Genomic DNA, 55644 nt, shown 5'->3' on the forward strand with positions numbered 1-55644 from the left:
CGGGTTCACACGGTCAAAATGTGGGAGCTGGCTTGCCTGCGATGGCTCCCTAAAGAACACTCCAAAACCCACAGTAAAAAATAGATATCAATTGCGAACCAATCTCATCCTCTGCTAGCTTGCGCACTTCCTGAACCCTCCGTTCTTCTCAAGGTAGTGCTGTGCCCTCCTGGAATTCGCAGATCGCGCGTCTGTTCGCGGAGCAGAAGAAAGCCCTCGAAGCGTTCGTCACGCGCCGCACCGGCAGCGCACAGGTGGCTGCGGACCTGACCCAGGAATCGTTCCTGCGCCTGGCGCGTCTCGACTCTGGCGAGAAGATCGACAACCTCCCGGCCTTCCTCTTCACCATTGCCAGCAACCTGGTGCGTGATCACCAGCGTCAGGCGATTCGCCGCGAGCGTCTGGACGCCGGCGAACCCAGTGAAGAATTGCCTTGCACCACCCCAGGCATCGATGAGCAACTGGCCGTCTATCAGCAGGAGCAACTGATGCAGGACGCAATCCTGGCGTTGCCCGAAGCGACTCGGCAGATCTTCCTGCTTTATCATGTCGACGAACTTTCCTATCGCGAGATTGGCGAGCGCCTGTCGATCACTCCGCGCAGTGTGGAATACCAACTGCGTCGTGCCCTGATTGAATGCCGCGCCTACATCAAGACGCGACTCGCCAGCGACACACAAGGACGTCGGTCATGACCGCTGCACACACTGCCGACGCGCTGTTCGAACAAGCCTGCGGTTGGTATTTCCGCCTCCAGGCCGAGGATGTCACGCCGGCCGAAATGGAGGCCTTTGCGGCTTGGCTCGGGCAGGGTCAGGCTCAGGATGATGCCTGGCAGGAAGTGCGGGCGATGCTGGGTGGTCTGCGTGAACCGGCGCGGGTGATCCGTCGCACCGAACAGGCCGCCTGGCGCAAGCCGCTACGACGCTGGGCCTGTGCCGCCGCCGTGTTGCGTGCCGCCGCCGTGTTGCTGACGGTGGGGCTGACTGTGCAGAACACCCCCTGGCTGGACCGCCTGCGCGCGGATTACGCCACCACGACCGGTGAGTCGCGCACGGTCGACCTGGCTGACGGCTCCCGGTTGCAGCTCAACACCGACAGCGCGGTGCAAGTGCGTATGAACGGCGGTGAACGCCAGATTCGCCTGCTGCGCGGTGAAGGTTTTTTCAGTGTGACCAAAGATCCCGCGCGGCCTTTCGTGGTGCAGTCCGGTGAGGGCTGGGTGAAGGTGGTGGGCACCCAGTTCAGCGTGGCGCGGCGGGATGCGCAGACGCGGGTTCAAGTGGCGCAGGGCAAGGTACAGGTCAGTGCGGGCAACGGTGAGCCGGTTTACCTGGAACCGGGGCGGGCGGTTGAGTATCAGGGCCAGCGTCTCGCCGCCATCCACGGGTTCGACCCGGCCAGCGGCTTCGCCTGGCGCCAACGCCAACTGGTGTTCCGCCAACAACCGCTGTCGGAAGTGGTCAGCGAGCTGAACCGCTACTGGCCTGGCAAAACCCTGGTGCTGGGCGAAGCGCTGCGCAATCGCGTGGTGTCTGGCGTGTTTGAAATCGACAAGCCCGACGCCGTGATCAAGGCGTTGGAGTACACCCTCAATCTGCATGCCGAACACTACACCCCGTATTTGCTGGTGTTTCGTGAAGGCAAAGCGTCCTGACGGCAACTTTCTCAAAATATTTTCAGGGTTTCCCGGAACGCCATCGTCCTTGATCACTGAGGCGCAAATAGTAAGCACTCTCAAGTAGTGCGGCGCCGATCACTGACTTTTTGCACTGGGGAGCACCATCCATGGCACACCGATACGCCGCACGGCCTTTGCTGGCACTGGCCATTTCCATGGCCTGCGGTACTGCGCCGCTGTACTTGCAGGCCGCCGAGACCACTCAGGCTCAAACCTATCGTTTCGATATTCCAGGGCAGAGCCTGGATGGTGCGCTGGCGGCATTTTCGTCGGTGACGCGGGTTCAGGTGCTGGTGTCGGGTGAATTGACCCAAGGTGTGGTTTCGCCCGGAGTGCATGGCAATCTCGGACAGCGCGAAGCCTTGGGCAAACTGCTGGCGGGCACCGAACTGAGCGCGGCGTTCATCAACGCGGACACGGTTACTCTGGAGAAACGCGTGGACACGGGCGGTGCCCTTGAAGTGGGCGCCACCACCATCAGCGCCGAACGCCTGGGTACCACGACCGAAGGCACCGGCTCCTATACCACGGGGGCCGTGACCCTGGGCAAGGGTGAGCAGAAACTCAAGGATATTCCGCAGTCGGTCAGCGTCATGACGCGCAAGCAGATGGATGACCAGAACACCACCAAACTGTCCGAAGTGGTCAAGCGCACGCCGGGCCTGACGGCGACCAAATCCCCCGGTCCCGGCCTGTTCATCTTCTCCCGTGGCTTCGAGGTCGGCACGCTGCAATACGACGGCGTGGGCATCCCGCGTAATACCTACACACTGGGCAGCTATCTCACCGAGAACATGGCGATCTACGACCGTGTCGAGACGCTGCGTGGCCCGGCCGCCTTGCTGCAAGGCGCCAACAGCCCCGGCGGCACCATGAACCTGGTGCGCAAGCGCGGCCAGCAAGCGCCCACCGTGACCGTCACAGCCAAGGCCGGCTCCTGGGACCATTACGGCACCCAAGTGGACGCCGGTGGCCCGCTCAATGCCGAAGGCACCTTGCGTGGCCGGTTCGTGGCGGATTACGACACCACCCAATCGTTCGTCGACTACGCGGGCGGCTGGAACCAGACGGTCTATGGCGCCGTCGACTATGACTTCACCCCGGACACGACGGTCGGCGTAGGCATCAGCAACCAGAAGGGCCATTCGCGCCCCAACTTCATGTCGTTGCCCCGTTATGCCGACGGCAGCGACATTGGCCTGTCGCGCTCGACCTTTGTCGGCGCCAGCTGGAACCGCGCCGTCAATAACCAGACCCAGGTGTTCGCTGACCTGGAGCATCGCTTCAATGACGATTGGAAAGTGAAGGCCGCGCTGGTCGCCATGGATGAGCACAACGACGCGACTTACCAGGCAACGTGGGACACCGTCCCCAACCCCGGCGACACGGGGGACGTGCGCTACATCGACTGGGTAACCGACTTCAATACCAAAAGTCGCGGTGCGGATGTGTACGTCAACGGCAAGTTCGACGGGCTGGGCTTCCAGCAGGAAGTGGTCCTGGGCGCGAACTATTCCAAACTGACCACCGACGATCAGTGGGCGCGGGCGGCAACGGCGGGGGCGGATATTTTCAACATCGACCACAATCGCCCGCAGCGCGATAAATACCAGTTGTTCCAGGCGGGAAACGCGTCGAAGAGCTGGTACGACATTCGCCAGAAAGGCCTCTACGGCACCTGGCGCGTCAAGGTGCTGGACCCGCTGACCCTGATCCTCGGGGCGCGCAGCAGTTGGTATGAGTACTCCTACATTGGCCAGAGCGGTCGCCAGGGTGTGTACAACGCGCCGGAAGAAAGCACCACGCAAACCTCCGGCAAAGTCACGCCGTATGCGGGCCTGGTATACGCCCTGAACGATGAGTGGTCGGCCTACGCCAGCTACGCTGACGCGTTCGAACCGCAAACCAACCTGACCACCTCCGGTTCGCTGCTCAAGCCTATCGAGGGCAAGAACTACGAGCTGGGTATCAAGGGGGAATTGGCCGATGGTCGGCTCAACACCTCGTTCGCCATCTTCCGCTACGATCAGGAAAACCGTGCTGTCCAGGATCTGCAAGGGCCGATGAACTGCAATGGCTGGTACTGCTCGGTGGCCTCGGGCAAGGTGCGTAGCCAGGGCTTCGAAGCCACCTTGGGCGGTGAAGTGTTGCCGGGGTTGCAGCTGGTTTCCAGCTACACCTACAACACCACCAAATTCCTCAAGGACGACACCTACGAAGGCAAAGTCTTCAGCACCTGGACGCCCAAGCATTTGCTCAAGGTCTGGGGTGACTACCAACTGCCGGGGGATTGGCGCAAATTCAGTGTCGGGGCAGGGGTGACAGCGCAAAGCAGTACCGTGGCGTATGACCGTACGTTCGATGTGCCGGGCAATGCCCTGTGGGATTCGCGGGTGGCTTACAAGATCAACCAGGAATTCACCGTTGCGGCGAACCTGAACAACCTGTTCGACAAGAAGTACTACATCCCGGCGTACAACGCGAACTGGGGCAGTAACTACTATGGTGATCCGCGTAACGTGATGTTCACGATGACCTACACCCCGCAGTTCTAAAATCTTACCCAATCCCCTGTGGGAGCGGGCTTGCCCGCGATTGCTGTCGTGAATTCACCACCGCTATCGCAGGCAAGCCAGCTCCCACATTTGAGCTTCAGTGTTTTGGAGCGTTTTTTCAGGCAAAAAAATGCCCCGCACCTGGCGGGGCATTTTCATGGGTGAAGCTTACAGACCGTCGAGCATCGCCTTGTTACGCACGGCACCCTTGTCGGCGCTGGTGGCCAGCAGGGCGTAGGCCTTCAGCGCGGTGGTGACTTTGCGCGGGCGCTTCTCCACCGGTTTCCAGCCTTTCTTGTCCTGCTCGGCACGGCGTGCGGCGAGTTCTTCGTCGCTGACCAACAGGTTGATCGCGCGGTTCGGAATGTCGATCAATACCTTGTCGCCATCCTGCACCAGGCCGATCGCGCCACCGGCAGCCGCTTCCGGTGAAGCATGGCCGATGGACAGGCCCGAAGTACCGCCCGAGAAACGGCCATCGGTCAAAAGGGCACAGGCTTTGCCCAGGCCCTTGGATTTCAGGTAGGAGGTCGGGTACAGCATCTCCTGCATGCCCGGGCCGCCTTTCGGGCCTTCGTAGCGGATGATCACGATGTCGCCGGCCTTCACTTCGTCGGCGAGGATGCCGCGTACGGCGCTGTCCTGGCTTTCGAAGATCTTGGCGTTGCCTTCGAACACATGGATGGACTCATCCACGCCGGCGGTTTTCACCACGCAGCCGTCGAGGGCGATGTTGCCGTACAGCACGGCCAGGCCGCCTTCCTTCGAGTAGGCGTGCTCGACACTGCGGATGCAGCCGTTTTCACGGTCGTCGTCCAGGGTGTCCCAACGGGTCGACTGGCTGAACGCGGTTTGCGTCGGGATGCCCGCCGGGCCGGCCTTGAAGAAGGTGTGCACGGCTTCGTCGTCGGTCTGGGTGATGTCCCACTTGGCGATGCCTTCGGCAATGGTCTTGCTGTGCACGGTCGGCAGGTCGGTGTGCAGCAGACCGCCACGGGCCAGGGAGCCGAGGATCGAGAAGATCCCGCCGGCGCGGTGCACGTCTTCCATGTGGTACTTCTGGATGTTCGGCGCGACCTTGCACAGTTGCGGCACGTGACGGGACAGGCGGTCGATATCGCGCAGGTCGAAATCGATCTCGGCTTCCTGGGCGGCGGCCAGCAAATGCAGGATGGTGTTGGTGGAACCGCCCATGGCGATGTCCAGGGTCATGGCGTTTTCGAACGCCTTGAAGTTGGCGATGTTGCGCGGCAACACCGACTCATCGTTCTCGCCGTAGTAGCGTTTGCACAGTTCGACGATGGTGCGGCCAGCCTGCAGGAACAATTGCTCGCGGTCGCTGTGGGTAGCCAGTGTGGAACCGTTGCCCGGCAGGGCGAGGCCCAGGGCTTCGGTCAGGCAGTTCATCGAGTTGGCGGTGAACATGCCGGAGCACGAACCGCAGGTTGGGCAGGCGCTGCGCTCGTATTCCGCAACCTTCTCGTCAGAAGCGCTGGAATCGGCGGCGATGACCATGGCGTCGACCAGGTCGAGGCCGTGGGAGGCGAGTTTGGTCTTGCCGGCTTCCATCGGGCCGCCGGACACGAAGATCACCGGGATGTTCAGGCGCAGGGCGGCCATCAGCATGCCGGGGGTGATCTTGTCGCAGTTGGAGATGCACACGATGGCGTCGGCGCAGTGGGCGTTGACCATGTACTCCACGGAGTCGGCGATGATTTCGCGGCTCGGCAGGGAATACAGCATGCCGTCATGGCCCATGGCGATGCCGTCATCCACGGCGATGGTGTTGAATTCTTTCGCTACGCCGCCGGCGCGTTCGATCTCGCGGGCGACCAGCTGGCCCAGGTCCTTGAGGTGGACGTGGCCGGGTACGAACTGGGTGAACGAGTTGGCAATCGCGATGATCGGCTTCTTGAAGTCGTCATCCTTCATCCCCGTGGCGCGCCACAGTGCGCGCGCGCCGGCCATGTTGCGGCCGTGGGTGGATGTTTTCGAGCGGTAATCTGGCATGGAGCACTCCGGGCGGCTAATCACTTACTAATCAGGTGCAAAGGGGAGTGAGCTTCTATTGACGTCTGGAACACTCAGAAATGGCCGTGTGTCCGGAAGTTGCCACTCGCGTCGCGGGATCGCCGCTTGCTTGGGCCTCGAGCTCATAAACCCGCCGGGGGATGACTGGCGATGAATAGCGTCGATTCTACACCGCTGGCGCCGGGAGGGAATGGCCGCAACCGTGAAGATAGCGCTTACAGGACGTGTGGCGGGCGGCGTGTCCAGGCATTCAGTGCGATGCCGGTGGCACTCATCATCAGGAAGCCAAGCGGCAGCACCGTAGCCACCTGCGCGCCTGACTGGCTGACCAGCCCGCTGATCAGTCCCCCCGAGACAAAAATGATCACGTTACCGGCCGCCGCGCTGGTACCGGCATTGCCTGGAAACAGTCCCATGGCGCGCGATGAGGATATGGGCCGGGTGATGGTGGTACCGGCGGTGCACAGAATCATCGGTACGATCACCGACACCACGCTCAGCCCCGAGAGACCATGGAGCAGCAGCATCAACACGGCGGCCAATGCGATCAGACCCAGCCCGGCCACGATTTGCGTATCGCCGTCCATCCATCGATTCATCCAGCCTGCGGTCATGCCACCCAGCACATAGGCTGCGCCGTACAGCAGCATTACCAGGGAAAACTGGTACGGCGTCAGGGCCAATTGCTCCATCAGAATGATCGGCGACACCACGATGAACGAGAAATGGCAGGCAAAGGCCAATGCCGAGATCAGCCAGTAGCTGACAAAGCGCCGGTCAGAGAACACCCGTGCGTAGGCCCGAAAAATTCCCGTACGTACCGCCGGGGCGGGCGTCGTGCCGTCGAGCAGTAACCATGCCTTGAGCACCAGTACCAGGGCGATGGCAATAAACACCTGAAAACTGCCGCGCCAGTCCAACCAGGTTTGCAGCCAACTGCCAAACAGTGGCGACACCGAAATGCAGACGCCACCGGCTGTCACGATCGCGATGCGCAGCCGTTCCTGTTCCTTGCCTACGAAGAGGTCCTGCACCAGTGCCTGGGACAGCACGAAACTGCCGCAGCCTATCGCCTGCACTACCCGGAAAAACAGAAACCAGGCGTAATCCTCGGCAAGCGCACATCCGGCAGCGCCGAGCGCGGCCACCGCCACACCGACTATCAGTAGCCTTTTCCTTCCCAGATTGTCGGACAGCGGCCCGATCAGCAGCAGGGAGCAGGACAATCCGATGGAAAACAGGCTGATGGACAGGGCGATGTCCGATACCGCCGTATCGAAATGTGCGGCCAGGGCGGGAAACGAGGGGAGTATCACGTCCAGCGGGAATACGCCGAGTACCGTCATGGTCATCAGCAAGAAGATGGCCGCTGTCTTGCGGGCGGGGGTGGCGAGGGTGGTCATCGGGGCAAAACTCAGTCCTTGAGCGAGGACGCAGAATTGATGTGAGGAGGGGGAAAGTCAATGCTCAGGAGTTTTGGAAATAGGCATGACGCAAAACCCTGTGGGAGCTGGCAAGCCAGCTCCCACAGGTTTATCCGCGCCAGGGTTTAGCTATTCGGCAACAACCGGCACGTAATGCTCTTGATATACCGCGTCTCGACAATCGCCGGGTGCACCGGATGGTCCGGGCCCTGGCCGCCGCGTTCGAGCATCTGGATATTGCGGTCCAGGTGGCGGGCGCTGGTCAGCAGGATGTTTTGCAGATCATCTTCCGGCAGGTGCATGGAGCACGAAGCGCTGACCAGGATGCCGTCCTTGCTGAGCAGGCGCATGGCTTGCTCGTTCAGGCGGCGGTAGGCGCCTTCGCCGTTTTTCATGTCTTTCTTGCGTTTGATGAAGGCGGGCGGGTCGGCGACGATGACGTCGAAGCGCTCTTCGGCGGCCTTGAGTTCCTTGAGGGCTTCGAACACGTCGCCTTCGATGCAGGTCATTTTCTCGGCGAAGCCGTTCAGCGCGGCATTACGCTCCACGCCATCGAGGGCGAACGCGGAAGCGTCGACGCAGAACACTTCACTGGCACCGAAGGCGGCGGCTTGCACGCCCCAGCCGCCGATGTAGCTGTACAGGTCCAGCACGCGCTTGCCTTTGGCATACGGTGCCAGGCGGGCGCGGTTCATGCGGTGGTCGTAGAACCAGCCGGTTTTCTGGCCGTCGATCACCGGGGCTTCGAACTTCACGCCGTTCTCTTCCAGCGCGACCCACTCCGGCACCAGGCCGAACACGGTTTCGACGTAACGGCCAAGGCCTTCGGCGTCACGGGCGGCGGAGTCGTTCTTGAACAGGATGCCGCTCGGTTTGAGTACCTGGGTCAGGGCGGCGATCACGTCGTCCTTGTGGGCTTCCATGGTGGCCGAGGCAATCTGCACCACGAGGATGTCGCCAAAACGGTCGACTACCAGACCCGGCAGCAGGTCGGAATCACCGTAGACCAGGCGGTAGAACGGCTTGTCGAACAGGCGCTCGCGCAGCGACAGGGCCACGTTCAAACGGTGCACCAGCAGGGACTTGTCCAGCGGCAACTTGATGTCGCGCGACAGCAGACGCGCGCAGATCAGGTTGTTCGGGCTCATGGCCACGATGCCCAGCGGCTTGCCGCCGGCGGTTTCCAGAACGGCCTGGTCGCCTGCCTGAAAACCGTGGAGCGGGGTGGCGGCCACGTCGATTTCGTTGCTGTAGACCCACAGGTGGCCGTTGCGCAAACGACGATCGGCGTTGGCTTTGAGACGCAGGCTTGGCAGGGACATGACGTCGCTCCGGAAAAAAGAGCGGGAGTATACCTGTTGCAGCGCGGTTCATGTGGGAGCGGGCTTGCCCGCGATGCAGACGGCGCGGTGTATCAGACGTACGGCGGTGCTGTCATCGCAGGCAAGCCAGCTCCCACATTTGACCGGGTTTCAATCGGGGTTTTGAGGTGTCGGTCAGCTTCCGATAGGGGTTAGAATCGCCGCCTAGTCCAGAGTATGTGCTTATGTCCCAAGAGCTTTCCGCCGAGCAGATCCAGCAGGCCCTGCAAGGCATCAGTGTGCCGCCCCAACCGCAAATCATGGTGGATTTGCAGATGGAGCAATACATGCCCGACCCGGACCTGGAGGTGATCGCGCGGCTGATCGCCCAGGACCCGGGCCTGTCCGGCGCCTTGCTGAAAATCGTCAACTCGCCGTATTACGGCCTGAGCAACAAGATCGCCTCGATCCAGCGCGCCGTGAACCTGCTGGGCAGCCGCTCGATCATCAACCTGATCAACGCCCAGTCGATCAAGGGCGAGATGAGCGACGACACCATCGTCACCCTCAACCGCTTCTGGGACACCGCCCAGGACGTGGCCATGACCTGCCTCACCCTGGCCAAGCGCACTGGCGCCCAGGCGGTGGACGAGGCTTATGCCCTGGGCCTGTTCCATGATTGTGGCGTGCCGCTGATGCTCAAGCGGTTTCCCGATTACATGACCGTGCTGGAAGAGGCGTATGCCAATGCCGGCGCCGATTGCAGGGTGGTCGATACCGAGAACAACGCCTTCAACACCAACCATGCGGTGGTCGGCTATTACACGGCCAAATCCTGGCGCCTGCCGGAGCATGTGACCGACGCCATTGCCAACCACCATAACGCCCTGGCGATTTTCAGCGATGAGTCGTCGCGCAATTCCCAGCTGAAAAACCTGCTGGCGATCCTGAAAATGGCCGAACACATCTGTTCCTCCTACCGCGTGCTGGGCAACCAGGCGGTGGACCACGAATGGAATGCCATTGGCCATCTGGTGCTGGACTACGTGGGCCTGTCGGACTACGACTTCGAAAGCATGAAGCTGTCGATCCGCGAACTCGGCGCCCACTGACCCGTTATTCAAGAGGTAGACATGCCAGAGTTGCCAGAAGTCGAAACCACTCGCCGTGGTATTGCACCGCACCTGGAAGGCCAGCGGGTCAGCCGCGTGGTGGTGCGTGAGCGGCGCCTGCGCTGGCCGATCCCGGAAGACCTCGATGTGCGCCTGTCCGGGCAACGCATCGTGCTGGTGGAGCGGCGGGCCAAGTACCTGCTGATCAATGCCGAGGTCGGCACTTTGATCAGCCATCTGGGCATGTCGGGCAACCTGCGTCTGGTGGAGGTCGGCATGCCGGCGGCCAAGCACGAGCATGTGGATATCGAGCTGGAGTCGGGCCTGGCCCTGCGCTACACCGACCCTCGGCGGTTCGGTGCCATGTTGTGGAGCCAGGACCCGCACAATCACGAATTGCTGATCCGCCTGGGGCCGGAGCCGTTGACCGACCTGTTCGACGGTGAGCGGCTGTTCCAACTGTCCCGTGGGCGTTCGATGGCGGTCAAGCCGTTCATCATGGACAACGCGGTGGTGGTGGGTGTGGGCAATATCTACGCGACGGAAGCGCTGTTTGCGGCGGGCATCGACCCGCGCCGCGAGGCGGGCGGCATTTCCCGGGCGCGTTATTTGAAGCTGGCGATCGAAATCAAGCGCGTGCTGGCCGCCGCCATCGAGCGGGGCGGCACCACGTTGCGCGACTTTATCGGTGGCGATGGGCAGCCGGGGTATTTCCAGCAGGAACTGTTCGTCTATGGCCGTGGCGGCGAGGCTTGCAAGGTGTGCGGGACCGATCTGCGCAATGTGGTGCTGGGGCAGCGGGCGAGTGTGTTTTGCCCCAAGTGCCAGCGCTGATCTTGTGTGAGTGCTGATGCCGTCTTCGCGAGCAAGTCGAAGCGTCGCACCGCAGCTCCCACATTCGACCGCATTCTTATGTTGGAACTCGGGTTAACTGTGGGGGCTGGCTTGTCGGGTCGCCGCATCGCTGCGATGAGGCCCTCAAGCCTTGCCGGTAATCTTCCGGTATTTCTCCATCAACTGCTCTTCCGTCTCCGGATGGGCTTCATCCAGTGGAATGCAGTCTACCGGGCACACTTGCTGGCATTGAGGTTCGTCGTAGTGGCCGACGCACTGGGTGCACAGGTTCGGGTCGATCACGTAGATCTCTTCGCCTTGGGAAATGGCAGCGTTCGGGCACTCGGGTTCGCAGACGTCGCAGTTGATGCAATCGTCGGTGATGATCAGGGACATGGAAACTCCTGCCAGGGCCGTCAGCCAAGGCATCTGAAAAACTAATGCGCGCAATTGTGCCGCATTGGCGCCCGCAGTGCGAGCAGGCGCCGATTGAGCGGTCTTACTTCTTGAAGCGCAGGGTCAGGGCGTCGGCCACGGCGGGGTGCACGAACTTGGTGATATCGCCGCCCAAAGCGGCAATTTCACGCACCAACGTCGAAGAAATGAACGAATAGCGCTCAGACGGCGTGAGAAACAGGCTTTCCACGTCCGGTGCCAGTTGGCGATTCATGTTGGCCAGCTGGAATTCGTATTCGAAGTCCGACACCGCGCGCAGGCCGCGCAGGAACACATTGGCGTTCTGCTCTTTGGCGAAATGCGCCAGCAACGTGGAAAAACCCACCACTTCCACGTTGGGCAGGTGTTTGGTGACCTCACGCGCCAGCTCCACGCGCTGTTCCAGGGGAAACAGCGGGTTTTTCTTGGGGCTGGCTGCGACCGCGATGATCACATGGTCGAACAGGCGAGAGGCGCGTTCGACCAGATCGCCATGGCCTTTGGTAATCGGGTCGAAGGTACCTGGGTACAACACTCGGTTCATCGCGTCGTCCTGGCGGAGTCCGTTGGGGAACCGGATGGTATCGCAGCCAATCCGGTCGGCCAAGTCAACTTATGCAGAAGAAAGCCGTATAGACACCCTGAATACCGAGTTTTTTCACGCTGTTTTCAGACGTTCGGCCAAGGCGGTCGCCAGTTGCGCGGTCAGTCCATACACCGACAATTGCGGGTTGGCCCCAATGCTGGTGGGGAATAACGAGCCATCGTGGATCGACAGGTTGCGCAGTTGGTGATGGCGACCGAGGCTGTCGGCCACCGCATTTTTCGGGTCTTCGCCCATGGCGCACCCGCCCATCACGTGGGCACTGCCCAGGCAGGTGCGGTGCAATTCCAGGTTGAGGCCTTCGATCAGCGTGCGGGCTTCGGCCAGGGTTTTCACGTAGCGCGCATCGTGGTGCAGGGGTTTGACCGACTTGGCGCCCGCCGCGAACTGGATCTCGGCCATGCTGTGAAACGCGCGGCGCAGGCCGTCCCAGGCGTAGTCCGAGACTTGATAGTCGAGCACCGGCGTGCCGTCTGCGCGCAATTCCACGCTGCCGCCCGGGCTGTCGGGGTGGAACCCGTCGCGCAGCAACGCCAGCATCGCGTGGGTGTTGGGCAACTGGCTCATGTCCAGGGCGTTCCGGGGGCCATAACCGCCAAGCAAAGTGCTGGCCAGCGCAGGATGTAAGGGCGGAGCCTCCAACTTGTACGACATTTTGCCGGTGGTACCGTCCTGCCACTGGAAATGGTCGGAGTAGATCGACTGCGGCGCGCCATAGAACGGGTTGATCACCTCGCCGAACAACCCGGCGGAGAAGTTCACCAGGTGCAGGAAGGTGCGTTTTCCCAGACGCTTGCCCGGGTCGGGCGCATCCGAGCGCATCAGCAATGCCGGGCTGTTGATGCCGCCGCCCGACAGCACGTAGTGCCTGGCTTTCACTGTGATCTTGCGTCCGGTCGGAGCCACGCATAGCGGGTCCATGGCCACGCATTCCAGGCTGGTGATCTGGTCGCCGCTGAATTTCAGACGTTCGGCGCGGGCCAGGTAGAGCAATTCCCCACCCTTTTCCAGGGTGGACGGGATGGTAGTCACCAGCATCGATTGCTTGGCGTTGACCGGGCACCCCATGCCGCAGTAACCCAGGTTGAAGCATCCGCGCACGTTGCGTGGGATCACGTGCCAGCTGTAGCCCAGCTGTTCGCAGCCTTTGCGGATCACATCGTTGTTGGCGTTGGGCGGCAGGGCCCAGGGCGCGATGCCCAGGCGCTGTTCCATTTTTTCGAACCAGGGCGCCATCTCGGCGCTGCTGTGGCCCTTGACCGCGTATTCGCTGGCCCAGTGGGCGAGGGTGGCGTCCGGGGTGCGGAAGCTGGAGGTCCAGTTGATCAAGGTGGTGCCACCCACGGCGCGGCCCTGCAGGATAGTAATCGCGCCATCCTTGCTCATGCGGCCGATGCCTTCCTGGTACAGGCTGGTGTAGGCCTCGTCTTCGAGCAGCTTGAAGTCGCTGCTGGTCTTGAGCGGACCTTCTTCGATCAGCAACACCTTGTAGCCGGCGGCACTGAGAATTTCGGCGGTGGTGCCGCCACCGGCGCCGCTGCCGATGATCGCCACGTCGGCTTCCAGGGTGAGGTCGCTGTCGAGGGCGGCGCCATTGTGGGTTTTCCAGCCACGGGCCAGGCCGTCGCGGAAAGGATCGGGTACGGGCATAGACATGCACTCTTATTTTTGTACGAAGTTACCGTCACTGTGGGAGCAGGCAAGCCAGCTCCCACATGTCTGATTGGGTTATCAACGCTAGATTTTGGGCGGCCCGGGGTAACCGCAATGGGCCCAGGACACCGGCTGGAAATACCAGGCCATGATGACCAGCTTGAGCAGCGAGCCCTGGCCCATGCGCAGCAGGTTCAGGTAGCTGTTTTCCCAACGGTTCAGGAAGTGGCGGATCTGTTCGGCAGTGGCGTTTTCCCAGCTGCCCCAGATGCCGGTCAGCGGGCCACGGGTGACGGCCATGCCCAATACGTCGAACAGTTGCTGGGTGAGCTTGAACATCTCGGGCGACAAGCGTTGCAGGCTGAAGTCGAGCTTTTTCAGGGTGTCTTCGATCCCCGCGACCACTTGCTCGGTGCTGGCCACGCCTTCCAGCAGCACCGGAATCACCGCGCGCAAGAACGGCAAGTCACTGCTGCGCAGCATGGCAAAACCGCTGGCCGGGGTGCTGCTGGAGCAACCGCTCAGGCTCGCGCCCAACCCGGCAGTGGCCAGGAACGCGCTGGCGCACAGGCCGATTTTGAGGACGCCGCGCCGCGACAGCGCAGGTGTTTCGGTCAGGCTTGGGTTCATTGTTATTGTTATCCCGAGGGTGGTGGTTTCAGCGCACGAACAGTTTCTGGATCAATTTCTGGATCGATTTACCATAAGGCGGGTAGATCAATTTCGCCGCATTCAGGCGTTGCTTCACCAGCACACCCTTGGCCTTGCTGAAGGTCAGGAAGCCTTCATGGCCGTGGTAATGGCCCATGCCCGAAGGGCCGATGCCACCAAACGGCATGTCGTCCTGGGCCACGTGCAGCAGGGTGTCATTCAGGCACACGCCACCGGAGTGGGTTTCGTGGAGCACACGATCCTGTTCGCGTTTGTTGTAGCCGAAGTAATACAGGGCCAGCGGGCGAGGGCGCTGGTTGATGTAGGCAAATGCCTGGTCGAGGTCGCGATACGGCACGATCGGCAGCAGAGGCCCGAAGATTTCGTCCTGCATCACGGTCATTTCATCGCTGACGTTCAGCACCAGGCTATGCACCATGCGCCGTGCCTGGCCTTGTTCATGGAGCGGGATCAGGGTCGCGCCCTTGTCAGTGGCGTCCTTGGCGTAGGCGGTGAGTCGGGCCAGTTGTCGCTCATTGATGATGGCGGTGTAGTCCGGGTTGTCGGCCAGGGTCGGATAAAACCCGCGAATGGCCTGGGCGTACGCTTCGACGAAGTCATCGACACGGGCTTCCGGCACCAGCACATAGTCCGGTGCCACGCAGGTTTGCCCGGCGTTCAATGCTTTGCCGAAGGCGATGCGCTCGGCAGCGTCCTTGAGCGGTACATCCGCCGACACGATGGCCGGCGACTTGCCGCCCAGCTCCAGCGTGACCGGCGTGAGGTGTTCGGCGGCCGCACGCATCACGTGCTTGCCGATGCTGGTGGCGCCGGTGAACAACAGGTGATCGAAGCGCAACCTGGAGAACGCCATGCCCACTTCGGCTTCGCCCAGCACTACACACACCAGGTCCTCGGGGAAAATCCTGGCCAGCAGCGCCTTGAGCAACTCGCCGGTGGCGGGGGTGGACTCGCTGAGTTTGAGCATCACCCGGTTGCCGGCGGCCAGGGCGCCCACCAGCGGGCCGATGGCCAGGTACAGCGGATAGTTCCAGGGCACGATCACCCCGACAACACCCAAGGGTTGATAGATGACTTTGGCTGACGCGGGCTGGAAGGCGATGCCTACGGCGCGTCGGGAAGGTTTCATCCAGCCCTTGAGGTGTTTGCTGGCGTAGTGGATGCCATGCAGGCTCGGCATCAGTTCGGCGAACAGGGTTTCGTCTGCGCTGCGATGGCTGAAGTCCTGGCTGATGGCGTTGATCAACGCCTCACGTTCGTCGCTGAGCACATCGCGCAATGCCTTGAGCCACTGCTGGCGCTGCGCCGCGGGTGGCATCGGGTTGGCGGCGTAGGCGCGACGCTGGGCGTCGAACAGGTCCTGGAGTTGATCCAGCGCCTGGGAATCTTGCAGGTAGGCAACGTTGGCAGACATGGCGCAGTTCCCGATTGTTATAGGTCTGCGTGGATTTTTAGAGTCATTACTCTAGATTGTCAAATGTCATTACACCTACGTGCGGATTTATCCTGACGGGGATAGGCCGTAAGATGGCCCATCACGTGTAAAGAAGCTGATCCCATGGCACCACGAGTAAAGACCAGCGAGCGTATTGTGCAAACCAGCCTGGAGCTTTTTAACCAGCAGGGCGAGCGCAGTGTCAGCACCAACCATATCGCCGCCCATATGGAAATTTCTCCGGGCAACCTGTACTACCACTTCCCCAACAAGCAGGCGATCATCGCCGTGCTGTTTCGCGAATACGAAGCCTTGGTGGACAGTTTCCTGCGCCCGCCCCAGGGCCGTGCGGTGACTGTCGAAGACAAGCGCTTCTACTTGCAGGCCGTGCTGGCGGGCATGTGGCGCTACCGTTTCCTGCATCGCGACCTCGAACACCTGCTGGAAAGCGATCCGGAACTGGCCACCGGCTATCGGCGCTTTTCCCAGCGCTGCCTGACCCAGGGCGGGGCCATTTACCAAGGGTTTGTCGATGCCGGCATTCTTAATATGGACCCGGTGCAAACCGAGGCCCTGACCCTCAATGCCTGGATCATCCTGACTTCCTGGGTGCGTTTCCTCTGTACCACCAATGAAAACTCCACCCATTTGAGCGCCGAGGCGATCAAGCGTGGTGTGTATCAGGTGCTGGTGCTGGAGGCCGGTTTCGTCACGCCCCAGGCGAAGGAGGCGGTGGATGCCTTGTTCAAAGAGTTTTACGTGCCGTTGAACCAGGCACTGGAAGAAGTGAAGTAGGACCTTTCCCGAATCTGTTCACAGGAGTCCGTCATGCCGCTTGCCCAACTGATCAGCCCCCAGCAATTGGCCGAGCGCCAGTCACGTGGCGGGCTGGTGATCCTTGATTGCCGCTTTGCTCTGGAAGACCCGGACTACGGGCGTTGCAGCTACGCCGAAGGGCATATCGACGGTGCGCAATATGCCGACCTGGAGCGTCACCTCAGCGGCCCGGTGACCAAGGGCGTGACTGGTCGTCACCCGTTGCCGGCGGCGGATGCGTTGGTGCGACAACTGCGGGCCTGGGGCATCAACGCCGACACCGATATCGTGCTGTATGACGACGGCCCCGGTGCATTTGCTGCCCGCGCCTGGTGGTTGCTGGTCTGGTTGGGCAAGCGTGATGGCGTGTTTATCCTTGATGGTGGCCTCAAGGCCTGGCACGCCGCCGGGTTCCCGTTGAGCCTGGATGCGCCGGTGATCGAGCCCGGAACCTTTGCCGGTACGCCGGACAATCGCTTGCTGCTGGACGCCGAACACCTGCAAAAGCGCCTGGGCCAGCCGGGCCTGACCTTGATCGATGCGCGCGCCCAGCCGCGTTTTCGCGGCGAAGTGGAACCCATTGACCCGATTGCCGGGCATATCCCTGGCGCCCAATGTGCGGCGTTCAACGAAAACCTGGGCAGTGATGGCCGCTTTCTGCCGGCTGACCAGCTCAAACAGCGTTTTGCCGCCCAACTGCAGGGCCGTTCGCCGGAAGACCTGGTGGCGTACTGCGGTTCAGGCGTGACGGCATGCCATAACCTGTTCGCCCTGAGCCTGGCGGGATATCCGTTGGGCCAGTTGTATGCGGGGTCCTGGAGCGAATGGATTACTGATCCGACGCGTGAAATCGCTACAGGCGACTGAGCGGCTTGAGGTGTCAACCCAATCAAATGTGGGAACAAGCAATGTGGGCTTGCTCCCACATGTTTTAACCGCGTTGTGTCAGCAACCACTGGGGAATACGCCGCTCCAGGTAATAACCCGGGCGCTTGAGCGAACCGTCGACAAACCCCACGTGCCCGCCCTTGGCCAGCAGCTCGAATTCAGTGCAGGCCGATAGCTCGCTGGCCTCAGGCAGGCTGCGGGCGAACACGAACGGATCGTCGTTGGCCTGGATGATCAGGGTGGGCGTGCGGATGCTCCCCAGGTAATAGCGGCTCGAGGCGCGGCGGTAGTAGTCCTCGGCGCTCAAGAAACCATGCAGGGGCGCGGTTACCCGGCCGTCGAAATCCCAGAACGTACGCATCTTGTCCAGCGGCCCCAGGGCTTCCAGGGTCTTGAGCCCGTCGGCCTGGCCATCCTGTAGAAAGCGGCGTTGCTTGATGCGGATGTACGCGAGCATTTCACGCATGAAGTGCTTCTGGTAGACCCGCGAAAAACCCAGGCCAATGCGGTCGGCACACTGGTCCAGCCGAAACGGTACCGACACCGCCACCGCGCCCTGCAGACCTGACGCCTGGCCGGTTTCCCCCAGATGCTTGAGCAGCACATTGCCGCCCAGCGAATAACCCACCGCATACAGCGGCGCCAAGGGGCGTTTGGCGTGCAGGTGGGCAATCGCCTCCGCCAGGTCTTCGCTGGCCCCGGAGTGGTAGCTGCGCGCCAGCAGGTTCGGTTCCCCCGAGCAGCCACGCCAGTTCAACGCCGCGCTGGCCCAGCCTTGCAAGGCGAGGGCCTTTTGCAGGCCGGCGACATAGGGCGAGTTCGACGAGCCGGTCAGCCCGTGCAGCACCAGCACCAACGGCGCTTGCGCGTCATGCGGGCCATGCCAGTCGAGGTCGAGGAAATCGCCGTCTTCCAGCCACAGGCGCTCGCGTTGGCGGGTGAGGTGCGTGGTGGGGCGCCACAGCGGGCCCCACAAGGTTTGCAAGTGAGGGTTGCCGAGGCCGAAGGCGGGGGTGAACAGGTCGGCGGAAGGGGTCATGACATTCTCTGGTTCTGTAGCGAGCAAGCTTTTTGTAGTGAGCGGGCTTGTCCCGCGCTGGGGCGCGAAGCGGCCCCAAAACCTGCTACCCCGTTCTGACGGGATAAGTTCTTGAGGGGGCCGCTACGCAGCCCAGCGCGGGACAAGCCCGCTCACTACAAAGACCGGTTCACCACAACGGTGTCATACGGTGCTGCGTTGCCACAGTGCGTAATGCACCTGCCCTGATTTTTGCTCGCGGTGCAGGCGCCAGGTGGCCGGCAGGCCCAGGGTGGACGGCGCTGTCTCGCTTTCAGTGTAGATCCACGCGTCCGGTGCCAGCCATTGGCGTTCTTCCAGCAGTGTGCACACGTTCGGCAGCAGGTTCTGGTTGAACGGCGGGTCGAGGAAGACGACGTCGAACGCGCTGGCAGGTTGGGTTTCCAGGTAGCGCAGGGCATCGGCGGTCTGCACCTGGCCGTTGGTGCAGCGCAGGGTGCCCAAGTGTTCCTTGAGGCTGGACACCGCCACATTGCTGGCATCCAGCGCCTGGCCCAGGGCAGCGCCACGGGACAAGGCTTCGAGAAACAACGCGCCGCTGCCGGCGAACGGGTCCAGGACCTTGGCGCCCTCGATGTAGGGCGCGAGCCAGTTGAACAGGGTTTCACGCACGCGGTCCGGCGTCGGGCGCAGGCCCGCGACGTCGGGGAAGCTCAGCTTGCGGCTGCGCCATTCGCCGCCAATGATGCGCAGCTGGCCTACCCCGTTATGCACGTTGTGGACAGGTTTTTTCGGGTGGGATGAACGGGCCATCAATGCTCCGGAACCCCGAGCGGCTGCTCGGCGGGTTTATCAGTGGGGGGCGGCAGTGGCTTTTGCGCAGTCGTCGGGCCGGCGGTCACGATGACCATCTTGTCGGCGCTCAGGTGTCTGTTCAGCGCGGCCTTGACCTGCTCCACGGTCAGGGCCTGGGATTGTTTCATGAAATCTTCCAGATAGTTCAGCGGCAAGTTGTAGAAACCCATCGCGCCCAACTGTCCGACGATATCGGCGTTGCTGGCGGTCGACAGCGGGAAGCTGCCGGCCTGCTCGCGCTTGGCGTCATCCAGTTCCTTCTGCGTCGGGCCGTTCTTGAGGTATTCGGCCAGCACGTCTTCCACCAGGCGCAGGGTGCCGCCGCTCATTTCGGCGCGGGTCTGCAGGTTGATCATGAACGGGCCGCGCACCTGCATCGGTGAAAAGCCCGAGTAGACGCCGTAGGTCAGGCCACGCTTTTCACGCACCTCGCTCATCAGGCGTGTACCGAAACCACCGCCGCCGAGGATCTGGTTGCCCATGGAGAGGGCTGCGTAATCCGGGTCGGCGCGGTCGATGCCCAGTTGGGCGAACAACAGGTGCGTCTGCTTGGAGGGAAACTCGATATGGCCAAGGCCGGCCCGGGGTTCGGTCGGCTGGGCGATCCGGGCCAGGGCCGGGCCCTTGGGCAGCGATGCGGAAACCTTGGCCGTCATGGCTTCGGCTTCGACGCGAGTCAGGTCGCCGACCACCGCAATCACTGCGTTGCCTGCCGCGTAAGCCTTGGCGTGGAAGGCCTGCAACTGCGCCAGGGTGATCGCCGGAACGCTCTGCGGCGTGCCCTCGCTCGGGTGGGCGTAAGGGTGGTCGCCATACAGGCGCTTGAACAGCTCGAGGCTCGCCAGTTTGCCGGGGTTCTGCTTCTGGTATTCAAAGCCGGCCAGCAGCTGGTTCTTGATGCGCGCCAGGGAGTCGGCAGGGAAGGTCGGCTGGCCGATCACCTGATCGAACAGCGTCAGCGCCGCTTCGCGCTTGTCGCTGTCGCTCAGGCTGCGTAGCGACACCAGCGCCATGTCGCGGTAGGCGCCATTGCCAAAGTCGGCGCCCAGGCCTTCGAAACCGGCGGCGATCTGGCTCACGTCCTTGCCCGGCACGCCTTCGTTCAGCATGGCGTTGGTCAACAGCGCCAGGCCCGGGACGTCACCGTCCTGGCTGCTGCCGGCAGCGAACAGGATGCGCATGTCGAACATCGGCAGCTCATGGGCTTCGACGAACAGCACCCTGGCGCCTTCGGCGGTGATCCAGGTCTGTACATCGAGCTTGCGATTGGTCGGCGCCTTGCCGTCCAGCTCTGCCAGGGATTGCAGTTTGTCGGCCGATTGAGCCTTGTCCAGCGCCTGGCTGGCGACGGAGTCACTCGGGCGCAGCAAATACACGGCACTCGCCGCGGCCAGGGTGACGGCAATCAGGCCGGGCAGGATCAGGCGGCTGCTTTTGCGATCACTCATGAGCGGTCTCCTCAGGCAGGACATGGGCGACGCTGAGGCGGTCGCGGGTGAAATAGGTGCGTGCGGCTTGCTGGATATCCTGCGGAGTCACGCTTTGCAGGTCGGCCAGTTCGGTGTCCATCAGCTTCCAGGACAGACCGACGGTTTCCAGCGAGCCGATGGCCGTGGCCTGGCTGGTGATCGAGTCGCGCTGGTAGACCAGGCCTGCGATGACCTGGGCGCGGATGCGCTCCAGCTCTTCAGGGGTTGGCGGTGTGGTCTTCAGGTCTTCCAGCAAGCGCCACAGGCCGGCTTCGGCTTGGGCGACGGTCTTTTTCTTTTGCTGGTTCGGCGTGGCCGTGAGGGTGAACAGGCTGTCACCCCGGGTGTAGGCGTCGTAGCTGGTGGACGCGGCAGATACCAACTCTTCGCCACGCTCCAGTTGTTCCGAGATGCGCGCGCTGTAGCCGCCATCCAGCAAGGCCGAAATCAGGCGCAGGGCCTGGACCGAACGCTTGTCGGCGGCGGTGGCCAGGCCCGGCACGTTGAAGCCCAGGATCACGCTCGGCAATTGGGTCTGTACATGCATCGTCAGCAGGCGTTCGCCCGGCTCGGCCAGCTCCATCGGCACCTTGGCCGGCGGCACGTCGCGCTTGGGAATCGCGCCGAAGTAGCGCTGGGCGAGGGTTTTCACCTCGTCCGGGGTCACATCGCCGACCACCACCAGGGTGGCATTGTTCGGCACGTACCAGGACTGGTACCAGTGGCGCAGTTCCTCGACTTTCATGCGCTCGAGGTCAGCCATCCAGCCGATGGTCGGCGTGTGGTAGCCGCTGGCGGGGTAGGCCATGGCCTTGAAGCGCTCATAGGCCTTGGACATCGGGTTGTCGTCGGTGCGCAGGCGACGCTCTTCCTTGATCACCTCGATCTCGCGGCTGAACTCGTCGGCCGGCAGGCGCAGGCTGGCCATGCGGTCGGCTTCCAGTTCAAAGGCCACGCCCAGGCGGTCGCGGGCCAGTACTTGGTAGTAGGCGGTGTAGTCGTCGCTGGTGAAGGCGTTTTCTTCGGCGCCCAGGTCACGCAGGATCAGCGAGGCTTCGCCAGGGCCGACCTTGGCGCTGCCTTTGAACATCATATGTTCCAGGGCGTGGGACAAACCGGTCTGGCCCGGGGTTTCGTAGCTCGAACCGACCTTGTACCAGACCTGGGAAACCACCACCGGCGCGCGATGGTCTTCGCGCACCACCACCTTGAGTCCGTTATCCAGGGTGAATTCATGGGTGGGTTGTGGATCGGCAGCCAGGGCTGAAAGGGGCAGACAAACTGTGCTGAGCAGCAGGCCTGCGGCGCGGCGGGCTAGAGCATTCATTCGTTTTTAAACCTGTTGGGCTGCCCGCTTGGTCTTAGCGTCGGCGGGCGAGGAGGTGCTAGGATACTGATCCGACTGAGTGACAGCCACTGCGGCTGCCCTGTTAAGGCTCTATTTAGGCCTTACAAAATGTTGCGCATGAACGAGCTGGCTAAAAAACAGTCTGTTACGCATCGAATTTTATTTACCGGCGCGCCCCTTGGCGCGTCGCTACCTTGAGATAGCCGTCTCCATGTTTGGTTCCAACGACGACAAGAAGACCCCAGCCGCGGCTGGCGAGAAGAAAGGCCTGTTCGGATGGCTGCGCAAAAAGCCGCAGGAAGCCGTCGACGAACAGCCCCAGGTTCAACCTGAGCCCCCTATCGAACACGCAGCAGAGCCCATCGCAGAAGCCGAACCGGTGGTTGAAACCCCGGCTCCGGTGGTCTTGCCCATGGTCGAACCGGTGTTGCAGCCCGTCGTCGAGGTTGCCCCTGAGCCGGAACCTGAGCACAAGCCGTGGCCGGAGCTGCCGGTGGCCGAAGAGCCCGTGGCATTGGTTGAAGACGTGCAGGCCGAGCATGTGCCGCCACCTATTCCGGCGCGGGTCGAGCCGGTCGCCGTGCCGGCGGTCATCGCGCCTGAACCGGTTGCCGTGGCTGCTCCAGCGCCTGCCGAAACCGCCAAGACCGGCTTCTTCGCCCGTCTCAAGCAAGGCCTGAGCAAGACCAGCGCCAGCATCGGCGAGGGCATGGCCAGCCTGTTCCTGGGCAAGAAGGTCATTGATGACGAACTGCTGGAAGACATCGAGACCCGTCTGCTCACCGCCGACGTGGGCGTCGAAGCCACCGCCGTGATCATCCAGAGCCTGACCCAGAAGGTCGCTCGCAAGCAGCTCACCGACGCAGACGCGTTGTACAAATCCCTGCAGGCCGAGCTGGCCGCCATGCTCAAGCCGGTGGAGGCGCCGCTGGTCGTCACCCCGAACAAGCCGTTCGTGATCCTGGTGGTGGGCGTCAATGGCGCGGGCAAGACCACGACTATCGGCAAACTGGCCAAGAAACTGCAGTCCGAAGGCAAGAAAGTCATGCTGGCCGCCGGCGATACGTTCCGTGCCGCGGCCGTGGAACAGCTGCAAGTCTGGGGCGAGCGCAACAAGATCCCGGTCATCGCCCAGCACACCGGCGCCGATTCCGCTTCGGTGATCTTCGATGCCGTGCAGGCCGCCAAGGCGCGCAACATCGATGTGCTGATCGCCGATACCGCCGGTCGGCTGCACACCAAAGACAATTTGATGGAAGAACTGAAGAAAGTGCGCCGTGTGATCGGCAAGCTGGACGCAGACGCACCGCACGAGGTGTTGTTGGTGCTGGATGCCGGCACGGGCCAGAACGCCATCAGTCAGGCCAAACAATTCAACCAGACCGTCCAGCTGACCGGCCTGGCATTGACTAAGCTCGACGGCACGGCCAAGGGCGGCGTGATTTTCGCCCTGGCCAAACAGTTCGGGTTGCCGATTCGTTACATCGGTGTCGGTGAAGGCATCGACGACCTGCGCACTTTTGAAGCCGAACCCTTTGTACAGGCACTGTTTGCCGAGCGGGAGCGTTCATGATTCGATTCGAACAGGTCGGTAAACGCTATGCCAACGGGCATGTGGGCTTGCATGAGCTGAGCTTTCGGGTGCGTCGTGGCGAGTTCCTGTTTGTCACCGGCCACTCCGGCGCCGGCAAAAGTACCTTGTTGCGCCTGTTGCTGGCCATGGAGCGCCCGACCACCGGCAAGCTGCTGCTGGCGGGCCAGGACCTGGCGACCATCAGCAATGCGCAGATTCCGTTCCTGCGCCGCCAGATCGGCGTGGTGTTCCAGAACCATCAGTTGCTGTTCGACCGTACCGTGTTCAACAACGTGGCCCTGCCGTTGCAGATCCTCGGGCTGTCCAAGGCCGAAATCGTCAAGCGCGTGGATTCGGCGCTGGAGCGCGTCGCGCTGTCGGACAAGACCGACCTGTACCCGGGCGACCTCTCCACCGGGCAGCAACAGCGCGTCGGTATCGCCCGCGCCATCGTCCATCGCCCGGCTTTGCTGCTGGCGGACGAACCCACCGGTAACCTCGACCCGCGTCTGGCCGCTGAAATCATGGGGGTGTTCGAGGACATCAACCGCCTGGGCACCAGCGTATTGATCGCCAGTCACGACCTGGCGCTGATCGCCCGCATGCGCCACCGCATGCTGACCCTGCAACGCGGCCGCCTGATCGGCGACGGGGAGGCAGGCGTATGAGTGCTACCCGCAGCCCTAAAGTCTCCGAGCGCGTGGCGCCGAAACCGGCCGACCCGCAACCGTCGAAGAAAAAACACGACCACGATGATGACGGCCCGGACTTCGGCACCCTGCTGCGCGCCTGGATCGAGAGCCATCGCGCCAGCCTGCTGGACAGCCTGCGGCGCCTGGGCAAGCAGCCTATCGGCAGCTTCTTCACCTGCCTGGTGATGGCCGTGGCCTTGAGCCTGCCGATGGGGTTGTCGTTGCTGCTCAATAATGTGGAGCGCCTGGGAGGCTCCTGGCAGCGCGCGGCGCAGATATCGCTGTACTTGAATATCGATGCCAGCGCCAAGGACGGCGAGTCCCTGCGCGACGACATCAAGAACTTGCCAGGCGTGGCGGATGCCGAGTACATCAGTCGCGACCAGGCCCTTGAGGAGTTCCAGCAACAGTCGGGCCTCGGTGAGGCGCTTAAAGAGCTGCCGCAGAACCCGTTGCCGGGGGTGGTGCTGGTCACGCCGAATGAAGTCGACAAGCCTGCGCTGGAAGCCTTGCGCCAGAAGCTCGCGGAAATGCCCAAGGTGCAACAGGCTCAGTTGGACCTGGTGTGGGTCGAGCGCCTGGCGGCGATTCTCAAGCTGGGTGACCGCTTTGTATTTGGCCTGACGGTATTGTTGGTTTCTGCATTACTTTTGGTGATAGGCAATACCATTCGTCTTCATATCGAAAACCGTCGCACCGAGATAGAAGTGATTAAACTGGTCGGCGGCACAGACAGCTATGTGCGTCGTCCCTTTCTTTATATGGGCGCGCTTTATGGCTTCGGTGCCGGGATTTTCTCCTGGGGCGTACTGGCATTTGGCCTGAACTGGCTGAATGACGCGGTAATCGGGCTGGCCGGCTTGTACGGCAGCGATTTTGCCCTGGCCGGCGTACCGGTAGCCGATGGTCTGAGTCTCTTGCTTGGCGCGGTGCTGTTGGGGTATATCGGTGCTTGGATTGCGGTCGCACGGCATTTACGCGAGCTGGCGCCCAAGTAGTTAATGTCAGATTAATGTGGTTTCGTTTGTATTGACCGTATCGGCTGTATAGGGAACTTGTCCTACGGTTCCCGGTCAATTTTCGCAGTGCTTCACTGCACGAGTTATGTGAGTCGGAGGTTTTTTCGTATGACCACTTCTTTGCAACCTGCTTATGCGCTGGTTCCGGGTGCGAACCTGGAAGCCTATGTGCACACGGTCAACAGCATTCCATTGCTGACGCCCGAGCAGGAGCGTGAACTGGCCGAGAGTCTCTACTATGAGCAGGATTTGGGGGCGGCTCGGCAGATGGTGCTCGCCCACCTGCGTTTTGTCGTACATATCGCCCGTAGCTACAGCGGCTACGGCCTGGCCCAGGCTGACCTGATCCAGGAAGGCAACGTCGGCTTGATGAAGGCCGTGAAGCGCTTCAACCCGGAAATGGGTGTGCGCCTGGTGTCGTTCGCCGTGCACTGGATCAAGGCGGAAATCCACGAATTCATCCTGCGCAACTGGCGCATCGTGAAAGTGGCGACCACCAAGGCCCAGCGCAAGCTGTTCTTCAACCTGCGCAGCCAGAAGAAACGTCTGGCGTGGCTGAACAACGAGGAAGTCCACCGTGTGGCCGAAAGCCTCGGCGTGGAGCCCCGTGAAGTGCGCGAGATGGAAAGTCGCCTGACCGGTCATGACATGGCCTTCGACCCGGCCGCTGAAGCGGACGACGACAGCGCCTTCCAGTCGCCGGCCAATTACCTGGAAGACCACCGGTACGACCCGGCGCGTCAACTGGAGGATGCGGACTGGAGCGACAACTCCAACCACAACCTGCACGAAGCGCTGGAAGTGCTGGACGACCGCAGCCGTGACATCCTCTACCAGCGTTGGCTGGCAGAAGAAAAAGCCACGCTGCACGACCTGGCGCAGAAGTACAACGTGTCGGCCGAGCGGATTCGTCAGCTTGAGAAGAGCGCGATGAATAAGCTGAAGTTGTCGATTGCTGCCTAAACTGCTGCGATAAGACAAAAAAATGCCCCATTCGAAAGAGTGGGGCATTTTTGTTTATCTTCGGAGTCAATGCGGCCTCTGTGGGAACTGGCTTGCCTGCGATGGGGCCCTGTCAGCCAACTGATGGGCAAGCTGATGGACCGCTATCGCAGGCAAGCCAGCTCCCACAGGGGGGTGTGGTGTGTCAGTCGGCCCAAGGCGCTTTGCGCGAATTGTTCAACTCCACCAGATACCCATCCCCACCCAACTGACTCATCTGCTGGCGAATCCACGCCGCTCTACGCGAGACATAGGCGGTGGGATGGCTGGCACTCCACACCCGCGGATTCGGCAACACCGCCGCCAGATAACTGGCCTGCTGCCGCGAAAGCGCCTTGGCACTCACCCCAAAGTGATGCCGTGCCGCCGCTTCTGCGCCAAACACCCCTTCGTCCCATTCCACGCTGTTGAGGTACACCTCAAGAATTCGCTGTTTGGGCCACAAGACCTCGATCAACCCGGTGAACCACGCTTCCAGCCCTTTACGCAGATAACTGCGCCCGGCCCACAGGAACAGGTTCTTCGACACCTGCTGGCTTAACGTGCTGGCGCCGCGAATCGAGCCGCCGCGCTCGTTGTGCAGGATCGCCGCCTGGATCGCGCCGAAGTCGAAACCCCAATGTTGCGGGAAGCGCTGGTCCTCGCCGGCCATCACCGCCACCTTGAGCTCATCGGAGATTTCGTCCCGCGGCACCCAGGTACGTTGCAGGTCGATGGGCTCGCCGTCGATCCAGGATTCCACCTTGCGCTCCACCATCAGCGCGGTAAACGGCGGCGGAACCACGCGCAACAGCAGCACCAGCAACACGCTGCCGATGGCAAACCATTTCACGACCTTGAGAAAACGCTTGAAGAGGAGACGCAGCATAGAGATGGCTTGGCCGAACCCGTTGAGCGGGCCATTATACAGACCCGGCCCCTTGCGTCTGACTGGAGTTCCTCATGTTGCGTGGCTTTCTGATGTTGGCTGCCTTTTTCGGCTTTACCGGTGTCGCCCTCGGCGCCTTTGCCGCCCACGGCCTGAAAAACCGCCTGAGCGCCGAGTACCTGGCGATCTTCCACACCGGCGTCACTTATCAACTGGTGCACACGCTGGCACTGTTCGGCGTCGCGTTGCTGGCGGCGCATATTCCTGGCCGATTGGTCAACTGGGCAGGCATCTCGTTTACCGTCGGCATTCTATTGTTCTCCGGCAGCCTGTATGTGCTGACCCTGACCGGGATCAGCAAACTCGGGATCATCACGCCGTTTGGCGGGCTGGCGTTCCTGCTTGGATGGTTCTTCCTGGGCCTCGCAGCCTGGCGCTTGCAACTGACCGCTTGACGCTTGGAGCTGACCTTCAGGTCCCAATCGCGCTAGAATGCGGGCCCCTAAAAACGATGGCGGCCCGTGGCATGCGCATTCAGTTGAACGGCGAATCCCTTGAACTGCCCGACGGTGAAACCGTTGCGGCCCTGCTGACCCGTCTGGACCTGACCGGACGCCGTGTCGCAGTGGAACTCAACCTGGATATCGTCCCGCGTAGCCAGCACGCCGAGACCACGCTCACCGACGGTGATCAGGTCGAGGTGGTCCACGCCATCGGCGGCGGCTAGTCGCCCACCCGGATTCTGCAGAACCTCACTCCAACTCGAGGATTTCCCATGAGCATCGTTCGTAGCGACAAGCCCTTCGTCCTGGCCGGTCGTACCTACCAGTCCCGCTTGCTGGTCGGCACCGGCAAGTACCGCGACATGGAAGAAACCCGCCAGGCCATCGAGGCCTCGGGCGCCGAGATCGTCACCTTCGCGGTGCGCCGCACCAACCTCGGCCAGATCGAAGGCGAGCCGAACCTGCTCGACGTGCTGTCGCCGGACCGCTACACCTTCCTGCCGAACACCGCCGGTTGCTACGACGCCATCGAGGCCGTGCGCACCTGCCGCCTGGCCCGTGAGCTGCTCGATGGCCACAACCTGGTGAAGCTGGAAGTACTGGCAGACCAGAAAACCCTGTTCCCCAACGTGATCGAAACCCTCAAGGCCGCCGAAACCCTGGTCAAGGAAGGCTTCGACGTGATGGTCTACACCAGCGATGACCCGATCATCGCGCGCCAACTGGCCGAAATCGGCTGCATCGCGGTGATGCCGCTGGCCGGTCTGATCGGTTCCGGTCTGGGCATCTGCAACCCGTACAACCTGCAGATCATCCTCGAAGAAGCGAAGATCCCGGTGCTTGTGGATGCAGGTGTGGGCACGGCTTCCGATGCCACTATCTCCATGGAGCTAGGCTGTGATGCCGTGCTGATGAACTCGGCCATCGCCCATGCCCAGCAACCGGTCATGATGGCCGAAGCCATGAAACACGCCATCGTTGCGGGCCGCCTGGCCTACCTCGCCGGGCGCATGCCAAAAAAACTCTACGCCAGCGCCTCTTCGCCGCTGGATGGTCTGATCAAGTAAGAGCCATTGATGACTGAATCAAACGAAACGCCGAACCCCCTGGAAGCAGGCGACGAGTCCAAGCACCGCCGTATCAAGAGCTTTGTGATGCGCGCCGGTCGCATGACCGAGGGCCAGCAAAAGGGCCTGGAACAAGGTGCGCCGCTGTTCGTGCTGCCCCTGGCCGACACGCCGGTGGACTACGACCAGGTGTTTGGCCGCTCGGCCCCGCGCTCCCTGGAAATCGGCTTTGGCATGGGGCATTCCTTGCTGGAAATGGCCGCCGCTGCGCCGGAGCAGGATTTCATTGGCGTTGAGGTGCACCGTCCAGGTGTCGGCGCGCTGCTCAATGGCGTGCTGACCCAGAACCTGACCAACCTGCGGGTTTACGACTGCGATGCGATCGAAGTGCTCAACCGCTGCATCGCCGACAACAGCCTCGACCGCCTGATGCTGTTCTTCCCCGACCCTTGGCACAAAGCCCGTCACCACAAGCGCCGCATCGTCCAGGCGTCTTTCGCGGAACTGGTGCGCAGCAAGTTGAAAGTCGGCGGTATCCTGCACATGGCTACCGACTGGGAGCCTTACGCGGAATACATGCTGGAAGTGATGAACGTCGCCCCTGGCTACCGCAACCTTGCCGAAGACGGTAAGTGCGTGCCGCGCCCTGCCGAACGGCCGATCACCAAGTTCGAACGTCGCGGCGAGCGGTTGGGGCATGGGGTGTGGGATTTGAAGTTCGAAAAAATTGACTGAGTAGAACACGGTCAAAACTGTGGGAGCTGGCTTGTCGGATCGCCGCACCGCTGCGATGCAGACACCTCGGTGTATCAGTGATACCCAGGTGATGCTATCGCAGGCAAGCCAGCTCCCACATTTGTTTTGTGGTGTATTTGAGGTCAGCGGCGGTCTGCTACTACGCCAATCAGTACCAATACCACCACCAACACCGGCGCCAAACTGTAGTTATTGAACTGGCTCAAACCGCGCACAATCCACGGCGTGGCGTAGATCAGCGCCGCGCCGCTGCCGATCATGCACACCAGCGCCATCAATGGCACACGCAACGCGCCGGCGATGCTGCCCAGGCGCGCTTCCACCCAGCCCTTGATGTCGGCGCCGAACAGCACCAGCAGACAGCCGACAAGGGCCAGGGAGATTTCCGACAGGTTGCTGCGACTCCAGCGAGAGACGGTGGCGAGCAGGTCGAGTACCAAATCCATTCGATTTCCTTAAGAGCGTCAGCTCAAAAAATTCTGCAACAGATCATTGAGAAAGAGTTGCCCGCGGTCGGTCGCCGCCAGGCGTGACGGTTCGACCTGCATCAAGCCACTTTGTTCGGCGTCGCGACGACCTTCGTCCAGGCTCGCCAGGTCCAGCCCGGTGCGCTCGGTGTACAGCTGGGCATCGACGCCCTCGGTGAGCCGCAAGGCGTTCATCAGGAACTCGAATGGCAGCTCTTCGTTGGTCAGTTCTTTCGCTCCAGCCTGAAAGCTCTTGGCCGGGTTGAGGTAGTCCTTCGGCGCTCGCGTCTTCCAGGTGCGCACGATGCGCCCGTCGGGGTGGCTGAGCTTGCCATGGGCGCCGGCACCGATGCCGATGAAGTCGCCAAAGCTCCAGTAATTCAGGTTATGCCGTGCCGGGCGGCCCGGTTGGGCGTAGGCCGACACTTCATACTGCGCGTAACCGTGTTCGGCGAGCAGCGCCTGCCCGGCTTCCTGGATATCCCACAGGGTGTCGTCTTCCGGCAGCGCAGGGGGCTGGTTCCAGAACACGGTGTTGGGCTCCAGGGTCAGCTGGTACCAGGACAAGTGCGTCGGTTTGAGCGCAATCGCCTGGCGCAGGTCGCTCAATGCATCGTCCAGGGACTGATCCGGCAGGCCATGCATCAGGTCCAGGTTGAAGTTGTCGAACCCGGCCTGGCGCGCCATGCCGGCAGCGCGCACCGCTTCGTCGCCGTTGTGGATGCGGCCCAGGGCCTGGAGTTTTTCCTGCTGGAAACTCTGGATGCCGATAGACAGGCGATTGATGCCCAGCTTGCGATAAGCCACGAACTTTTCTTGCTCGAACGTCCCGGGGTTGGCTTCCAGGGTGATCTCGATATCACCGGCAAACGGGATGCGCGCTTCCACGCCCGCGAGCAGGCGGCCCAACGCAGCAGCGCTGAACAGGCTCGGCGTACCGCCACCAAAGAAGATCGAACTCAGCTCACGACCGTAAACCGCGTGCAGGTCCTGATCGAGGTCGGCGAGCAGCGCGTCCACATACTCCTCTTCCGGCAGCACCTGGCTGGCGGTGTGGGAGTTGAAGTCGCAGTAAGGGCATTTGCGCACGCACCACGGAATGTGGATATACAGCGCCAGAGGCGGCAGCACAGGCAGGGCCGCCCGGGGTGTTTGCGCGCCACCGTGGATCAGTGGCTGCGCAGAGGTGTTCTGGGTCATTTCAAGCCCAGACGCTGGCGCAGCAAAACCATGGCGCGAGCGCGGTGGCTGATCTGGTTCTTGTCCGCCGGGCTCAGTTCGGCGCTGGAGACATTGCGCTCCGGCACCCAGAACAGCGGATCGTAGCCAAACCCGTGCTCGCCACTGGCGGCATGCAGGATGCGCCCATGCCACAAGCCTTCGCAGAGGATCGGCAGCGGGTCGTCGGCATGACGCACCAGAGCCAGCACGCAGACGAACTGCGCGCCGCGCTCGGCGTCCGGCACGTCCTTGAGGGCGTCGAGCAGCTTGGCGTTGTTGGCGGCGTCGCCCTGGCCGTTGGCATAACGTGCGGAGTAGATGCCCGGGGCGCCGCCGAGGAAATCCACCGCCAGGCCCGAGTCGTCCGCCAGCGCCGGCAAGCCGGAAATGCGCGCGGCATTACGTGCCTTGAGGATGGCGTTTTCGACGAACGACAGGCCGGTTTCTTCCGGTTCCACCTGGCTGAATTCGCCAATGGAGCGCAGTTGCACGGACTCGCCGAGCATGGCTTGCAGTTCTTTGAGCTTGCCGGCGTTATGGCTGGCCAGTACGAGTTGGGTCAGGTTCATTTGTCGGCCGGGAAAAGTTCTTGGACGAAACTGAAACCGTGGGCCTTGCCACCGGTTTCAACGTTGATGGTGAACGTCTTGAACTCCTGCTGCGGCACGGAGTAGGGCGCGAGGTAGTTGGTCACGCCTTTTTCGGTGATCTGCTTGAACGTCAGCACTTCACTTTTGCCCAGCGAGTCCTTGATGGTGCCGGTCACCTGCGCCACCACGGGCGTGACGCCCTTGTACACGGAGACGTTGATCAGGCCCTTGTTCTTGCTGCGCACCACGCCCACGGCCTGGGCGGTTTCCGGTTGCAGGTAACTGGAGGTGAATGTGTTGTAGCGCACGGTGATATCGCCGAATTCCTTGGTGCGGTTAGGGTCGATAACGTCGGCGGCCATGGCGTGGGCGCCAAGCAGGGCGGTGAATAGAAAAGCAGCCAAACGACTCATGAGCGTCCCTCTTGAAGATGATTAGACGGCAATCTTGTGGTCGGTCAGGCCAGGACTGCTGACCCGGTAAATACCGATTTCGCCCAACAGGTTGGGCCATAGCTTACTCGCCCAGCCGTGACGATGCTGCTGGTCGACGGCCAGGCGGTTGATGACCTTGGCTTCACGTTCGCCGCACAGGGCTTCGAAGTCTTCGAAGGTGCAGAAGTGGATGTTCGGCGTGTTGTACCAGGTGTACGGCAGGAAATCCGACACCGGCATGCGGCCCTTGGTGGCCAGGTACCAGCGGCAGCGCCAGTGGCCGAAGTTGGGGAAGGTGATGATGCACTGACGGCCCACGCGCAGCATTTCGTCGAGGATCCGGTCCGGGTAGTGCACCGCTTGCAGGGCCTGGGTCATCACCACGACATCGAAGCTGTTGCTGGCAAAGTTGCCCAGGCCCTTGTCCAGGTCCTGCTCGATCACGTTGATGCCCTTGGCCACGCACTGGGCGATGTTGTCCGCGTCGTTTTCCAGGCCGTAACCGGTGACTTGCTTGTTGTCGCGCAGCCAGCTCAGCAGTTCGCCATCGCCACAGCCAAGGTCAAGTACACGGCTACCGGCGGGGATCCAGTCTTGGATGATTTCCAGGTCGGCTCTCATGGCGTTCTCACACAGTAATCCGGTTCATGTAGTTACCGAACGCCTGCAAGTAGCGCGGGATCGGAATCAGGAAGGCGTCATGGCCTTGTGGGGCATCGATCTCCAGGTAGCAGACGTCTTTGCGCGCGGCCATCAGCGCGTCCACCAGCTCGCGGGAGCGCGCGGGCGAGAAGCGCCAGTCGGTGGTGAACGACATCACGCAGAACTTGGCAGTGGCGACTTCGAAGGTTTTCGCCAGGTCGTCGTCGTGGTTGGCGGCCGGATCGAAGTAGTCCAAAGCCTTGGTCATCAGCAGGTAGGTATTGGCGTCGAAACGCCCCGAGAACTCCTCGCCCTGATAACGCAGGTAGCTTTCTACCTGGAATTCGACGCTGTGGAAGTCGTAGTTGAGCTTTTCGCTCTTGAGGCCACGGCCGAATTTTTCGCCCATGGAGTCATCGGACAAATAGGTGATGTGCCCGACCATCCGCGCCAGCATCAGGCCGCGCTTGGGGATCACGCCCGCCTCCTGGAACGAACCGCCGTGAAACTCGGGGTCGGTGAGGATGGCCTGGCGCGCGACTTCGTTGAAGGCGATGTTCTGTGCCGACAACTTGGGCGCTGAAGCGATTGCCAGGCAATGGCGCACGCGGTCCGGGTAGGTGATGGTCCATTGCAGCGCCTGCATGCCGCCCAGGCTGCCGCCGATCACCGCCGCCCATTGGCTGACGCCCAGCAGGTCGGCCAGGCGTGCCTGGCTGTGTACCCAGTCCTCCACGGTGAGTACCGGGAAGTCGGCGCCGAACGGCTTGCCGGTTTCCGGGTTGAGGCTGCTGGGGCCGGTGGAGCCGTTGCAGCCGCCGAGGTTGTTCAGGCTGACCACGAAGAACTTGTTGGTGTCGATGGGTTTGCCGGGGCCGATGCAGCTGTCCCACCAACCGGGCTTGCGCTCGTCGACACTGTGGAAACCGGCGGCGTGATGATGGCCAGACAGCGCATGGCAGATCAGCACGGCATTGCTCGCCGTGGCGTTCAGTTGGCCGTAGGTTTCATAAATCAGGTCATAGGCAGCCAGCGAACGTCCGCAAGCCAGGGCCAGGGGTTCGCTGAAGTGCGCCACTTGGGGCGCGACCAGTCCAACAGAATCGGGGGGGAAGGCAGCTGGCATCGACCCTGCTCTCGTTTAAATGAGGCGTAAGTCTAAAGAGCGGGGCCGCCAGCGGCAAGCAAAGGCCTGCACCAGTACACAGATACAAAATGTGGGAGCGGGCTGTGTGGGAGCTGGCTTGCCTGCGATACAAGCACCGCGATGTTTCAGTTGCACCGCGGTGATGCTATCGCAGCGGTGCGGCGATCCGACAAGCCAGCTCCCACACAAGCCAGTTCCCACAGGAGGCGTGTCAGATCAGCCCGAACAGTTCCTTGGGCATGAACGCGTAGTAGGCCAGGCGCGGAATCACCCAGCTTTGCAGCAGCTGGATCGCGATGAACGCGAAGATCGGCGAGATATCCAGGCCACCCAGGTTGGGGATCAGGCGGCGGAACGGTGCCAGCACCGGCTCGGTAATCTGATACACCAGCTCGGCGCCAGGGCTGCGGCTGCCCGGGGCGACCCACGACAGGATCACGCTGATGATCATCGACCAGAAAATGATCTTCAGAAACAGCGAGAAGATCCCGATCAGTCCCCACGGCAACAGCAGCACGGTGTTGGCCTGGTAGCCGTTGAGCAGCAGGATCACCGCAAACAGCAGGATCTGCAGCAGCAGCGCCAGCACCAGCGAGGACATGTCCAGGCCGAACAGGCTCGGGATCACCCGGCGCAGTGGCTTGAGCAGCGGCTGGGTGGCCTTGACCACGAACTGGCACAGCGGGTTATAGAAGTTTGCCCGCACCAGTTGCAGGATAAAACGCATCAGCACGATCAGCAGGTACAGGCTGCCGAGGGTCTGGATGATAAAGACGGCAGCGTCATTGATTCCGAGCATCTTTGGTTCCTATCTAATCCAGTTGCAGGTAGAGGGCGATTACCGGCCCAGTTGCTCGGCCATTTCCGCCGAACGATGTGCCGCAGCACCCAATGCTTTTTCCACCAGGGCTTCGAAGCCCCCGGCCTGGAACGATTCGATCGCCGCTTGCGTGGTGCCACCCGGCGAGGTGACGCGGCGGCGCAGTTCGGCGGCATCCACGTCGCTGGACACGGCCATGTGCGCAGCGCCCAGGGCGGTCTGCTCGGCCAGTTGCTTGGCCACGTCCTGCGTGAGGCCGAGTTTCACGCCCGCAGCGGTCATGGCCTCGATCAGCAGGAAGAAATACGCCGGGCCGCTGCCGGACACCGCCGTGACCGCGTCCAGTTGCGACTCCTGCTCCAGCCACAGGGCGATGCCCACGGCGGACAGCAGTTCCTGTGCCTGGTCACGTTGGGCGGCGCTGACTTCGCCGGTGGCGTACAGGCCGCTCACACCCTTGCGCAGCAGCGACGGGGTGTTGGGCATGCAGCGCACGATCGGCTGGGCGCCGAGCCAGTTGTTCATGCTGGCGCAGGTGATACCCGCGGCGATCGACACCACCAACTGGTGGGGTTGCAGGCTCGGGCGCAGGCTTTCACACACGGCTTTCATCGCTTGCGGCTTGACCGCCAGCACGATCACATCGACGCCCTGGATGGCCTCGGCGTTGTCGGCAAAGGTTTCGATACCGTGTTCGGCGCTGACCCGGGCACGGGTGTCGGCGCCCGGATCGCTGGCGCGAATCTGCGCGGCGTCCAGGCCCTTGGCCCGCAGGCCGCCGATCAGACTGGCCGCCATGTTACCGGCGCCGATAAAGGCAATACGCGTGTTGCTCATGACAGGTCCTTACTCAGAGGGAAGTCAGCCATTTCAAGGCTGGCCGTAGTCGCGGGCGCCAAACAGGGCGGTACCGATCCGCACCCAGGTGGCGCCTTGGGCGATGGCCGACTCGAGGTCATGGCTCATGCCCATGGAAAGTGTGTCCAGCGGCAGGTTCAAACGGGTTTGCAGCTCACGCACCGTGGCGAACGCTGCATCTTGCGCGGCGCGATCTTCCGTCGGCTCGGGGATTGCCATCAGGCCACGCAGCTTCAGGCGCGGCAATGCGCTGATGGCGTGGGCCAGGGCCGGCAGGTCGGCGGGCGTACAGCCGGACTTGCTGGCTTCGCCACTGACGTTGACCTGGATGCAGATATTCAGCGGCGGCAGGTCGGCCGGGCGTTGCTCGGACAGGCGTTGTGCGATTTTGAGGCGGTCCACGGAATGCACCCAGGCGAAGTTCTCGGCGATAGCGCGCGTCTTGTTCGATTGAATGGGGCCGATGAAGTGCCAACTCAAGGGCAGGTCGGTCAATTCGGCCTGTTTGCCCAAGGCTTCCTGCAGGTAGTTCTCGCCGAAGTCGCGCATCCCGGCAGCGTGGGCTTCGCGCACGGCTTGTGCGGGTTTGGTCTTGCTCACGGCCAGCAGGTGGACGCTGCTTGCGTCACGTTGCACGGCATCGGCTGCGGCGCGGATGCGCTGGCTAACCCGGCCAATGTTGTCTGCTATCGTCGACATTCAAGATGCGCCCGTGGATATGGAGTCCGCGGCATTCTACTGGAAATGGAAAGCCCTATGGATATCACTGAATTGCTGACGGTGAGCGTACGCCGTGGCGCCTCCGACCTGCATTTGTCGGCAGGCCTGGCACCGATGCTGCGCGTGGATGGCGAAGTCTGGCCGCTGGACGGACCGGTGCTTTCACCGCCCCAAGTGGTGGATTTGCTCAGCCCTTTGTTGCTGACTCACCAGCAAAAGGATTTCGAAACATCTCTTGAAACGGATTTTGCGTTCGAACTGCCCGGCCTGGCGCGGTTCCGCGCCAATGTGTTCCAGCAGGATCGCGGCATGGGCGCAGTGTTTCGCACCATCCCCGCCGAGGTCCGCAGCCTGGAAAGCCTGGGGCTGGGAGAGGTGTTCCAGCGTATCGCCCAGTTGCCGCGCGGCCTGGTGCTGGTGACCGGGCCCACGGGGTCGGGCAAATCCACCACCCTGGCGGCGATGATCGATTTTCTCAATCAGCATCGGCGCCACCATATCCTGACCCTGGAAGACCCCATCGAATTTATCCACAGGCCCAAAAAGGCGCTGATCAACCAGCGCCAAGTGCACCGCGACACCCATGACTTTTCCACCGCCCTGCGCTCCGCTTTGCGGGAAGACCCGGATGTGATCCTGGTAGGCGAACTGCGCGATCTGGAAACCATCCGCCTAGCCCTCACGGCGGCAGAGACCGGGCACCTGGTCTTTGGCACGCTGCATACCTCGTCGGCAGCAAAGACGGTGGACCGGCTGGTGGATGTGTTCCCAGCGGGGGAAAAAGCGATGGTCCGCGCCATGCTGTCGGAGTCATTGCAAGCCGTGGTGTCCCAGGTGCTGGTCAAGAAAGTCGGCGGCGGGCGCGTGGCCGCCCATGAAATCATGCTGGGCACGCCGGCGATTCGGAACCTGATCCGCGAGGACAAGGTGGCGCAGATGGTCTCGGCGATCCAGACGGGCGGGGCGTTGGGGATGAAGACACTGGATATGAGCTTGAAGGCTTTGGTTGCCCAGGGTGTGATCAGCCGGGAGGACGCGCGGGAGAAGGCGAGGGTGCCAGCGGATATCTAGAGAACACTGATATGAATGTGGGAGCTGGCTTGCCTGCGATAGCGGACTGCCAGGCAACTTCTGTGCAAGCTGACATACCGTCATCGCAGGCAAGCCAGCTCCCACAGTTGATTGCATTTCAAATGGGGAGGCTGCTGCTCTTTGTATCAGCGCTGCACGACCCGCAGATTGTTGTTCTGCTCTTTAGGCAGCACCCGCTTGGCGATCACGTAGTTCTTGTCCCAGAACGGCTTCTTCAGCGTATCGATGCTGACGGCCTTGCCGCGACGGGGGGCGTGGATGAAACGGTCATTGCCCAGGTAGATGGCAACGTGGTTGACCTGGCGGCTCTTGAGTTTGAAGAACAACAGGTCGCCCGGTTTCAGGTCCTTGCGATCGACTTTCAACCCGTGGCCGGCCGCCATGGCGTTGGAGGTGCGAGGCAAATCCACTGCCTTGACGTCATTGAACGCATATTTCACCAGGCCGCTGCAGTCGAACCCTTTACTTGGGCTGCTGCCGCCCCAACGATAAGGAGTGCCGAGCACGTTGACGGCGCGGCTGAGGACGTTGCTGCTTTGCTTGGTATTGATGCCCGCGAGGCCTGGCGCTGAATTGCCGTGGGCCTTGCTCAGTTGAGTCGGGCGGTTAACGGTCAGCTTTACCGATTTGGCAGTGCTGGGTGTGCTGTGAACTTTAGGGGTGAAACCGTTAACGTTGGGAAGTCGTTGCTCACGATTGGTGGCGTGGGCGGCCAGTGGCATTAATAGGCAGATGGTTAGCCATGTCTTGAAAAATGGTCGCATTAGGCGTGGCTCTTATGGGTTAGCGCGCAACTTTATAACAGCTTTTTGTGATGTTCTCAGGCCGTTTGTCGACTGAACCTTGACGTCAAAATCAGGAAAAACGCGACGAATCACCGCAATTGTCCTACACAGGTCAGGTGGCATAAGGCTTTCAGGGCAGGGAAGATACCATTTGCCGTACGTCGGGCGCCTGTAAAAAAGTCACAAAGAAAGTGAAAAAATTTATCTATCGAGGCAAAAGAGGTACTCCATGAACACCTATCAACAGGTTGGCCCGCAACACGACACCCACAGCAAGGTGATCGGTTACTTGCTCTGGATTTTCGGTTTTACCGGCGCGCACCGCTTCTATTACGGCAAGCCCATCACCGGCACGATCTGGTTTTTCACCCTCGGCCTGCTGGGGATTGGCTGGCTGATCGACTTGTTCCTGATCCCGGCCATGGACCGCGAGGCAGACTTGCGCTTTACCTCCGGGCCCCTCGAATACAGCGTGGCCTGGATTCTGTTGGCGTTTCTCGGTGTGTTCGGCGTGCACCGCATGTATCAGGGCAAATGGATCAGCGGCCTGATCTACTTGCTCACGGGCGGTTTGTTCCTGGTGGGGGTGCTGTATGACTTCTGGACGTTGAATACGCAGATTTCGGTGGGTAATGCCGAGCGCAACAGCGGTCGCTGAGTCTGCACACCATTAAATGTGGCGCCGGCTTGTGTGGGAGCTGGCTTGCCTGCGATAGGATCACCTCGGTTTGCCTGAACCACCGAGGTGCCTGCATCGCAGGCAAGCCAGCTCCCACATTGACCGTGCCCACACAGCGGTCGGGTTTCATCAGGCCTGGTAGCTGATGCGTCCATCCACCAGCGTGTAACGTACCGTCGCCGGCAGGCTATGGCCGATGAACGGGCAGTTTTCCCCTTTGGACAACCATTGCTCCCCGGCCACCGTGGAGTTGCCCAGGTCGAACAGCACCAGATCCGCCGCCGAACCCACCGCCAATTTGCCCGCCGGCAGGCGCAGGGCTTCGGCCGGGCCGGCACTCAGACGGGTCAGCAGGGTCGGCAAGTCCAGCAAACCATCTTCCACCAGTGTCATCGCCAGCGGCAGCAACAGCTCCACGCTGCTGATGCCGGGTTCTGTCGCGCCAAACGGTGCCAGCTTGGCGTCCCGCTCGTGAGGTTGGTGATGGCTGGAAATCGACGAAACCACGCCCGACTTCACCGCTGCCCGCAAGCCTTCACGGTCGGCCAGGGTGCGCAGCGGCGGTTGCACGTGATACAGGCTCGAAAAGTCGATCAGCGCCTCATCCGTTAGGATCAGCTGGTAGAGGGCGACATCCGCGGTCACCGGCAAACCACGGGCCTGGGCCTGGGCGATCAAGGCGACGCCACGAGCGCTGGTCAACTGGCTGAAGTGCGCACGCACGCCGCTTTGTTCCACCAGCAGCAGGTCACGGGCCAGGGCCACGGTTTCGGCGGTTTCCGGAATGCCCGGCAAGCCGAGGAAGCTGGCGACCGCGCCTTCATGGGCCAGCCCGCCTTCGGCCAGGTCGCGGTCCTGGGAGTGAAAGATCACCGTCAGGTCGAAGGTGGCCGCGTATTCCAGGGCGCGCAACAGCGTTCGGGTGCTGCGGAAACTCTCCAGACCGTTGCCGAACGCCACGCAGCCGGCATCGCGCAGGGCGATCAGCTCGGCGAGTTGTTCGCCTTCCAGACCTTTGCTCAGCGCGCCGATGGGGAACACCTTGCAATTACCCGCTTCCCGGGCGCGATCGAGGATCAGCTCGGCCACCGCCGAGGTGTCGAGAATCGGCTTGGTGTGCGGCGGGCAGCACAGGCTGGTCACGCCACCGGCGGCGGCGGCGCGGGTTTCGCTGGTGATGGTGCCTTTGCGACTGTAGCCCGGCTCGCGCAGAGCGACGTTCAGGTCGACCAGACCAGGCGCGGCCACCAGGCCTTTGGCGTCGATGGTCTCGCTGGCGTTGAAGCCACCGGGCGCGGCGCCGATGGCAATGATCTTGCCGGCTTCCAGATGCAAATCGGTAATTTGATCCAGGCCGCTGGCCGGATCGATGACTCGGGCGCCGAGAATGCTGAGCTTCACTGGGCGTTCTCCTGCTCGAATTGACGTTGCGCGGTCTGCCCGCTCATGGCCATGGACATGACCGCCATGCGGATCGCGATGCCGTAGGTGACCTGGTTCAGGATCACCGACTGCGAGCCATCGGCCACCGCCGACTCGATCTCAACCCCGCGGTTGATCGGCCCCGGGTGCATCACGATGGCATCCGGCTTGGCGCCGGCCAGGCGGGCGGTGGTGAGGCCGAACAGACGGTAGAACTCGCCCTCGCTCGGCAGCAGGCCACCGGCCATGCGCTCGCGTTGCAGGCGCAGCATGATCACCACGTCCACGTCCTTGAGGCCTTCGGCCATGTCGGTGTAGACCTTTACGCCATACTGCTCGATGCCGATGGGCAGCAGGGTTTTTGGCGCGATCACGCGGATATCCGGGCAACCCAGGGCCTTGAGTGCCAGCATGTTCGAGCGCGCTACCCGCGAGTGCAGGATGTCGCCGACGATGGCCACCGACAGGTTTTCGAAGCTGCCCTTGTGCCGCCGGATGGTGAGCATGTCGAGCATGCCCTGGGTCGGGTGGGCGTGGCGGCCATCGCCGCCGTTGATGATCGCCACCTGCGGGCACACGTGCTCGGCAATGAAATGCGCAGCGCCGGAGTCGCCGTGGCGCACCACGAACATGTCGGCGGCCATGGCTTCCAGGTTGCGCAGGGTGTCGAGCAGGGTTTCGCCCTTGCTCGCCGACGAGGTGGACACGTTCAGCGTGATCACGTCAGCCGACAGCCGCTGGGCCGCCAGTTCAAAGGTGGTGCGGGTGCGGGTGGAGTTTTCGAAGAACACGTTGCAGATGGTTTTACCACGCAGCAACGGGACTTTTTTCACCGCGCGGCCACCCGTTTCAAGGAACGAGTCGGCGGTGTCGAGGATTTCGGTGAGCAGTTCGCGGGGCAAACCGTCGAGCGACAGGAAGTGTTGCAACTGGCCCTGAGCATTGAGCTGCAGCGGGCGCTTGGCATCTAGAGGCGTCATCGCGGGGACTCTTTACAAGGCGGTTTAAGGGACAAGGTCTTGCAGTTCGAGTACGAGCGGCGTGGGACCGGACAATTTTACCCGCTGACGGGCTTCCAGCGACAGCGTCGCGCCGACCACGTCCGGGCTGATCGGCAGTTCGCCGGCGTCCAGGTCCAGCAGGCACACCAGCGTTACGCTGGCCGGGCGGCCGTAGTCGAACAGTTCGTTGAGGGCCGCACGAATGGTGCGACCGCTCATCAGCACGTCATCGATCAGCACCAGATGCTGGCCTTCGATCTCGAACGGCAGGGCCGACGGACGCACTTGCGGGTGCAGGCCGTTCTGGCTGAAGTCGTCACGGTAGAACGACACATCAAGGGTGCCCAGCGGCGCATCGTTGCCCAGCGCCTCCAGCAGTGCCTGGGCCACCCACACACCGCCGGTGCGAATGCCGATGAAGCGTGGCTCGCTGATGTTGCGGTGTTGCAGATGGGCCGTGAGGCTCGTGGCCATTTGGCTGATCAGTTCGGCGGGGTTCGGCAAGCTCATGCAGGCTCCTTCAGGACCTTGGCGCAGCCAGGGTCCGGGCTCAAACGTAAAAAGACGCGGCAAGCCGCGTCAGTCAGGATTCAAATAAAGCCGTGTTTTCATCCAGCCAGCCCTGCAACAGCAGCGCGGCGGCGATGGCGTCCACGGGGTTGTCGCGGTAGCTGCCTTTCTGCCCGCCTCGGGCCAGACGCTCGCCCTTGGCCTCGAACGTGGTGAGGCGTTCATCGTGGGTATAGAAGGGCAGGTTGTAGCGGCCATTCAGGCGGCGGGCGAATTTCTCGGCGCGTACGCACATGTCGCTGGGGCTGCCGTCCATGTTCAAGGGCAGGCCGACAACCACCGCGTCGGGTTTCCATTCTTTAATGAGGGCTTCGACCTGGTTCCAGTCCGGCACGCCGTTCTGGGCTTTCAAGGTGCACAGCTCGCGGGCCTGGCCGGTGATCACCTGGCCGACCGCCACGCCGATCTGTTTGGTGCCGTAGTCGAACCCGAGGATCAAGCGCAAAGCCATCAGGCGTGTCCTGCCTGGCTGGTGAGCAGGCTCAGGTTGATGCGCAGCTTGGCCGCCGCCGCTTCCAGTCGCAGTTCGCTGGGGGTGTTGAACAGGATTTCGGCATCGAACGGGCACGTCAGCCAGGCATTGCTGGCCAGCTCCGCCTCCAGTTGCCCGGCTTCCCAGCCGGCGTAACCGAGGGTGATCACGCTGTGTTCGGGGCCCACGCCGTCGGCGATGGCGAACAGCACGTCCTGTGAGGTGGACAGCGACACGCCTTCCAGATCTACCGTGGCCTGGAACTTCTGCCCGGTCGGGTGCAGCACAAAGCCACGATCGGTCTGTACCGGGCCGCCGATGTAGATCGGCACGCCCTGGCAGCGCGCCGGCGGATGGACCTCGGGGCGCAGTTGCTCAAGGATGTCCGCCAGGTTCAGCTCTTGCGGGCGGTTGATGACCAGCCCCATGGCACCATTGGCCGTATGCTCGACGATGTAGGTCAAGGTCTGCGCAAAGTTCGGGTCGGCCATATGGGGCATGGCGATCAGGAATTGGTGCTTGAGGTAGGTCGGGCTGACATTTTTCATGCCCGCTAGTGTGGCGGTGGAGGGGCTGGCTGACAAGTGTGGTGACGGAGGCTGATTGTTCCCACGCTCTGCGTGGGAATGATCTGAAACCGTTAGTTGCTGGACAGCCGGTCGCCCTTGGCGAATTTCCAGGTGCGGATGATTTCCAGGCGGTCCACATCGTTCAAGTCGCCGCTGAACGGGGCAAAGGGCGCGGCCAGACGCACGATGCGCTGGGCGGCCTGGTCCAGCAGAGGCTGGCCGGACGATTCCAGCACCTGCACTTCATAGAGTGTGCCGTCACGGTTGATCGACACCAATAGGCGCAAATTGCCGTAGATCTGCTGGCGGCGGGCTTCGTCCGGATAGTTCAGATTGCCGATGCGTTCGACTTTCTTGCGCCATTCGTCTTTGTACCAGGCACCTTTGTCGCGCATGGTCGAGGCCGCGTTCAGGCGGTAGATGCGCGGGCGCTTGGCATAGAGCTGCTGCTCGTTGGCCAGCTCGGCTTCCAGGCTGGAGATTTCGTCGGACAGTTGTGAACTGTCGAACGTCGGCGCCGGCTTGACGGGCTCGGGTTGCGGTTCGGTCTTGGTTTTCTCGCGTTGCACCGGGGCTTTTTGTGGCTTGGGCGCGACGGTGGCAACGGTCGCCTTGGGCGCGGCCTGCTTGACTTCGGGCTTGGGTGCCGGCGGTGGCGGGGTGACTTTATTGACCTTGTTGTCCTGGAACGGCGCCACTTCGGTGGTCTTGGGTATGGCTTTCTTGTCCAGGGTACCGCTGCCCTGCTGGTTGTCCTGGGCGAGAAAGTCAGCCTTCTCGGGCTTTTTTTCGCTCTTGAAGGTAGCGAGGGTGATTTCCAGGGTCTGGGTGATCTGCTTGGGTTCGGCGAAGGTGAAGCCCAGTCCGAGGATGAGAGCCAGGTGGATCAGTGCCGCCAGAAACAGGGTGAATCCGAGCCGATCAGCCGGGCGCACGCCACTGTGGGAGAGTTCGGGAGGAAGATCGGACGGGAGCGTCATGACAAAAAAAACCAACATCGCGCGTTTCACAGGTGGCGCATGATAACGCAATGTTGGCAGGTGTCCGGCTGTTCTATGTCACTTGGCTTGTAGCTTGCGCTCGATGGCCGCCATCAGCATTTCGCCGATGTTCGTGCCAAATGCGTTGTCGATCTCGCGAATACAGGTCGGGCTGGTGACGTTGATTTCGGTCAGGTGCTCGCCGATCACGTCCAGGCCGACGAACAGCAGGCCCTTCTCGCGCAGGGTCGGGCCGACCTGGCTGGCGATCCAGCGGTCCTTGTCCGACAGCGGGCGCGCTTCGCCACGACCGCCGGCCGCCAGGTTGCCCCGGGTCTCGCCGGCCGCCGGGATGCGCGCCAGGCAGTAGTCCACCGGCTCACCGTCGATCATCAGGATGCGCTTGTCGCCGTCCTTGATCGCCGGCAGGTACGCCTGGCCCATGATCTGCTGGGTGCCCAGGGCGGTCAGAGTCTCCAGAATCACCGACAGGTTCGGGTCGCCGGCGCGGTGACGGAAGATCGAGGTGCCGCCCATGCCGTCCAGCGGCTTGAGGATCACATCGCCGTGCTTGGCGGCGAATTCACGCAGCACGTCGGCGCGGCGGCTGACCACGGTCGGCGGTGTGCATTGCGGGAACAGCGTGGCGAACAGCTTTTCGTTGCAGTCGCGCAGGCTCTGCGGCTTGTTGACGATCAGCACGCCGGCGTTTTCGGCTTGCTCCAGCAGGTAGGTGGAGTAGACGAATTCCATGTCGAACGGCGGGTCCTTGCGCATCAGGATCACGTCCAGATCGCTCAGCGGGCTGTCGATTTCGTCTTGCAGCTCGAACCACTTTTCCGGGTTGGCGAACACTTGCAGTGGGCGCATGCGCGCGCGGGCCACGCCTTCGCCTTGGTAAAGGTCGCGCTGCTCCATATAGAACAGTGTCCAGCCGCGGGCCTGGGCGGCCAGGAGCATGGCCAGCGAGCTGTCCTTTTTATAGGAGATGCTGGCGATGGGGTCCATGACAATGCCGACGCGAACGCTCATGGGGGATTTCCTTTGGCAAATTTGGGAAGCATGAAAGTGGCGTCAGAGTGGCGCTGCGGCCGTTGCGGGTCAAGGAAAAACCACCGGGCAGGCCGCTCGATAGATTGCTCCCCGAGACTGTGCTAAAAAGACTGCCACGGCTCAGCAGCCCTTGAATTCCAAGGCTTGCGGCGCCCGCCCTGTGCAAGATCAGGCAGTACGCACCGAAAACCGATTCGCTGTGGCGATGGTAGAGCAGATATGGAACAGCATTCCAACGCCTTGAGAGTGATGGTGATCGACGATTCGAAAACGATCCGGCGCACCGCAGAAACCCTGTTGAAGAACGTGGGGTGCGATGTCATCACGGCCATCGACGGTTTCGATGCGTTGGCCAGGATTGTCGATCACCACCCGCACATCATCTTTGTCGACATCATGATGCCGCGCCTGGATGGCTACCAGACCTGCGCCCTGGTGAAGAACAACCCGGCGTTCAAGTCGATCCCGGTGATCATGCTGTCCTCCAAGGACGGTCTGTTCGACAAGGCCAAGGGGCGCATCGTGGGTGTCGATCAGTTTTTGACCAAGCCTTTCAGCAAGGAAGAACTGCTGGGCGCAATCAAGGCCTACGTGCCCGGCTTCGCCGCAGTAGAACAAGCACACTGACGCCGCCTCACAAGGGCTGGCGCGGACCAATGTAGTGGGGAAAACCATGGCACGTGTTCTGATCGTCGACGATTCGCCGACCGAAATGTACAAATTGACCGGCATGCTGGAAAAGCATGGCCACCAGGTCCTCAAGGCCGAAAACGGTGCGGACGGCGTGGCCCTGGCCCGCCAGGAACTGCCCGATGCGGTACTCATGGACATCGTGATGCCGGGCCTCAACGGCTTCCAGGCCACCCGCCAGTTGTCCAAGGAGCCGGAAACCAACGGCATCCCGATCATCATCATCACCACCAAGGACCAGGAGACCGACAAGATCTGGGGCGCACGCCAGGGGGCCAAGGACTACCTGACCAAGCCGGTGGATGAAGAAACCCTGATCGCCACCCTGAACAAGGTACTGGCCGGCTGACGGCAGGCATCATGACCGAGTCGCAAACCGCGTTCGAGTTGCTGCTGGACATCGACCGTCGCTGCCGCCTGCTGGCCGCCGACCTGCCTTCCCAGGAAACCCGTTTGCAGCGTTGGAGCGGCATCGGTTTTCGCCTGGGAGAGCAGTGGTACGTGGCGCCCATGGGCGAAGTCGCCGAGGTGTTGCACGAACCGCGCTGTACCCTGATGCCCGGCGTCAAGCCGTGGGTCAAAGGCGTGGCCAACCTGCGCGGGCGTCTGCTGCCGGTGATGGACCTGGGCGGTTTCCTCGGCCTCGAGCTGTCCCGGGCGCGCAAGCAGCGGCGCGTGCTGGTGGTGGAATTCAATGACCTGTTTGTCGGGCTGCTGGTGGACGAGGTGGCGGGAATGCAGCATTTCGAACAAGACGCGTGGGTGACGAGTATCGCCACCGACGCCCCCTTCATCACGGGTCGTTTCCACGGCGACCCGTCGTGGCAGGTCTTCAGCCCTTTCGCCCTGGCCCAGGCTCCAGGCTTCATGGATGTCGCCGCATGACCACCGCCACCCCGCTCAAACCCCAGGCCGGTTCGCGCAGCCGCTCGCAGATCATCGTGCTGTTCATCGCGCTGATCGTGTTCATCATGCTGTTGTTTGCCAACTTCGCGTACCTCAACACCCAGTCCACCTACGACAAACAGTACATCGGCCATGCCGGTGAGCTGCGCGTGCTGTCCCAGCGCATCGCCAAGAACGCCACCGAAGCCGCCGCCGGCAAGGCTGCCGCGTTCAAGCTGCTGTCTGACGCGCGCAACGACTTTGCCCAGCGCTGGGGCTACCTGAAAAAAGGCGACCTCGAGACGGGCCTGCCGGCGGCGCCCAACGCGGTGCGTGCCGAGATGCGCGCGGTGCAGACCGACTGGGAAGCGCTACTGAAAAATACCGACGCGATCCTGGCCAGTGAACAGACCGTGCTGTCGCTGCACCAGGTGGCCGCGACCCTGGCTGAAACCGTGCCGCAATTGCAGATGGAGTCGGAAAAGGTGGTCGACATCCTGTTGCAACGCGGTGCCCCGGCCAGCCAGGTGGCGTTGGCCCAGCGCCAGTCACTGCTGGCCGAACGTATTCTGGGGGCGGTCAATACCGTGCTCGCCGGCGACGATACAGCGGTTCAGGCCGCCGATGCCTTTGGCCGCGATGCCAACCGCTTTGGCCAGGTACTCAACGGCATGCTCCAGGGCAATCCGGGCCTGCGCATCAGCCAGGTCGAAGACCATGACGCCCGGGCGCGGCTGGCGGAAATCGCCGAACTGTTCGAGTTCGTTTCAGGCTCCGTGGATGAAATCCTGGAGACCTCGCCGCAGCTGTTCCAGGTGCGCGCCTCGGCGAGCAACATCTTCAACCTCTCGCAAACCCTGCTCGATGAGGCCTCGCACCTGGCCACCGGTTTCGAAAACCTCGCCAGCGGGCGCAGTTTCGACACCATCGGTGGCTACGTGCTGGGCTTGCTGGCGCTGACCTCGATCATCCTGATCGGCCTGGTGATGGTGCGCGAAACCAACCGCCAACTGCATGAGACCGCCGAGAAGAACGAGCGCAACCAGAACGCGATCATGCGCCTGCTCGATGAAATCGAAGACCTCGCTGACGGCGACCTGACGGTGACCGCTTCGGTGACTGAAGACTTTACCGGCACCATCGCCGACTCGATCAACTATTCCGTGGATCAACTGCGCGACCTGGTCGCCACCATCAACCTCACCGCCGGGCAAGTCGCTGGCGCGGTGCAGGACACCCAGGCCACCGCCATGCACCTGGCCCAGGCTTCCGAGCATCAGGCCCAACAGATTGCCGAGGCTTCCACCGCGGTTAACGAAATGGCGCAGTCCATCGACCAGGTGTCGGCCAACGCCGCCGAATCGTCGGCGGTGGCGGAGCGTTCGGTGGAAATCGCCAACAAGGGCAACGAGGTGGTGCACAACACCATCCACGGCATGGACAACATCCGCGAACAGATCCAGGACACCGCCAAGCGCATCAAGCGCCTGGGCGAGTCGTCCCAGGAAATTGGCGACATCGTCAGCCTGATCGATGACATTGCCGACCAGACCAACATTCTTGCCCTCAACGCGGCGATCCAGGCCAGCATGGCCGGCGACGCCGGGCGTGGTTTTGCGGTGGTGGCCGATGAAGTGCAGCGGTTGGCCGAGCGCTCCTCGGCGGCTACCCGCCAGATCGAAACCCTGGTGCGGGCGATCCAGACCGACACCCATGAAGCCGTGACCTCCATGGAGCAGACCACCACCGAAGTGGTGCGCGGCGCACGGCTGGCCCAGGACGCCGGCGTGGCGCTGGAAGAGATCGAAGGCGTATCGAAAACCCTGGCCGCGCTGATCCAGAGCATTTCCAACGCGGCGCAGCAACAGACCCGTTCGGCGGGACAGATTTCCCTGACCATGAACGTGATCCAGCAGATCACCACCCAGACCTCGTCGGGGTCTACGGCGACTGCCGAGAGCATCGGCAACCTGGCGAAAATGGCCAGCCAGTTGCGAAGGTCGGTGTCGGGTTTCACGTTGCCGCCGCCCAAGCAGGCCGACAATTGAAATGCATTCTAAAGAACACCACAGTCTAACTGTGGGAGCAGGCAACCCATCTCCCACATTGGATCTCCATTCGGTTTGAGATCTCTGCAACACCAGCAACCCACGAATTCTAAGCGGAGCAGTTATGGTTGATCGGCACGACTACGTGGCCCTCGAATGGGTCAAGGGCGACATTGCCGACACCTTGAAGCAGGCGCGTTCGGCGCTGGACGCGTTTGTCGAAACGGGTGACAGCGGCGTCATCGACGACTGCCTGGCCGGTATCCATCAGGTGCATGGCGCGTTGCAGATGGTCGAGTTCTACGGCGCCGCCTTGCTGGCCGAAGAGCTCGAAGAGCTGGCCCTGGCCTTGCAGGCCGGACGTATTGGCCAGCGCGACGAAGGCATCCGCCTGCTGCAACAGGCCCTCAATCAACTGCCGCTGTACCTGGACCGGGTGCACAGCGCTCGCCGTGACTTGCCGCTGGTGGTGTTGCCATTGCTCAACGACCTGCGCAGCGCGAGGGGCGAAAGCCTGCTGTCGGAGACCAGCCTGTTCAGCCCGCAGCTGCTGTCGATTGCGCCGTTGCCCGATGAGGCCCTGACCCAACGGGCGGCACCCGACCTGGCCGACCAGTTGCGCCAATGGCACCACCTGCTGCAACAAGCCCTGGCCGGTTTGCTGCGGGAAGACCATGGCCCGAGCAACCTGGAAGACATGGCGCGGGTCTTCGCGCGTCTGGAAGCCCTGTGCCAGGGCGCGCCGCTGTTGCCGTTGTGGCAAGTCACTTCGGCATTGGTCGAAGGCATGCTGACCGGCGTGATCGCCAATAGCCCGGCACTGCGCAGCCTGCTCAAGGCCAGCGACAAGCAACTCAAGCGCCTGCTGGCCCAGGGCATCGGCGGAATCAACCAGCCGGCACCGGACGAGTTGCTCAAGAGCCTGTTGTTTTATGTGGCCAAGGTCACTCGGCCGACACCGCGCATGCAAAGCCTGAAAGAACGTTATGGCCTGGATGAGGCCTTGCCCGACAGCACTGTGGTCGACGCCGAGCGCGCCCGCCTGGCCGGACCGGACCGCAATGCCATGGGCTCGGTGCTCGGGGCCTTGTGTGAAGAACTGGTGCGGGTGAAAGAGCGCCTCGACCTGTTCGTGCGCAGCGACCGGCAGCACACCAGCGACCTCGATGCACTGCTGGCGCCGCTGCGGCAGATCGCCGATACCCTGGCGGTGCTTGGCTTCGGCCAGCCGCGCAAAGTGATCATCGACCAATTGGCGGTGGTGCTGAGCCTGGCCCAGGGTCAGCGCGAACCCAACGACGCGGTGTTGATGGATGTCGCCGGTGCCTTGCTGTACGTCGAAGCCACGCTGGCGGGCATGGTCGGTACCGTCGAGCCGGAAAGCCGCGAAGAAAGCCGCCTGCCCACCACCGACCTGACGCAGATTCACCAGTTGGTGATCCGCGAGTCCTGCCAGTGCCTCAAGCAGGCCAAGGAACTGGTGATCGATTGCATCGAGGCAGACTGGGACCGCCAGCGCCTGGAGTCCCTGCCGGAGTTGTTGAGCCAGGTGCGCGGCGCCCTGGCGATGATTCCGCTGCCACGGGCGGCCAGCCTGATGCGCGGTTGCACCGACTACGTCGACGAGCACTTCATGGCCGGCGATGCCACGCCTTCCGAGGCACAACAGGATGCTTTCGCCGATGTGATCAGCAGCCTGGAGTATTACCTGGAGCGCATGCTCCAGGACCCGGATGCCCCCGGTGAACGCGTGCTGGAGCTGGCCGCCCGAGGCCTGGCTGTGCTGGGTTACCTGCCTGCCGAGAAACCCTGGCGCCCGACGCAGACAGCTGCGCCCGACATGCCTTCCATCGACGCTGCGCAGAGCCAATCGCGTTTCGACGCACTGGCCAGCCCGACCTCCCGCCTGAACCCGCCGGCACTGCAACGTCCCGGCAGTCTGTTGCCCCCGCCGGCCAGTGAAGAGCCGGTCGATGACGAACTGCGCGACGTGTTCCTCGAAGAAACCGACGAAGTGCTGGAGGTGCTGCACCACTTTCTGCCGGCCAGCACCGATAAGACCGCCCAGGGCGAAATGCGCCGCGCCTTCCACACCCTGAAGGGCAGTGGCCGCATGGTGCGTGCCCTGGTGTTGGCCGAGCTGGCCTGGGCCGTGGAAAACCTGCTGAACCGCGTACTGGAGCGCAGCGTGGCCCTGGGCCCCGAGGTGCAACAGGTGCTGGACGAGGCGGTGGCGCTGTTGCCGGAGCTGATCGCCGATTTCGCCAACGGTCATCAGCGCCAGCGGGATGAAGTCGACGCCCTGGCGGCTCGCGCCCATGCGTTGGCCAGTGGCACGCAAGCCGCTGCCGAAGGCCACGACCCGATGCTGCTGGAGATCTTCCGCAACGAAGCCCAGAGCCACCTGGACAGCCTCAACCATTTCCTGCAACAGGCCGCCGAGCATGTGCCGTTGCAAGTCAGCGATGAACTGCAACGCGCCCTGCACACCCTCAAAGGCAGCGCCTACATGGCCGGCGTGTTGCCGATTGCCGAACTGGCGCGACCGCTGGATCACCTGACCCGCGAATACAAGGCCCACCGCCTGCCCCTGGACCTGGACGAAGTGGAGTTGCTGCTGGAGGCCGAAGGCGTGTTCCAGCGCGGGCTGCGCCAGTTGGACAGTGACCCGCTGGTGCCCATCCCCGGTGCGCAGGACCTGATCAAGCGTACCCAGGGCCTGCTCGACCAGCAGCTTGCCGCGCTGCTCGACGCACCGAATACCGGCCTGCGCATCAAGCGCGATCCGCAGTTGATCGCCAACTTCCTGGCCCAGGGCATGGACATCCTGCTCGATGCCGAAAGCCTGCTGCGCCGTTGGCAGCAGCACCCCGGCGAGCGTCAGGAGCTGACCGCACTGCTGGACGAATTGACGACGCTGGGGGAGGGCGCGCACCTCGCTGACCTGCACGCCATCGACGCGCTGTGCGAAGCCTTGCTCGACTTGTATGGCGCCGTGGAAGAAAGCAGCCTGGCGGTGAGCGAGCGGTTTTTCCTGGAGGCCGAACAGGCCCATGACGCACTGATCAACATGCTCGACCAACTGGCCGCCGGTCAGGAAATCAGCCCGGCACCGGCGCGGGTCGAAGCCCTGCGCGAGTTGCTGGACGGTGCGCTGGACCCATCGGCCACGGGCTTGATCAGTACCGACGGCCACCAGGCTCCGCGTATCGCCGAACTCGGTGCCGCCACCGCGCAGTTGGATCAAGGCTCCAACGTGGACGACGAGATCGTCGAGATCTTCCTTGAAGAGGCCGTGGATATCCTAGACAGCGCCGGGCAGTCTCTCAAGCGCTGGTTGCTGGAACCGGACAGCCTGGCGCCGTTGTCGTCGTTGCAACGCGACCTGCACACCCTCAAGGGCGGCGCGCGCATGGCCGAAATCGGCCCGGTGGGCGACCTGGCCCATGAGCTGGAGTGCCTGTACGAAGGGTTGGTGGACCGGCGCTACAGCTATTCCCCCGAGTTGTCCCTCGTGCTGATGGACAGCCATGAACGGCTGGCCTTGCAGCTGGATCAGTTACAGCAGCACCAGCCCTTGAGTGACAGCACTGAACTGGTCGACAAGCTGCGGGCCCTGCGACAGAGCGGTTCGCCCGCGACGCCGGCCCCTGTGGCCCAGGCATCGAGTGCCGATCCCGATTTGCTGGAGATCTTCCTCGAAGAAGCCGCCGACATTCTCGACAGCTCCAGCGCGGCGCTCTCGCGCTGGCAGGCCGAGCCCGGCAACCGTCAGGAAGTGGAAACCCTGTTGCGCGACCTGCACACCCTCAAGGGCGGTGCGCGCATGGTCGAGATCGGCCCGATCGGTGACCTGGCCCATGAACTGGAATTTCTCTACGAGGGCCTGTCTGCCGGCCAACTGGCTTCATCCCCCGAATTGTTCGCGCTGTTGCAAGGTTGCCACGACCGCCTGGCCCAGATGATCGACGCGGTAGCGGACGGTTTACCGGTGGGCTCGGTGGACAAACTGATCGAACGCATCAAGAGCCTGGTGCACCCGAGTGAAGAGGCGGTGATGCCGGTGGCGCTGCCGGCGGGCAAGGCTGAGGCGGTGGTGGACCCTGCCGCCGATATGGTGAAAATCTCCGCCGAGCTGCTGGATGACCTGGTCAACCTGGCCGGTGAAACCTCGATCTTCCGTGGGCGTATCGAGCAGCAGGTCAACGACGCGCGCATTGCGCTCAACGAAGTGGAGACCACCATCGAGCGCATGCGCGACCAACTGCGCCGCCTCGACACTGAAACCCAGGGCCGTATTCTCAGCCGCCAGCAGGCCGAGGCCGAGCGCCTGGGCTACGAAGAGTTCGACCCGCTGGAAATGGACCGTCATTCCCAGTTGCAGCAGTTGTCCCGGGCGCTGTCCGAATCGGCCTCCGACCTGCTCGACCTCAAGGACACCCTCGACAGCCGCAACCAGGATGCCCACGACCTGCTGCAACAACAGGCGCGCATCAACACTGAGCTTCAAGAGGGCCTGATGCGCACGCGCATGGTGCCCTTCGAGCGCATGTTGCCGCGCCTCAAGCGCATCGTGCGCCAGGTGGCGGGCGAGTTGGGCAAGGACGTGGAGTTCATCGTCGGCAACGCCGAGGGCGAGATGGACCGCAACGTACTGGAACGCATGGCGGCGCCTTTGGAGCACATGCTGCGCAATGCCGTCGACCATGGCCTGGAGCCGCGGGAGGCGCGCTTGCTGGCGGGCAAGCCGGAAAAAGGCCGCATCACCCTGGACCTGACCCACGAAGGTGGCGACATCGTTTTCGACATGCGCGACGACGGCGCCGGTGTGCCGTTGGAAGCGGTGCGGCGCAAGGCGATCAAGCGTGGCTTGCTCGGTCCGCATCAAGAGATGAGCGACCGTGATGTGTTGCAGTTCATCCTGCAGCCGGGCTTTTCCACCGCCGAGAAGATCACGCAGATTTCCGGACGGGGCGTGGGCATGGACGTGGTGCACGAGGAAGTGCGTCAGTTGGGCGGTTCGATGTTCATTGAGTCGACCCCGGGGGCGGGCGTGCACTTTCGCATTCGCCTGCCATTTACCGTCTCGGTCAACCGGGCGCTGATGGTGCAATGTGCGGACGACCAATACGCGATACCCCTCAACACCATCGAAGGTCTGGTGAGCGTGCTGCCCCATGAACTGGCCGGGCACTATCAGCTCGACCCGCCGAGCTACGAGTACGCCGGACAGCGCTACGAGTTGTTCTACCTGGGCGACCTGCTGCACACCGTCAACCGTCCGAAGCTGCTGGGCCAGTACCAGCCGGTCCCGCTCTTGCTGGTGCAGTGCAATGAGCGGCATGTGGCGGTGCACGTGGATGCCATGGCCGGCACGCGGGAAATCGTGGTCAAGGGCCTGGGGCCGCAGTTTGCCGCTGTGCAGGGCCTGTCCGGGGCGACCATTCTGGGCGATGGTCGCGTGGTGTTGATCATCGACCTGCTGGCGCACATTCGCGCCCGGCAACCGGCCTTGCCGGCCCGGGTGACCGACGCGCCGCTGATCCTCAACGACCCGCTGAAAAAGCGCCCGTTGCTGGTGTTGGTGGTGGACGACTCAGTCACCGTACGCAAAGTCACCAGCCGTTTGCTGGAACGCAACGGCATGAACGTACTCACCGCCAAAGACGGCATCGACGCCATTGCCGTGCTCGAAGAACACCTGCCGGACCTGATGCTGCTCGACATCGAAATGCCGCGCATGGACGGCTTCGAAGTGGCCATGCAAGTGCGCAACGATCCGCGACTGATGCGCCTGCCGATCATCATGATCACCTCTCGCACCGGCCAGAAGCACCGCGACCGCGCCATGGCCATCGGCGTGAATGACTATCTCGGCAAGCCGTATCAGGAATCGGTGCTGCTGGAGAGCATCGCCTACTGGAGCAAGTCCCATGCTTGATCACCGCACCAGCCAACTCACCGGCCTGCTGTTGCCCCTGGCCGACCGCCACCTGGTGCTGCCCAACGTCGCCATCGCCGAGCTGATCGACTTCCAGCGCGGCGAACCGGCCAGCGATGCGCCGCCGTGGTATTTGCGGCAAGTGACCTGGCGGGATCGGCAACTGCCGCTGATCAGCTTCGAAGCGGTGTGCGGCGAGGCCATCGTGATCGGCGAACGCTCGCGAATCGTGGTGCTGAATGCGCTGGGCGGGCGACCGTCGTTGAAGTTCATCGCGCTGGTGATCCAGGGGATCCCCCGCTCGTACAAGCTCGACAGCGAGCTGAGCTACGTGGACGTGCCGCTGTGCCCACTGGAACTGGCGGCGGTGCAAGTGGGCGAGCATGTGGCGAAGGTGCCGGACCTGATGGGGCTTGAAGCCTTGCTGGTGGAGTCAGGTCTGGCCTGAACCTAATCCCTGTTAGGATCCAATGTGGGAGCTGGCTTGCCTGCGATAGCAGTTTGTCTGTCACTGCATCAACAGCTGACCCACCGCCATCGCAGGCAAGCCAGCTCCCACACTGAATTGCGTTTGTCTCCAGATATCAATCGATCCGCGCAAATCCAGAAGTCTTGTCGGAATTGGATGTAGTTGCCGTAGTCGAGTTCTTTATCTGGATTTGCTGGGTTTTCAGGCCTGGGTGAAATGACTAGGTTCGGCGCTTCTCACTTCCAGAAAGAATCCGAAAATGGCCGTATCGCTAAAGGCGCAACTGCGTAATTGGCTGCTCGTGGCTTGCCTGGTTTACATTGGGGGCAGTTGGATCATGTCGCCCGGTACACCGGATTTGGACGAAGTGGTTTTGAAATACTCCTTGGGCAACGGCAGCTCGATTTATGGCGCCCGTGACGGCCAGGGCGATGCGACAGTGGGGTTTTCCTACAGGTACTACGTTCATAAGGATTTA

54 protein-coding genes (1 of these 54 only partly in view) are annotated in these 55644 nt (G+C 62.4%); 24 read left to right on the plus strand and 30 right to left on the minus strand.

Annotated features, from left to right (window positions below; all coding sequences use genetic code 11):
- The first annotated feature begins 161 nt into the window (after nt 1-161).
- From ACW9IN_RS23215 to ACW9IN_RS23225, 3 genes are all read left to right on the plus strand, one after another.
- Nucleotides 162-695, plus strand: coding sequence for an RNA polymerase sigma factor (locus ACW9IN_RS23215; protein ID WP_457368008.1), 534 nt, complete (start codon nt 162-164; stop codon nt 693-695).
- On the plus strand, nt 692-1657 hold the full coding sequence (locus ACW9IN_RS23220) for a FecR family protein (RefSeq protein ID WP_457368009.1): 966 nt from the start codon (nt 692-694) through the stop codon (nt 1655-1657). Before ACW9IN_RS23215 ends, ACW9IN_RS23220 begins: the two co-directional genes overlap by 4 nt.
- A gap of 131 nt (nt 1658-1788) precedes the next feature.
- Nucleotides 1789-4236 carry a TonB-dependent siderophore receptor gene (locus tag ACW9IN_RS23225; protein WP_457368010.1) on the plus strand — a complete coding sequence of 816 codons (2448 nt, stop codon included), beginning with the start codon at nt 1789-1791 and terminating at the stop codon, nt 4234-4236.
- 168 nt (nt 4237-4404) lie between these two features.
- On the opposite strand, the gene ilvD is transcribed toward ACW9IN_RS23225, so the two are convergent.
- From ilvD to ACW9IN_RS23240, 3 genes are all read right to left on the minus strand, one after another.
- Nucleotides 4405-6246: a dihydroxy-acid dehydratase gene (gene ilvD, locus ACW9IN_RS23230; RefSeq protein WP_457368011.1), complete on the minus strand. Its 1842-nt coding sequence runs from the start codon at nt 6244-6246 to the stop codon at nt 4405-4407.
- 236 nt (nt 6247-6482) lie between these two features.
- The gene (locus tag ACW9IN_RS23235) at nt 6483-7670 is read right to left on the minus strand and encodes an MFS transporter (protein WP_457368012.1); all 1188 of its coding nucleotides are present in this window, start codon (nt 7668-7670) and stop codon (nt 6483-6485) included.
- A 146-nt stretch (nt 7671-7816) separates the two neighbouring features.
- On the minus strand, nt 7817-9013 hold the full coding sequence (locus ACW9IN_RS23240) for a class I SAM-dependent rRNA methyltransferase (protein WP_457368013.1): 1197 nt from the start codon (nt 9011-9013) through the stop codon (nt 7817-7819).
- Between the two features lie 278 nt (nt 9014-9291).
- Here ACW9IN_RS23240 and ACW9IN_RS23245 point away from each other — a divergent pair, with 278 nt between their 5' ends.
- On the plus strand, nt 9292-10104 hold the full coding sequence (locus ACW9IN_RS23245; RefSeq protein WP_457368053.1) for an HDOD domain-containing protein: 813 nt from the start codon (nt 9292-9294) through the stop codon (nt 10102-10104).
- Between the two features lie 21 nt (nt 10105-10125).
- Nucleotides 10126-10938, plus strand: coding sequence for a bifunctional DNA-formamidopyrimidine glycosylase/DNA-(apurinic or apyrimidinic site) lyase (gene mutM, locus ACW9IN_RS23250; protein ID WP_457368014.1), 813 nt, complete (start codon nt 10126-10128; stop codon nt 10936-10938).
- 144 nt (nt 10939-11082) lie between these two features.
- Here mutM and ACW9IN_RS23255 read toward each other — a convergent pair whose 3' ends face one another.
- The 5 genes from ACW9IN_RS23255 to ACW9IN_RS23275 all read right to left on the minus strand — a co-directional run bounded on the left by ACW9IN_RS23255 (nt 11083) and on the right by ACW9IN_RS23275 (nt 15716).
- The gene (locus ACW9IN_RS23255; RefSeq protein ID WP_003195146.1) at nt 11083-11334 is read right to left on the minus strand and encodes a YfhL family 4Fe-4S dicluster ferredoxin; all 252 of its coding nucleotides are present in this window, start codon (nt 11332-11334) and stop codon (nt 11083-11085) included.
- Between the two features lie 103 nt (nt 11335-11437).
- A complete protein-coding gene (gene coaD, locus ACW9IN_RS23260; RefSeq protein WP_003176711.1) occupies nt 11438-11917 on the minus strand; it encodes a pantetheine-phosphate adenylyltransferase in 480 nt (159 codons plus the stop codon).
- 114 nt (nt 11918-12031) lie between these two features.
- Nucleotides 12032-13627 (minus strand): GMC family oxidoreductase N-terminal domain-containing protein, encoded by a 1596-nt coding sequence (locus ACW9IN_RS23265; protein ID WP_457368054.1) that lies wholly within the window; start codon nt 13625-13627, stop codon nt 12032-12034.
- An 87-nt stretch (nt 13628-13714) separates the two neighbouring features.
- Nucleotides 13715-14260: a twin-arginine translocation pathway signal protein gene (locus ACW9IN_RS23270; protein WP_457368015.1), complete on the minus strand. Its 546-nt coding sequence runs from the start codon at nt 14258-14260 to the stop codon at nt 13715-13717.
- A 28-nt stretch (nt 14261-14288) separates the two neighbouring features.
- Entirely contained in the window at nt 14289-15716 is a 1428-nt protein-coding gene (locus ACW9IN_RS23275; RefSeq protein WP_457368016.1) for a coniferyl aldehyde dehydrogenase, read from the minus strand.
- A gap of 144 nt (nt 15717-15860) precedes the next feature.
- On the opposite strand from ACW9IN_RS23275, the gene ACW9IN_RS23280 reads away from it, so the two are divergent.
- A complete protein-coding gene (locus tag ACW9IN_RS23280) occupies nt 15861-16532 on the plus strand; it encodes a TetR/AcrR family transcriptional regulator (protein ID WP_176996783.1) in 672 nt (223 codons plus the stop codon).
- Nucleotides 16533-16565: 33 nt separating this feature from the next.
- Nucleotides 16566-17420: a sulfurtransferase gene (locus tag ACW9IN_RS23285; RefSeq protein ID WP_457368017.1), complete on the plus strand. Its 855-nt coding sequence runs from the start codon at nt 16566-16568 to the stop codon at nt 17418-17420.
- A 64-nt stretch (nt 17421-17484) separates the two neighbouring features.
- Here the strand turns inward: ACW9IN_RS23285 and ACW9IN_RS23290 are convergent, their stop codons facing one another.
- The 4 genes from ACW9IN_RS23290 to ACW9IN_RS23305 form a co-directional block, all read right to left on the minus strand.
- A complete protein-coding gene (locus ACW9IN_RS23290) occupies nt 17485-18480 on the minus strand; it encodes a hydrolase (protein ID WP_457368018.1) in 996 nt (331 codons plus the stop codon).
- Nucleotides 18481-18663: 183 nt separating this feature from the next.
- On the minus strand, nt 18664-19272 hold the full coding sequence (gene rsmD / locus ACW9IN_RS23295) for a 16S rRNA (guanine(966)-N(2))-methyltransferase RsmD (protein ID WP_457368019.1): 609 nt from the start codon (nt 19270-19272) through the stop codon (nt 18664-18666).
- Nucleotides 19272-20762, minus strand: a complete 1491-nt coding sequence (locus tag ACW9IN_RS23300) for a M16 family metallopeptidase (protein ID WP_457368020.1) — start codon at nt 20760-20762, stop codon at nt 19272-19274. Before ACW9IN_RS23300 ends, rsmD begins: the two co-directional genes overlap by 1 nt.
- On the minus strand, nt 20755-22110 hold the full coding sequence (locus tag ACW9IN_RS23305; protein WP_457368021.1) for a M16 family metallopeptidase: 1356 nt from the start codon (nt 22108-22110) through the stop codon (nt 20755-20757). Before ACW9IN_RS23305 ends, ACW9IN_RS23300 begins: the two co-directional genes overlap by 8 nt.
- Before the next feature lie 232 nt (nt 22111-22342).
- On the opposite strand from ACW9IN_RS23305, the gene ftsY reads away from it, so the two are divergent.
- From ftsY to rpoH, 4 genes are all read left to right on the plus strand, one after another.
- Entirely contained in the window at nt 22343-23704 is a 1362-nt protein-coding gene (ftsY, locus tag ACW9IN_RS23310) for a signal recognition particle-docking protein FtsY (RefSeq protein ID WP_457368022.1), read from the plus strand.
- Nucleotides 23701-24372: a cell division ATP-binding protein FtsE gene (gene ftsE / locus ACW9IN_RS23315; RefSeq protein WP_003234627.1), complete on the plus strand. Its 672-nt coding sequence runs from the start codon at nt 23701-23703 to the stop codon at nt 24370-24372. Before ftsY ends, ftsE begins: the two co-directional genes overlap by 4 nt.
- Nucleotides 24369-25394, plus strand: coding sequence for a permease-like cell division protein FtsX (gene ftsX / locus ACW9IN_RS23320; protein WP_457368023.1), 1026 nt, complete (start codon nt 24369-24371; stop codon nt 25392-25394). Before ftsE ends, ftsX begins: the two co-directional genes overlap by 4 nt.
- Before the next feature lie 129 nt (nt 25395-25523).
- Entirely contained in the window at nt 25524-26378 is an 855-nt protein-coding gene (gene rpoH / locus ACW9IN_RS23325; protein ID WP_003176698.1) for an RNA polymerase sigma factor RpoH, read from the plus strand.
- Between the two features lie 184 nt (nt 26379-26562).
- On the opposite strand, the gene mtgA is transcribed toward rpoH, so the two are convergent.
- Nucleotides 26563-27285, minus strand: coding sequence for a monofunctional biosynthetic peptidoglycan transglycosylase (mtgA, locus tag ACW9IN_RS23330; protein WP_457368024.1), 723 nt, complete (start codon nt 27283-27285; stop codon nt 26563-26565).
- A 74-nt stretch (nt 27286-27359) separates the two neighbouring features.
- Here mtgA and ACW9IN_RS23335 point away from each other — a divergent pair, with 74 nt between their 5' ends.
- The 4 genes from ACW9IN_RS23335 (at nt 27360) to trmB (ending at nt 29590) form a co-directional block, all read left to right on the plus strand.
- Nucleotides 27360-27740: a DUF423 domain-containing protein gene (locus tag ACW9IN_RS23335; RefSeq protein ID WP_457368025.1), complete on the plus strand. Its 381-nt coding sequence runs from the start codon at nt 27360-27362 to the stop codon at nt 27738-27740.
- Between the two features lie 71 nt (nt 27741-27811).
- Nucleotides 27812-28012: a sulfur carrier protein ThiS gene (gene thiS, locus ACW9IN_RS23340; protein ID WP_457368026.1), complete on the plus strand. Its 201-nt coding sequence runs from the start codon at nt 27812-27814 to the stop codon at nt 28010-28012.
- A gap of 48 nt (nt 28013-28060) precedes the next feature.
- Nucleotides 28061-28855 carry a thiazole synthase gene (locus ACW9IN_RS23345; protein ID WP_457368027.1) on the plus strand — a complete coding sequence of 265 codons (795 nt, stop codon included), beginning with the start codon at nt 28061-28063 and terminating at the stop codon, nt 28853-28855.
- Nucleotides 28856-28864: 9 nt separating this feature from the next.
- Nucleotides 28865-29590, plus strand: coding sequence for a tRNA (guanosine(46)-N7)-methyltransferase TrmB (gene trmB, locus ACW9IN_RS23350; protein ID WP_457368028.1), 726 nt, complete (start codon nt 28865-28867; stop codon nt 29588-29590).
- Nucleotides 29591-29733: 143 nt separating this feature from the next.
- Here the strand turns inward: trmB and ACW9IN_RS23355 are convergent, their stop codons facing one another.
- The 9 genes from ACW9IN_RS23355 to ACW9IN_RS23395 form a co-directional block, all read right to left on the minus strand.
- Nucleotides 29734-30057 (minus strand): DUF3392 domain-containing protein, encoded by a 324-nt coding sequence (locus tag ACW9IN_RS23355; protein ID WP_016972961.1) that lies wholly within the window; start codon nt 30055-30057, stop codon nt 29734-29736.
- Between the two features lie 18 nt (nt 30058-30075).
- Nucleotides 30076-31278, minus strand: a complete 1203-nt coding sequence (gene hemW / locus ACW9IN_RS23360) for a radical SAM family heme chaperone HemW (RefSeq protein ID WP_457368029.1) — start codon at nt 31276-31278, stop codon at nt 30076-30078.
- Entirely contained in the window at nt 31275-31868 is a 594-nt protein-coding gene (gene rdgB, locus ACW9IN_RS23365; RefSeq protein ID WP_457368030.1) for an RdgB/HAM1 family non-canonical purine NTP pyrophosphatase, read from the minus strand. The genes hemW and rdgB overlap by 4 nt, the downstream gene beginning before the upstream one ends.
- A complete protein-coding gene (locus tag ACW9IN_RS23370) occupies nt 31865-32302 on the minus strand; it encodes a DUF4426 domain-containing protein (RefSeq protein WP_457368031.1) in 438 nt (145 codons plus the stop codon). The genes rdgB and ACW9IN_RS23370 overlap by 4 nt, the downstream gene beginning before the upstream one ends.
- Before the next feature lie 21 nt (nt 32303-32323).
- Complete coding sequence (gene metW / locus ACW9IN_RS23375; RefSeq protein WP_457368032.1) at nt 32324-32944, minus strand: methionine biosynthesis protein MetW; 621 nt, start codon at nt 32942-32944, stop codon at nt 32324-32326.
- A 7-nt stretch (nt 32945-32951) separates the two neighbouring features.
- On the minus strand, nt 32952-34091 hold the full coding sequence (gene metX / locus ACW9IN_RS23380) for a homoserine O-succinyltransferase MetX (RefSeq protein WP_457368033.1): 1140 nt from the start codon (nt 34089-34091) through the stop codon (nt 32952-32954).
- A gap of 232 nt (nt 34092-34323) precedes the next feature.
- Entirely contained in the window at nt 34324-34911 is a 588-nt protein-coding gene (locus ACW9IN_RS23385; RefSeq protein WP_457368034.1) for a YggT family protein, read from the minus strand.
- A 39-nt stretch (nt 34912-34950) separates the two neighbouring features.
- Nucleotides 34951-35769, minus strand: a complete 819-nt coding sequence (gene proC / locus ACW9IN_RS23390; protein WP_457368035.1) for a pyrroline-5-carboxylate reductase — start codon at nt 35767-35769, stop codon at nt 34951-34953.
- A gap of 33 nt (nt 35770-35802) precedes the next feature.
- On the minus strand, nt 35803-36489 hold the full coding sequence (locus ACW9IN_RS23395) for a YggS family pyridoxal phosphate-dependent enzyme (protein ID WP_457368036.1): 687 nt from the start codon (nt 36487-36489) through the stop codon (nt 35803-35805).
- A 57-nt stretch (nt 36490-36546) separates the two neighbouring features.
- On the opposite strand from ACW9IN_RS23395, the gene ACW9IN_RS23400 reads away from it, so the two are divergent.
- The gene (locus ACW9IN_RS23400; protein WP_457368037.1) at nt 36547-37581 is read left to right on the plus strand and encodes a type IV pilus twitching motility protein PilT; all 1035 of its coding nucleotides are present in this window, start codon (nt 36547-36549) and stop codon (nt 37579-37581) included.
- 146 nt (nt 37582-37727) lie between these two features.
- Here ACW9IN_RS23400 and ACW9IN_RS23405 read toward each other — a convergent pair whose 3' ends face one another.
- On the minus strand, nt 37728-38366 hold the full coding sequence (locus tag ACW9IN_RS23405) for a C40 family peptidase (protein WP_457368038.1): 639 nt from the start codon (nt 38364-38366) through the stop codon (nt 37728-37730).
- A gap of 250 nt (nt 38367-38616) precedes the next feature.
- On the opposite strand from ACW9IN_RS23405, the gene ACW9IN_RS23410 reads away from it, so the two are divergent.
- Nucleotides 38617-39045, plus strand: coding sequence for an NINE protein (locus ACW9IN_RS23410; protein ID WP_457368039.1), 429 nt, complete (start codon nt 38617-38619; stop codon nt 39043-39045).
- Between the two features lie 150 nt (nt 39046-39195).
- Here ACW9IN_RS23410 and ACW9IN_RS23415 read toward each other — a convergent pair whose 3' ends face one another.
- The 7 genes from ACW9IN_RS23415 to gshB form a co-directional block, all read right to left on the minus strand.
- On the minus strand, nt 39196-40467 hold the full coding sequence (locus tag ACW9IN_RS23415) for a dihydroorotase (RefSeq protein ID WP_457368040.1): 1272 nt from the start codon (nt 40465-40467) through the stop codon (nt 39196-39198).
- Complete coding sequence (locus ACW9IN_RS23420; protein WP_457368041.1) at nt 40464-41468, minus strand: aspartate carbamoyltransferase catalytic subunit; 1005 nt, start codon at nt 41466-41468, stop codon at nt 40464-40466. The genes ACW9IN_RS23415 and ACW9IN_RS23420 overlap by 4 nt, the downstream gene beginning before the upstream one ends.
- Nucleotides 41469-41492: 24 nt before the next feature.
- Complete coding sequence (pyrR, locus tag ACW9IN_RS23425) at nt 41493-41999, minus strand: bifunctional pyr operon transcriptional regulator/uracil phosphoribosyltransferase PyrR (protein ID WP_457368042.1); 507 nt, start codon at nt 41997-41999, stop codon at nt 41493-41495.
- A 73-nt stretch (nt 42000-42072) separates the two neighbouring features.
- Nucleotides 42073-42510, minus strand: a complete 438-nt coding sequence (gene ruvX, locus ACW9IN_RS23430; RefSeq protein WP_457368043.1) for a Holliday junction resolvase RuvX — start codon at nt 42508-42510, stop codon at nt 42073-42075.
- Entirely contained in the window at nt 42510-43079 is a 570-nt protein-coding gene (locus tag ACW9IN_RS23435) for a YqgE/AlgH family protein (protein ID WP_457368044.1), read from the minus strand. Before ACW9IN_RS23435 ends, ruvX begins: the two co-directional genes overlap by 1 nt.
- Before the next feature lie 92 nt (nt 43080-43171).
- A complete protein-coding gene (locus ACW9IN_RS23440) occupies nt 43172-44080 on the minus strand; it encodes an energy transducer TonB (RefSeq protein WP_457368045.1) in 909 nt (302 codons plus the stop codon).
- Nucleotides 44081-44158: 78 nt separating this feature from the next.
- A complete protein-coding gene (gene gshB, locus ACW9IN_RS23445; protein WP_457368046.1) occupies nt 44159-45112 on the minus strand; it encodes a glutathione synthase in 954 nt (317 codons plus the stop codon).
- A 240-nt stretch (nt 45113-45352) separates the two neighbouring features.
- Between gshB and pilG the strand changes: the two genes are divergently transcribed.
- The 7 genes from pilG to ACW9IN_RS23480 all read left to right on the plus strand — a co-directional run.
- On the plus strand, nt 45353-45760 hold the full coding sequence (gene pilG, locus ACW9IN_RS23450; RefSeq protein ID WP_010564379.1) for a twitching motility response regulator PilG: 408 nt from the start codon (nt 45353-45355) through the stop codon (nt 45758-45760).
- Between the two features lie 46 nt (nt 45761-45806).
- Nucleotides 45807-46172 carry a twitching motility response regulator PilH gene (gene pilH, locus ACW9IN_RS23455; protein WP_016976047.1) on the plus strand — a complete coding sequence of 122 codons (366 nt, stop codon included), beginning with the start codon at nt 45807-45809 and terminating at the stop codon, nt 46170-46172.
- Between the two features lie 11 nt (nt 46173-46183).
- Entirely contained in the window at nt 46184-46708 is a 525-nt protein-coding gene (locus tag ACW9IN_RS23460; protein ID WP_457368047.1) for a chemotaxis protein CheW, read from the plus strand.
- Nucleotides 46705-48756, plus strand: coding sequence for a methyl-accepting chemotaxis protein (locus ACW9IN_RS23465; RefSeq protein ID WP_457368048.1), 2052 nt, complete (start codon nt 46705-46707; stop codon nt 48754-48756). The genes ACW9IN_RS23460 and ACW9IN_RS23465 overlap by 4 nt, the downstream gene beginning before the upstream one ends.
- Nucleotides 48757-48880: 124 nt before the next feature.
- On the plus strand, nt 48881-54697 hold the full coding sequence (locus tag ACW9IN_RS23470; protein ID WP_457368049.1) for an Hpt domain-containing protein: 5817 nt from the start codon (nt 48881-48883) through the stop codon (nt 54695-54697).
- On the plus strand, nt 54690-55145 hold the full coding sequence (locus ACW9IN_RS23475) for a chemotaxis protein CheW (RefSeq protein ID WP_457368050.1): 456 nt from the start codon (nt 54690-54692) through the stop codon (nt 55143-55145). Before ACW9IN_RS23470 ends, ACW9IN_RS23475 begins: the two co-directional genes overlap by 8 nt.
- 280 nt (nt 55146-55425) lie before the next feature.
- Nucleotides 55426-55644 carry the 5' portion of a hypothetical protein gene (locus ACW9IN_RS23480; protein ID WP_457368051.1) on the plus strand. It continues 186 nt past the right edge of the window, so the window shows 219 of its 405 coding nt (coding positions 1-219); its start codon is at nt 55426-55428; its stop codon lies beyond the right edge, outside the window.

The organism is Pseudomonas sp. SDO5271_S396, from assembly GCF_054071795.1.

Bases quoted from the DNA above. Each gene is read 5' to 3' on its own strand.
- ACW9IN_RS23475 (WP_457368050.1), top strand. From the start codon at position 54,690: ATGCTTGATCACCGCACCAGCCAACTCACCGGCCTGCTGTTGCCCCTG.
- ACW9IN_RS23265 (WP_457368054.1), bottom strand. From the start codon at position 13,627: ATGCCCGTACCCGATCCTTTCCGCGACGGCCTGGCCCGTGGCTGGAAA.
- ACW9IN_RS23395 (WP_457368036.1), bottom strand. From the start codon at position 36,489: ATGTCGACGATAGCAGACAACATTGGCCGGGTTAGCCAGCGCATCCGC.
- proC (WP_457368035.1), bottom strand. From the start codon at position 35,769: ATGAGCAACACGCGTATTGCCTTTATCGGCGCCGGTAACATGGCGGCC.
- rpoH (WP_003176698.1), top strand. From the start codon at position 25,524: ATGACCACTTCTTTGCAACCTGCTTATGCGCTGGTTCCGGGTGCGAAC.
- ACW9IN_RS23220 (WP_457368009.1), top strand. From the start codon at position 692: ATGACCGCTGCACACACTGCCGACGCGCTGTTCGAACAAGCCTGCGGT.
- ACW9IN_RS23255 (WP_003195146.1), bottom strand. From the start codon at position 11,334: ATGTCCCTGATCATCACCGACGATTGCATCAACTGCGACGTCTGCGAA.
- ACW9IN_RS23345 (WP_457368027.1), top strand. From the start codon at position 28,061: ATGAGCATCGTTCGTAGCGACAAGCCCTTCGTCCTGGCCGGTCGTACC.
- ACW9IN_RS23370 (WP_457368031.1), bottom strand. From the start codon at position 32,302: ATGAGTCGTTTGGCTGCTTTTCTATTCACCGCCCTGCTTGGCGCCCAC.
- ACW9IN_RS23300 (WP_457368020.1), bottom strand. From the start codon at position 20,762: ATGAGTGATCGCAAAAGCAGCCGCCTGATCCTGCCCGGCCTGATTGCC.
- metW (WP_457368032.1), bottom strand. From the start codon at position 32,944: ATGAGAGCCGACCTGGAAATCATCCAAGACTGGATCCCCGCCGGTAGC.
- pyrR (WP_457368042.1), bottom strand. From the start codon at position 41,999: ATGAGCTTGCCGAACCCCGCCGAACTGATCAGCCAAATGGCCACGAGC.
- ACW9IN_RS23290 (WP_457368018.1), bottom strand. From the start codon at position 18,480: ATGACCCCTTCCGCCGACCTGTTCACCCCCGCCTTCGGCCTCGGCAAC.
- ACW9IN_RS23440 (WP_457368045.1), bottom strand. From the start codon at position 44,080: ATGACGCTCCCGTCCGATCTTCCTCCCGAACTCTCCCACAGTGGCGTG.
- ftsX (WP_457368023.1), top strand. From the start codon at position 24,369: ATGAGTGCTACCCGCAGCCCTAAAGTCTCCGAGCGCGTGGCGCCGAAA.
- ACW9IN_RS23335 (WP_457368025.1), top strand. From the start codon at position 27,360: ATGTTGCGTGGCTTTCTGATGTTGGCTGCCTTTTTCGGCTTTACCGGT.
- rdgB (WP_457368030.1), bottom strand. From the start codon at position 31,868: ATGAACCTGACCCAACTCGTACTGGCCAGCCATAACGCCGGCAAGCTC.
- pilG (WP_010564379.1), top strand. From the start codon at position 45,353: ATGGAACAGCATTCCAACGCCTTGAGAGTGATGGTGATCGACGATTCG.
- metX (WP_457368033.1), bottom strand. From the start codon at position 34,091: ATGCCAGCTGCCTTCCCCCCCGATTCTGTTGGACTGGTCGCGCCCCAA.
- hemW (WP_457368029.1), bottom strand. From the start codon at position 31,278: ATGACCCAGAACACCTCTGCGCAGCCACTGATCCACGGTGGCGCGCAA.
- ACW9IN_RS23355 (WP_016972961.1), bottom strand. From the start codon at position 30,057: ATGGATTTGGTACTCGACCTGCTCGCCACCGTCTCTCGCTGGAGTCGC.
- ACW9IN_RS23435 (WP_457368044.1), bottom strand. From the start codon at position 43,079: ATGAAAAATGTCAGCCCGACCTACCTCAAGCACCAATTCCTGATCGCC.
- ACW9IN_RS23285 (WP_457368017.1), top strand. From the start codon at position 16,566: ATGCCGCTTGCCCAACTGATCAGCCCCCAGCAATTGGCCGAGCGCCAG.
- ACW9IN_RS23385 (WP_457368034.1), bottom strand. From the start codon at position 34,911: ATGCTCGGAATCAATGACGCTGCCGTCTTTATCATCCAGACCCTCGGC.
- thiS (WP_457368026.1), top strand. From the start codon at position 27,812: ATGCGCATTCAGTTGAACGGCGAATCCCTTGAACTGCCCGACGGTGAA.
- ACW9IN_RS23465 (WP_457368048.1), top strand. From the start codon at position 46,705: ATGACCACCGCCACCCCGCTCAAACCCCAGGCCGGTTCGCGCAGCCGC.
- ilvD (WP_457368011.1), bottom strand. From the start codon at position 6,246: ATGCCAGATTACCGCTCGAAAACATCCACCCACGGCCGCAACATGGCC.
- ACW9IN_RS23270 (WP_457368015.1), bottom strand. From the start codon at position 14,260: ATGAACCCAAGCCTGACCGAAACACCTGCGCTGTCGCGGCGCGGCGTC.
- ftsY (WP_457368022.1), top strand. From the start codon at position 22,343: ATGTTTGGTTCCAACGACGACAAGAAGACCCCAGCCGCGGCTGGCGAG.
- ACW9IN_RS23470 (WP_457368049.1), top strand. From the start codon at position 48,881: ATGGTTGATCGGCACGACTACGTGGCCCTCGAATGGGTCAAGGGCGAC.
- rsmD (WP_457368019.1), bottom strand. From the start codon at position 19,272: ATGGCCCGTTCATCCCACCCGAAAAAACCTGTCCACAACGTGCATAAC.
- ACW9IN_RS23240 (WP_457368013.1), bottom strand. From the start codon at position 9,013: ATGTCCCTGCCAAGCCTGCGTCTCAAAGCCAACGCCGATCGTCGTTTG.
- gshB (WP_457368046.1), bottom strand. From the start codon at position 45,112: ATGAGCGTTCGCGTCGGCATTGTCATGGACCCCATCGCCAGCATCTCC.
- ACW9IN_RS23410 (WP_457368039.1), top strand. From the start codon at position 38,617: ATGAACACCTATCAACAGGTTGGCCCGCAACACGACACCCACAGCAAG.
- ACW9IN_RS23235 (WP_457368012.1), bottom strand. From the start codon at position 7,670: ATGACCACCCTCGCCACCCCCGCCCGCAAGACAGCGGCCATCTTCTTG.
- pilH (WP_016976047.1), top strand. From the start codon at position 45,807: ATGGCACGTGTTCTGATCGTCGACGATTCGCCGACCGAAATGTACAAA.
- ACW9IN_RS23420 (WP_457368041.1), bottom strand. From the start codon at position 41,468: ATGACGCCTCTAGATGCCAAGCGCCCGCTGCAGCTCAATGCTCAGGGC.
- trmB (WP_457368028.1), top strand. From the start codon at position 28,865: ATGACTGAATCAAACGAAACGCCGAACCCCCTGGAAGCAGGCGACGAG.
- ACW9IN_RS23280 (WP_176996783.1), top strand. From the start codon at position 15,861: ATGGCACCACGAGTAAAGACCAGCGAGCGTATTGTGCAAACCAGCCTG.
- mtgA (WP_457368024.1), bottom strand. From the start codon at position 27,285: ATGCTGCGTCTCCTCTTCAAGCGTTTTCTCAAGGTCGTGAAATGGTTT.
- ACW9IN_RS23400 (WP_457368037.1), top strand. From the start codon at position 36,547: ATGGATATCACTGAATTGCTGACGGTGAGCGTACGCCGTGGCGCCTCC.
- coaD (WP_003176711.1), bottom strand. From the start codon at position 11,917: ATGAACCGAGTGTTGTACCCAGGTACCTTCGACCCGATTACCAAAGGC.
- mutM (WP_457368014.1), top strand. From the start codon at position 10,126: ATGCCAGAGTTGCCAGAAGTCGAAACCACTCGCCGTGGTATTGCACCG.
- ftsE (WP_003234627.1), top strand. From the start codon at position 23,701: ATGATTCGATTCGAACAGGTCGGTAAACGCTATGCCAACGGGCATGTG.
- ruvX (WP_457368043.1), bottom strand. From the start codon at position 42,510: ATGGCTTTGCGCTTGATCCTCGGGTTCGACTACGGCACCAAACAGATC.
- ACW9IN_RS23305 (WP_457368021.1), bottom strand. From the start codon at position 22,110: ATGAATGCTCTAGCCCGCCGCGCCGCAGGCCTGCTGCTCAGCACAGTT.
- ACW9IN_RS23460 (WP_457368047.1), top strand. From the start codon at position 46,184: ATGACCGAGTCGCAAACCGCGTTCGAGTTGCTGCTGGACATCGACCGT.
- ACW9IN_RS23405 (WP_457368038.1), bottom strand. From the start codon at position 38,366: ATGCGACCATTTTTCAAGACATGGCTAACCATCTGCCTATTAATGCCA.
- ACW9IN_RS23275 (WP_457368016.1), bottom strand. From the start codon at position 15,716: ATGTCTGCCAACGTTGCCTACCTGCAAGATTCCCAGGCGCTGGATCAA.
- ACW9IN_RS23225 (WP_457368010.1), top strand. From the start codon at position 1,789: ATGGCACACCGATACGCCGCACGGCCTTTGCTGGCACTGGCCATTTCC.